This window comes from Nocardioides sp. NPDC047086 (genome assembly GCF_040643685.1).
GTDB lineage: Bacteria > Actinomycetota > Actinomycetes > Propionibacteriales > Nocardioidaceae > Nocardioides.
This window is the reverse complement of record NZ_JBEYUV010000033.1, coordinates 1-55,919: the sequence shown is the minus strand read 5'-3', so window position 1 is coordinate 55,919 and position 55,919 is coordinate 1. Positions and strand designations below refer to the sequence as shown.

The following is a 55,919-nucleotide window of genomic DNA, read 5'->3' as shown; positions in this document are numbered from 1 at the left end:
AACCGGCTCGCGGATGAGAGAGCTCTCATGGTCGTCTCACGATCACCTCACCGCGGGTCGAGATGGTTCTTGCATGGCGCCGGGAACACCCGGTGCAGAACCTGAAGGGACGAATCATGAAGAAGCTTCCGATGATCCTCGGCACCGGCCTCGTCGGCGTGGTCGCGGCCGGCGTGTTCACCTACCAGAGCGCTGCCGCCGTCGATGGTGACGGCTATGCCAAGCGTGAGGAGAAGTCCAACACCCAGGTGACCACCGTGGACGATGACGACGACAACGACGCCGACGACGTCACCCGCGACGCCGCCGGCAACGACACCGTGACCAACGGCACCGGCGTGACCCGGGCGACCAAGGACAACACCCGCGACAACACCAAGGACAACACGCGGGACAACACCCGCGACAACACCAACGACCGGACCCAGGGCTGAGTCGAGAGATGACAGACACCTGGGGCCTGGTCCAGGGTGACGCGATCACCCCCGAGCTGACCGCGATGCGGCTGCTCGGGGGCGGCTCGTCGTACGAGGCCTTCCTGGCCTTCGACGACGTCACCTACGGTCCGGTCGTAGCCAAGGTGCTGCGACCGGGGCTGGTCGGCAGCGAGACCAGCCGCAACGCGCTGCGGCGCGAGACCGACGCGCTGACGAACCTGAGGCACCCCGTCCTCGTCCGCGGCCTGCGCGAGGACCTCCACGGCGAGCGGCCCTACGTCGTGATGGAGCACGTCGAGGGCCCCCGGCTCTCGACGCTGATCCGTCGCCACGGGCGCCTGCCCGAGCAGCAGTACCTGCCGCTGGCGATCGACCTGGCCTCGGTGCTGCACTACCTGCGCCGCTCCGGCTGGGTGCATCTCGACCTCAAGCCGAGCAACCTGATCATGGGCTCACCGGCCCGGCTGATCGACCTCTCCGTGGCCCGGCCGACCGCCGAGGCCGCCGCGCTGCGCCACGAGATCGGCACCGACGCGTACATGGCGCCCGAGCAGTGCCTGCCCGGTGAACGCGGCGAGGTCGGCCCGGCCAGCGACGTCTGGGCCCTGGGCGCGACCCTCTTCCACGCCGTCACCGGCGAACGGCCCTTCGCGCACGGCGACCCGTCGGCCGCGGACCGCACCGAGCGCTACCCGCAGCTCGTCTCCCGCCCCGGCGCCCTCCCCAGACGTACGCCGCCCGAGATCGTCAAGGTCATCGAGGCGTGCCTCGCCCCGGACGCCGGAGACCGCCCGGCCCCGGCCGAGATCGCCGAGACCGTCTCGCCCGCCGTGGAGCGACTCCCGCGCGCCTCGCTGGGCGGCCTGCGGATCGGCTGATGTCTCAGGGCTGGAAGCGGTAGCCCATCCCACGGACGGTCTCGACCCGGGCCGAGCCCAGCTTCTTGCGCAGGTAGCCGACGTAGACGTCGACGACGTTGGAGCCCGGGTCGAAGTCCATGCCCCAGGCCAGGTCGAGCAGCTGGGCCCGGGAGAGCACCTGCCCCGGATGCCGCAGCAGCACCTCAGCCAGCGCGAACTCCCGCGCCGAGAGGTCGGTCTCGCGCCCGTCGACCTGCAGCCGCCGCGTACGCAGGTCCAGGCCCACCGAACCGGAGCGGAGCTCGCCCACCTCGGCGTCGGTGCGGTCCTGCTGCCGCAGGCGTACGTTGATCCGCGCCCGCAGCTCGGCGAAGCGGAACGGTTTGGCCAGGTAGTCGTCGGCGCCGCCCTCGAGCGCGGAGACGGTGTCGTGCACCGAGTCGCGGGCGGTCAGCACGACCACCGGCATCCGGGAGCCCTGGGCGCGCAGCTGGTCGAGCACCTCGAAGCCGTCGATGGTCGGCAGCCCGATGTCGAGCACCATCAGGTCGAAGGCACCGCTGAGCGCCTCCTCGAGGCCCTCGAGCCCGTCGGCCACGGTGCTGACCTGGTGGCCGTCGGCGCTCAGGCCCTTGGCGAGGAAGGCCGCGATGCGGTCCTCGTCCTCGACGATCAGGATGCGGGCCATGCCTCTCCTTCGGTGCGTGCGGGCAGGGTGATCGTGAAGCGGGCGCCGGGTCGAGCGTCCTCGACGGTCACGGTGCCGCCGTGGGCGGTGGCGATGGCGGAGACGATGGCGAGCCCGAGACCGAGCCCCGGGCGGTCGCCCGAGCCGGTCTCGGCGCCGCGGGCGAACCGCTCGAAGATCCGGTCCCGGTCCTCGGCGGGTACGCCCGGCCCGGTGTCGCGCACCCACAGCCGCAGGGTGCCGTCGACGGTCGCGGAGCCGATCGCGATCCGGTCTCCGGGCGCGGTGTGGCCGGCGGCGTTGTCGCACAGCTGCAGCATCGCCTGGGTGACGCGCTGCGGGTCCAGGCGCCAGGTGCCGGGCGTGGCCTCGTCGAGATGCCAGTCGCGCTCGGCCAGGGCGCTGGCCTTGGCGAGGATGTCCTCGGTGAGCGTGTCGACGTCGACCTCCTCCAGGGTGAGGAAGTCGGGCCGGTCGTGCTTGGCCAGCAGGATCAGGTCGCCGACCAGACGGCTCATCCGGTCGACCTCGTCGAGCGCCAGCCGCCGGGTCTGCTCAACCTCGGCCGGGTCGGACTCGTCGAGGAGCTCGAGGTGGCCGCCGATGATCGTCAGCGGCGTACGCAGCTCGTGACCGGCGTCGTCGAGGAACTGGCGCTGGTCGGTGAACGCCTGCTCCAGGCGGGCCAGCATGTCGTTGAAGTTCCTGGTCAGCGCGGAGATGTCGTCGTTGCCGGACTCGGGCAGCCGGGCGGAGAGGTCGGTGGCGCTGACCGCGCCGGTGGCCTGTCGCAACCTGGTCAGCGGGGCCAGCAGCCGCCCGGACTGCCAGGCCGCGACCAGGGTGACGAGCAGGGCGAGGAGGCCGGCCACGATCGTGTAGGTGCGCATCGTGCTGCGCAGCTCGGCACGGTCCTCGTCGAGGTAGGAGACGACCAGGAGGGCACCCTCGGTGGTGCCCGTGGCGGTGTCCTGCCGCACCGGCTGGCTGGTGATGCGTACCTCGCCCTCGGCGGTGTCGAGATAGGTCGTCCCGCCGCGGACGGCCAGGTCGCGGACGGCGTTGCCGAACCGGGCGGAGGTGACCAGCGGGTCCTCGGGGAACTGTGCGCGCGGCCGGCCGTCCACCCAGGCGACGAGGAGCTCGTCGTCGTCGGGGACGTTACGGCGCAGGAACGTGAGCAGCAGGCCCTCCACGTCGTACGGCGCCCTGGTCTCGGGGTCGATGCCCTCGGTGCGCAGCCTGGAGAACTCGTCGAGCTCCTGCTCCATCTCGCGTGTGGTCGCGGCATCGACGCGGCCGAGCTCGACGGCATAGACGATGAGGCCGGCCCCGGCCAGGGCGAGGGTGACCAGGAGCGCGACCGAGGCGGTGATCCGGGCGCGTACGGACAGCCCCCGGCGCGGCGGTGGCGGTGTGGTCCCGGGCGGCTGAGGGTCAGTCGTCGTCATGGCGGTCGTCGTGGTCATCGTCGTCGTCATCATCATCGTCGACGGGACCAGGGGTGACGACCGGGACACCCGAGGGATCCGTGCTCGGGGACGATCCGGTGCTCGGCGAGGACGGTGAGGCCGACTGCGAGGGCAGCACGACGGGCCCGCGCGGCGGCGGGTCGTTCTCGGAGGCTCCCGCGAAGGAGCCGGCCAGGTAGACGCCGACCGCCACCAGGGCGACCAGCGGCAGGATGAGTTTCAGGGTGCGCGACATGACCCTCCGATAGTGCCCGACCACCCCTCCGATGTGGGGGGTCCATGAGAGACCTCTCATGGATACAGTGATCCGGGTCACCACTTGCACCTGGAGGTAACGCCCGTGTTCGTCCCGTTCAGCGTCAACGACTTCATCGACCGTGCCGCATCCGTCTATGGCGAGCGGGTGGGCATCGTCGACGAGCCCGATCAGCCGGCGCCCTCCCTCGGGGAGGTGACGTACGCCGAGATGAAGTCGCTCGCCAAGCGGATGGCCGCGAAGCTGGACGAGCTCGGCATCGGGGTGGGGGAGCGGGTCGCCATCGTCTCCCACAACTCCGCGCGACTGATGACCGCGTTCTACGGCGTCTCCGGCTATGGCCGTATCTTGGTGCCCGTCAACTTCCGCCTCCGTCCCGACGAGGTCTCCTACATCGTGGAGCAGTCCGGAGCCTCGGTGCTCTGGGTCGACCCGGAGGTCGACGAGGCGCTGAAGGACGTGACCGCGAAGCATCGTTTCGTGCTCGGCGACGACGCCAACCTCTACGCCGCGGAGGGAGCCGAGCCGCAGCCGTGGGAGCCGGACGAGAACGCGACCGCGGCGATCAACTACACCTCCGGCACCACCGCCCGGCCCAAGGGTGTGCAGATCACCCACCGCAACATCTGGACCAACGCGATGACCTTCGCGCTGCACGCGGGTTGCACCGACCGCGACGTCTACCTGCACACGCTGCCGATGTTCCACGCGAACGGCTGGGGGATGCCGTTCGCGGCGACCGGCCTCGGCATCAAGCACGTGGTGCTGCGCAAGGTCGACGGCATGGAGATCCTGCGCCGCGTACGCGACCACGGCGTCACCTACATGTGCGCCGCCCCCGCGGTGGCCGCCGCCGTGCTCGACGCGCTGCCGCAGTGGCAGGCCACCGAGGGTGAGATCCCCGGACGGGACAAGGTGCGGATCATCATGGCCGGTGCGCCGCCGCCCACCAAGACGGTCGTCCGCGTCCAGGAGGAGCTCGGCTGGGAGTTCATCCAGATCTACGGCCTCACCGAGACCTCGCCGCTGCTGACCATCAACCGCACCCGCGCCGAGTGGGACGACCTCGACCCGATGGAGCGGGCCGCGAAGCTGACCCGCGCCGGCGCGCCTGCGATCGGGGTGAGCCTCGACATCTCGCCCGACAAGGAGGTCCTGGCCCGGTCCAACGTGGTGCTCGAGGGCTACTGGGAGAAGCCGGAGGAGACCGAGAAGGCGCTGGCCGAGGGCTGGTTCCACACCGGTGACGGCGGCAGCCTCGGCGACGACGGCTACCTCACCATCTCCGACCGCATCAAGGACGTGATCATCACCGGCGGCGAGAACGTCTCGAGCGCCGAGGTCGAGGACGTCCTCTTCCTGCACCCCGCGGTGTCCGAGGTCGCCGTCATCGGCATCCCGAGTGAGAAGTGGGGCGAGACCATCCTGGCCCTCGTCGTCCTCGCGGAGGGTGCGCAGGCGACCCAGGAGGAGCTGATCGCCTGGTGCAAGGAACGAGCCGCAGGCTACAAGGCGCCCACGGTCGTCGAGTTCCGCGACTCCCTCGCCCGCACGGCCACCGGCAAGCTGCAGAAGTTCAAGCTCCGCGAGCCCTACTGGGGCGACCGCGACCGCAAGGTCAACTAGCCCGGACGGGCTCCTCGAGGAGCTGGTTGACCTCCTCGAGGAGCAGCTCGGTCTCGTCGTCGGCGGCCGGAGGTGGGACGTACGCGGCGAGGCGGCGGGGGTCGTCCTCCGGAAGCGACGCGATCAGGATCCGGCGAGGATGGGCGGAGCCGCCGGTGACGAGGTACTTCTGCCCCGGACGTACGCGGCTGGCCTGCTCGGCCACGATGCGTGCTCGCTCCTCGGCGCCGTCGTCGGCGGCCCCCACCTCTGCCGCGGCACGGGGTGAGTCGGCGAGCGCTTCGCGGATGATGCTGCGCGGGTCGTAGTGGCGTACGTCCAGGGCTTCCAGCTCCTCCCGGGCCCTCGAGGAGTCGTTGACGTTCCGGAAGGAGCGGATCAGCTCGGCGAGGCGGTGGGTGTAGAGCGGGAGTCGTTGGGGGCCGATCACGAGGCCGGCGACGATCGCGACCAGGAACAGCTTCTCGACGCTCAGACCGAACACGGCTGTCTCCTTTCGAGTTGGCGGTCGTGGAGGTGGGTGATGAGGACGGCGGCGGCGAAGAGGGCCGACATCGGCGCGGCGACGAGGAACATCGACAGTACGTCGGCGGCCGGTGTCACCAGCGCGCTGAACAGGACGATGACGACCACGATGGCGCGCCAGCTGCGCCGCAGGGTGCGCGAGGACAGCAGGCCGAGCAGGTTGAGCACGACCACGAAGACCGGGAGCACGAACGCGACCCCGATGGCGAGGACCATCTTCATCACGAAGTCGACGTAGTAGCCGGCGTTGAGGATGGTGCTCTCCTCGGTCGAGGAGAACCCGGCGAGCATCTCGACCATGTGCGGGAAGAGCAGGAAGCCGAACGCGCAGCCGGCGGCGAACAACGGGATCGCGGCCGCCAGGAACCCGAAGGTGTACCTCCGTTCGCGTCGGGTCAGTCCGGGGGTGACGTACGCGAAGAGCTCGGCCAGCCACACCGGGCTGGACAGGATGACGCCGGTGAAGAGCGCGATCTTGAGCTTGAGGTCGAAGGCACCGGTGACGGTGTCGTAGTTGAGGCTGGCGTCCTGGGACTGCGCGATCTGCTCGATCGGGGACCGCAGGACCTCCAGGATCTGGTCGGAGGCCCAGAAGCCGACGACCACGCCGATGAGGAGCGCCACCGCCGCACGGATCCCACGCCTGCTCGCCTCGCGCAGATGGCCGGCGACCGGCATGGTCCCCTTCGCGGTCTGCGGGGCCGGGGTGACCGGTGCGACGGTGGCGGTGGTCATGAGGCCCTGCGGTCGGCCACGGCCTCGACGGTGGCGGGCTGCGCCTCGGCGTCGTGGGCCTCGTCCTTGAGGATGCGTACGGACTGGCCGACGCTGCGGGCGAGTGCCGGCAGCTTCGCCGAGCCGAAGACGAGCAGGATGATGGCGAGGATGACGAGGGCGTGCCAGCCCGTGAGGTTCTGCAACATGATGATGCTCCTAGAGGGGTAGAGGGTCACTCGGTCGGGGGCTCGGGCGGGGTGCCGCCGTCACCACCCTCGGGCGGGGTGCCGCCGCCACCACCGGGCGCGGCGCCCATGGAGGCCTCGGTGGTGGTGTCGACGGCGACGGCGAGCGAGCCCTTGTAGCCGGCGCTCGGGCTACCGGAGAACGTGCCCATCTCGAGCTCGTAGCCGTCGCTGAAGACGTTGTCGGAGTCGAGGCTGACCTTGGCGAGGTTGTCGGAGGAGCCCGCGTAGGCGTCCTCCTGGTAGACCTTGGTCAGCATCTTCTCGGGGAAGGCGACCTGCGAGGTCGCGATCGCGTTCTCGCCGGTGGTGGCCGAGTCGGCGTCGGGGTAGACCTCGAAGTGCATGTGCGTCCAGCGGCCGTCGTAACAGCCCGGGACGATGGTCTTGAAGGTCACCTGGCCGTCGGCGTCGGCGACCTGGACACCACGGAGGTACGTCTCGTCCTCGACGCCCTCGGAGTACATCGAATAGAGCCCCTGGGCGTCGCACTGCCACAGGTAGACCGCGACGCCCTCGAAGGGCACGTTGTCGTTGGCCATGTCGGTGAGCGCGAAGGTGAAGGTGAGCGGCACCCCGTCGACAGTGGCGCCGCCGTCGAGGCTGGAGGTGATGTCGCTGCGTACGATCCCGGACTCGGTCAGCACGTTGGTGCCGTTGGTCCCGTCGGCCGGGTAGGGGCCGTTGGTCTCCTGCGGGATCTCGCCGTCGGCGGTCGCGGAGGTGTTGGCGGCGGATCCGCCCGTGGAGGTGCTCGAGGAGCCGGACGAGCTCGCCCCGCAGGCGGCCAGGGCGGCCGCTCCGACCCCGACCCCGACGAGCCCGAGGACCCGGCGGCGGGTCAGCAGCGGCGAGATGTCGAAGCCGGCACCCTGGTCGACGACCTCCTCCTCGGGGCGGGCCAGCAGGCGGCCCTCATAGGCGGGGCCTTCCGGGGTGTTCTCGGGTTCGGGTACGCGGCTCATCTGGTTCTCCTTGACGTCGGTCCTGGTGCGTTGACCTGACTCTGACGTCTGGAACCGTGAGGACCTCCTGCGCCGCCTGTGGGGTTCCTGTGAAAGCCGCCGAGGATCAGTGGAGGGTCAGCCGACGCCCGGACGCGGGGCGGACTGGAGCTGAGCCGCCTGCTGGCGGCAGTGGGGACAGACCAGCGAGAGCGTGGCCAGCAGCCGCGTGTAGGCCTTGAGCCCGAAGATGATCATGGCAAGGAGTCTTGCACGCGATCAGCGCCGATGGACCTCGCGACCGTCGACGTAGGTGCGGGTCACCTGCGTCCGGCCGAGGACGGTGGTGTCCGTGCCGAGGATGTCGTGGTCGACCACGACCAGGTCGGCGGCGTACCCGGGCTCGATCCTGCCCGTCGTGCCCTCGAGCCGGTTCAGGTGGGCGGTGCCGGTGGTGTAGCCGGCGAGAGCCTCGGCGACCGACAGCGCCTCCTCGGGCAGCAGCGGGACGGCGTCGGCGGGCTGGTCCGGGGAGCGGCGGTTGACCGCGACGTGCATGCCGAGCAGCGGCGCCGGGTCGGAGACCGGCCAGTCGCTCCCGCACGCGATCCGGGCACCCGTACGCAGCAGCGACCCGAACACGTACTGCCGGTCGCGGGCACCCGGTGCCAGGAACGGCAGGGTCAGCACCTCGACCGCCTCGTCCAGGCACGCCCATAGCGGCTGGATGTTGGCGGTGACCTCGAGGGCGCCGAACCGAGGGACGTCGGCTGCGTCGACGACCTGGACATGGGCCAGATGGTGTCGCAGACCGCTCGCCCCGTTGACCGCCCGCGCGTGCTCGATCGCGTCGAGGCTGTCCCGGACCGCCCGGTCCCCGAGCGCGTGGATGTGCGCCTGGAACCCGTTGGCGTCCAGCGCCGCGACGTAGGCGGCCAGGGCGTCGGCCGAGATGAAGGAGAGCCCGCGGTTGTCGGTGAGCTGGCCGTGAGCGTCGAGGTAAGGAGAGAGCATCGCGGCCGTATGCGTCTCGCAGACGCCGTCCTGCATCAGCTTCACGCTGGCCGCGTCCAGCCCGGCCCGAGCGGCCAGGGCGCGGCGGTCGATCAACTCGGGCAGCTGCTCCACGCCGCGGTCGCGGTCCCACCACTGGGCGAGGACGACCTTCGCGGTGAGCTCGCCGGACTCCCGCGCGGCGAGATAGGTCGGCAGCGAGTCCGGCATGCCGAGACCCTCGCCGACCAGCGCGTCCTGCCAGCCCACGATCCCGACGGAGTGGAGATGCCGCTGCGCGGTGAGCAGCGCCTCGGTCAGGTCGCTCGTGGTCGGAGCGGGGACCAGCGAGCCGACCAGCGCCATCGCGCCCTCGTGGAGTGCGCCGGTGGGCCGGCCGGCGGCGTCGCGCTCGATGCGCCCGTCGGCGGGGTCGGGCGTGTGGACATCGATGCCGGCCACCTCGAGCGCGCGGCTGTTCACCCAGGCGGAGTGGTGGTCGCGGTTGGGCAGGAAGACCGGCCGGTCGGGGAGGAGCCGGTCGAGGGGCGCGGCGCTCGGCACCCCGCCCGGGAAGGAGTCCATCGACCAGCCGCCGCCGGTGACCCAGCTGCGATCCGGGTCGGCCGCGGCGTAGGACCCGATGGCGTCCAGGTAGCCCTCGAGCGTCGAGAGACCGGTCAGGTCGCACTGGTTCATCTCCAGCCCGGCCTGGATCGGGTGCACGTGGGAGTCGTGGAAGGCCGGAAGGACCCACCGGCCCTCGAGCTCCTCGACGACCGTCCCGGGGCCGACCAGAGCGTCGAGATCCGCTCCGATGGCCGTGATCCGCCCGCCCTGGACGGCGACGGCCGCGTCGTCCCAGCGGCCCTCGCGCAGCACGCGCCCACCGCGCAGCAGCAGGTCCGCCGGGAGGGGAAGAGCGCCCATCAGTTGACGGCCATGGTGTCGGTGACCGAGGAGCCCGAGCGCTTGAGCACCCACGCCACCAGGCCGAGGACCAGGAGGGTGAAGACCAGCAGGATGGTGGAGACCGCGGCGATCTCGGGCTTGAGACCCGAACGGACCGAGGAGAGCACGTAGACGGGCCACGAGGTCGTGCCGGAGACGTTGATGAACGAGGAGATCACCGTGTTGTCCAGGCTCAGCGTGAACGCGAGCAGCCCGCCGGCCAGGACCGCCGGGCCGACCAGCGGGAGAGTGACCTTGAAGAACGTCGCGACCGGCTTCGCATAGAGGTCCGCCGAGGCCTCCTCCAGGGACGCGTCCAGCCCGACCAGGCGAGCACGGACGATGTAGGTGACCACCGCGGTCGCGAAGAGCGAGTGACCGATCACGAGGCGTACGTAGCCGTTGTTGAACGGCAGCAGCGACCAGTCCTGGCCGAGCGTCACGAACCAGGGGAGCAGCGCGATGCCGTCGACGATCTCGGGGGTCACCGAGACCAGCAGCAACAGCAGCGTGAAGGGGCCCGCCCACCGGCCGGGGAACCGGGCCATCGCGATCCCGGCCAGGGTGCCGAGCACGCTCGCCAGGAGCGCGGCGATCACGGCGGTCTGCAGCGAGACGGCGACGGTGTGGCGTACGGTCGGCCGCTCGATGATCGCGGTGAACGGCTGCAGGCTGAAGCCGTCCCAGGCGGTGAGCAGGCGGCCGCCGTTGAAGGAGTAGATGCCGATCACGATGATCGGGGCGAACAGGAAGACGAAGACCAGCGTCGTCCACGCGCCGAGCGCGAGATTGGTCCCGGACGGTCTGCTCATGGTGCCGCCACCTCCAACGTCTCGACGGCCTTGGGTCCGATGACCAGCTTGCTGCGTCGGTGCAGGAGCCAGCCCGCGCCCCACAGCAGCGCGATGGCGAGGACGACGACGAGCATGGTGAGCAGGATGAGGACGACCGCCATAGCCGAGCCCAGCGCCCAGTTCTGTGCGGTCAGGAACTGGCTGGCGATCAAGGAGCCGACCATCGTGCCCTTCGCGCCGCCGAGGACCGCCGGGGTGACGTAGTCGCCCATCATCGGGATGAAGACCAGGATGACGCCGGCGATGATCCCCGGCCGCGCCAACGGCAGCGTGACCTGGAAGAACGTCCGCAACCGGTCGGCGCCGAGGTCCTTGGACGCCTCACCGAGCGCACCGTCGACGCGGTCGAAGGCGACGTACATCGGCAGGATCATCAGCGGCAGATAGTTGTAGATCAGTCCCAGCAGCACCGCGCCGCGGGTGTTGAGCAGGTCGTGCGGGTCGGCGACCAGGCCGATGTCGGTCAGGAACCCGGCCAGTGCGCCCTCCGAGGACAGGATCACCTTCCAGCCGATCGTCCGGATCAGGAACGAGGTCCAGTAGGGGACCATCACCAGAGCGACCAGCAGCCCGCGATGCTGTGCGGGGACCTTCTTCGCCATGAAGTACGCAGCCGGCAACGCGATCAGCAGGCAAGCGACCGTCCCCAGCACGCTCATCCACAGCGTCGCCCGGAAGATCGTGAAGAAGGTCGGGCTGAACGCCTGGACGTAGCGGTCCAGCGACATCACCTCGTTGCTGTGGGTGCCGAACATCCCGGGCTTCTCGCCGAGGCTGAACCAGGCGATCTGCAGGAACGGCACCACGAAGAAGACCGTCAGCCACAGCCACGCCGGGACGGCGAGGACGAACCCGGGAAGCCGGCTGGACACACTCCTAGGCACTGGCGGCGGCCTTCAGCTTGTCGTAGACCTCCGTACGCCGGTCCTGAGCCTCGTTGACCGCACCGTTCTTCATGGTGGCGAGCTGCTCCTCGGTGAAGAAGATCATCTCGGGCAGCTCGACCTTGCGCTCCTTGGCCAGCTCCTCGATGCCCAGCGCACCGGTGTTGTAGCCGATGTAGTCCATCTCCAGGAAGGAGTTCTCCGGCTCCAGCACGAAGTCGAGGAACGCGTGGGCCGCCTCCGGGTGGGGCGCGCCGGTCGGGATGCACCAGTTGTCCATCCACAGCTCGGTCGTCGGGCCGGGCAGGACCCACTTCCAGCGGTCGGGCTGCTTGTGCTCGAGGATGCCGAGGCGGGAGTCGCCGTTCCAGTTCTGCATCAGCGCGAAGGTGTTCTGCTGCATCGCGCCGGTGGCCGGGTAGGAGTCGAAGCCGGCGATGTGCGGTGCCCACTTCTCGACGGCCTCGGCCTCGTAGGCGTCGTAGTCCGCCATGTCCTCGGTGTTCCAGTCGATGCCGTTGGCCCAGAAGTAGAGGCCGGCGACACCCTGCGGGTCGTCGAGCAGCGAGGTCCTGCCCGAGGCCTCGTTCTGCATCGCGTCGATGAAGTCGTTCCACGTCACCAGGTCGCGCTTGATCAGGGTGGTGTCGTAGACGAACCCGGTGGTGCCCCAGCACTTGCACACCGAGTACTTGTTCTCCGGGTCCCAGTCCTGGCCGAGGAACTGCGGGTCCACCTTGGCCAGGTTGGGGATCAGGTCCTTGTTGAGCGGGACGATGATCTCGTTCTCGATCAGTTGCGGGATGTAGACGCCGGTCGGCACGACGATGTCGTAGCCGCTGGTGCCCTCGGCCGCGACCAGCTTGGAGATCAGCTCCTCGTTGGAGCCGTAGGAGTCGAGCGTGACCTTCGGGCCGGTCTTGCTGAAGGCGTCGATCACCTCGGGGGAGTCGTAGTCGCCCCAGGTGTAGATCGACAGCGACTTCTCCACCGGTCCGCCGCTCGCGCCACCGCCCGGCTCGACCGCGCTGGAGGTGCCGCCGCCGTCCGAGCCACAGGCGCTCAGGGCGGCGCCGGCGCCGACCAGTGCGGCCAGGCTCAGGAAGTGGCGCCGCGAGAGCTCCTGGCGGATCGCTCGCGCGCCGGCATGGCTGGCCAGGATGCGTACGTTGTTGTCCGTGTTCATCGGGGACTCCTAGCGGTGGTCGGGTGAGGTGTCGAGGGGGAAGAGACGTACGTCCTCGGCGGCCCAGCCGCAGAGGACCTGGTCACCGGGGGCGAGCCGAGCGGCGCCGTGGGTGGGGCGGCGGACGAGGAGGCTCGTCTCCGCCGTCACCTTGACGAGGTACTGGATCACCTCGCCCAGCGGGGAGACCTGCAGGACCTCGCCGGCGACGGAGTTGAGGCCCTCGGCGGCCGTCCCGTTCCCGTCCGCGGGGCCGATGGAGATCAGCTCCGGTCGGATCGCGGCCTGGTGGGGCTCGCCGGGCTTGTCGTCGGGCTTCGCGGGACCCTCGACGACCACGAACGGGGTCTCGACGGTGGTGCCGTCGGCGCTGACCTCGCCGGGCAGGAAGTTCTGCTGGCCGACGAAGCCGGCGACGTACGCGCTCGCGGGCTGGTTGTAGACGGTGTCGGCGTCGGCCAGCTGCTCGATCCGCCCGGCGCGCATGATCGCGATCCGGTCGCTCATCGCGAGCGCCTCGTGCTGGTCGTGGGTGACGAAGACGAAGGTGATGCCGAGGCGGGACTGGAGGAGCTTGAGCTCGAGCTGCATCTCCTCGCGCAGCTGGCGGTCCAGGGCGCCCAGCGGCTCATCGAGCAGGAGGACGCCGGGGCGGTTGACCAGTGCCCGGGCGAGCGCCACCCGCTGCTGCTGGCCGCCGGAGAGCTGGGTCGGTGAGCGGTCGGCGAAGTCGAGCATGCGCACCATCCGCAGCGCCTCGACGACCCGCTCCCGGACCTCGGCTCTCGGGGTCCGGCGTTGCTGCAGACCGTAGGCGACGTTCTCCGCGACCGACTTGTGGGGAAAGAGCGCGTACGCCTGGAAGACCGTGTTCACGTCACGCTGGTAGGGCGCGAGCCTGACCACGTCCTTGCCGCCGATGACGATGCTGCCGGAGTCAGGCGTCTCGAACCCGGCGATCATGCGCAGCGTCGTGGTCTTGCCGCAGCCCGAGGGACCGAGCAGCGAGATGAACTCACCGGCCCGGATCTCCAGGTCGAGGCCGTCGACCGCCGTGGCCTGGCCATAGGTCTTGGTCAGGCCGCTGATCGTCACCGAGCCGGAGGATGGGTCCGGGGTAGCTTTCGTGGTCATCGCTGCTCCAGTCGATTGTTCACTTAGCGCTGCATTCCACCACAAGATTCCGGGAAAAGTACGGAATCGGTTGTAAAAGAACGGTTACGAACTGGATTCCGTGCTAGGTGCCGCCGCTGGGTGTGGGCCCGGTGGCGGGATCTAGGGTTTACCCCATGCCGACCCCGCCGTCACTGTCTGCCGTCACCTCGTTGCTGGATGACTGGTATCCGCCCGCCACCGCCGACGACTGGGATGCGGTCGGGCTGGTCTGGGGCGATCCTTCGCAGCCGGTCTCGAAGGTGCTTCTCGCCGTCGACCCCACCCTCCCGGTCGCCGAGGAGGCGGCCACATGGGGTGCGGACCTGGTCGTCGTCCATCATCCGCTTTTCCTCAAGGGTGTGCACGGGTTCGCCGCGACGACCCCCAAAGGGCGTACGCTCTCGACGCTGGTCTCCGCGCGGTGTGCGCTGCTCACCGCGCACACCAACGCCGACCAGGCCCTCGGTGGGGTCTCGGAGTCGCTGGCGCTGGCGCTCGGGCTGGGCTCGCTGCGGCCGCTCGTGCCGGGGCTCACCGACGATGTCGGGACGGGCCGGGCCGGGACGGTGGAGCCGACCACGCTGGGCGCCTTCGCCGAGTCTGTGGCGGCCGCGCTGCCTGCCACCGCTGCCGGGATCCGGGTCGCCGGTGACCTGGACCGGCCGGTGTCCTCGGTGGCGCTGTGCGGCGGCGCGGGTGACTTCCTGCTCGACCAGGTGACTGCGTACGACGTCTATGTGACCAGTGATCTGCGCCACCATCCGGCCTCGGAGTTCCTCGAGAAGGGCGGTGCGCTGATCGACATCCCGCACTGGGCGGCGGAGTGGACCTGGCTGCCTGTCCTGGCGAGGCGACTTCGGGAGGCATTCGGAGATACGGTGGAGACCCGGGTCTCGGAGATCGTCACCGACCCGTGGACGCTGCGTCTGTAAGAACATCGTGTGTGAATAGCTGAGGAGAATCCGCTGAAAGCCGACCCGTTCGCCCAGGTGAAGCTGCTCGACGTCTGTGAGCTCGACTCGCGTGCGCTCCAGCTTCGCCACCGCCGTGCGCATCTGCCGCAGGCCGCCGTCGTGGCGGAGCTGCAGGCATCGAAGAAGACCACCGACGATGCCGTACGCGACGCCCGGGTCACCCGCGACGACCTCGAGCGGGTGCAGAAGAAGGCCGACGCCGACGTCGAGGCGGTCAAGACCCGCCGTCGGCGCGACCAGGAGCGGATGGACTCCGGGGCGATCAGCAGCGCCAAGGACCTCGAGCGGATGCAGCACGAGCTGGCCACCCTCGACCGCCGGATCTCGGTGCTCGAGGACGAGGAGCTCGAGGTCATGGAGCAGCTCGAGGAGGCCCAGGCGAACCTGACCCGGCTCGAGGCCGAGCTCGCCGAGATCACCGAGAAGCTCGCGGTCGCGGTCGACTCCGTCGATGTCGAGACCTCGAAGATCGACGGCGAGCTCGCCGGGGTCGCCGAGGAGCGGACGCCGGCGCTCGAGGGCATCCCCGAGGACCTCCTCGCCCTCTACGAGCGGCTGAGCTCGAAGATGGGTGTCGGTGCGGCAGAGCTGCGCGCCCGCCGCTGCGGCGGCTGCAACCTCCAGCTCGACCCCGCCGAGATCTCCCGCATCCGCGGCCTCGCCGCCGACGAGGTCGTGCGCTGCGAGGAGTGCTCCCGCATTCTGGTCCGCACCGCCGAGTCGGGTCTGTGAGCACGTCGTCCACGTCGCGGGGATGGGGTGCCGGCGCGGCGGCGACGACCCTGGTCCTCGTACGCCACGGGGTCACCAAGCACACCGCCGCCAAGGCGTTCTCCGGGGGCCTCGGTGGCGACAACCCGCCGCTGACCCAGGAGGGCCGTGAGCAGGTGATGCTCACCGCGGAGTGGCTCAAGCCGCTCGCGTCCTCGGTCTCGACGGTCGTGACCTCGCCGGTCCTGCGCACCGTCGAGACCGGCGAGCTCGTCGCCAGTGCGCTCGGTGCCCGGCTGGTCGAGGAGCCTGCGTTCGCGGAGATCGAGTTCGGGGAGTGGGAGGGGCTCACCTTCGGTGAGGTCGCCGAGCAGTTCCCTGAAGAGATGAAGACATGGATGGGCGCGACCGAGGTCGCGCCCCCGGGTGGCGAGTCGTTCGACTCCGCTCAGGAGCGGGTGCTCGAAGGCCTCTCGCGGGTGCTCGAGGCCCACGCCGGTGAGACCGTCGTGGTCACCTCGCACGTCTCGCCGATCAAGCTGATCGTCGCTCACGCACTGGGCGCCCCGATCGGCGGAGTCTTCAGCATGGAGCTCTCGCCCGCCTCCGTCACCGTCATCTCCTTCTTCGCCGACGACCGCGCCTCCATGCGCCTCTTCAACGGCCTCCCCGTCTCCCGCGACCCCTTCGCCGCCGGAGTCTTCTGACGCGCGGAAGGTGACCGTGTTGGTCTCGACACGCTCGCTGGCGCTCGCGGCTCGACCGACGGGGGCGGGCCGGCGACGACGCTGACTCAGATCTCGGCGACGATGATGTCCAGCTGGGTGCCGGTCTTGGTGGCGGGGCCGGTCTCGACGGTCCAGCCGAGGTCGCGGAAGGCCTCGGCGAGCTTGGCGGGGGTGCGGGGGTTGGCGCCGGCCTCGAGCAGGGCGCGGACGAGGCGGCCCTTGGTGGCCTTGTTGAAGTGGCTGACCACCTTGCGCTGGCCGTTGTGCTCGTGGAGGACTCGGACGGTGGCGGTGCGGGCGGCGACCTCCTCGGGTCGCCAGAACGCGGCGTACGTCCCGGACCGGAGGTCCACGAGCAGGCCGTCGCCGAGGGCCTCGGTCATGCCGTCGCCGAGGTGGGCGCGCCAGTGGGACTGGATGCCGCCGACGCCGGGGAGGGTGGTGTCGCCCGAGAGACGGTACGCAGGGATGCGGTCGGCGAGGCCGACGAGGCCGAACACGGAGCTGGTCACCATGACCCGGCTGGTCGCGCGGCGCTTGGCGGCCGGCGACAGGGTGGCGGGGGAGAGGGCGTCGTAGAGGACGCCGGTGTAGATCCGGTCGGCGCGCGCGGTGGGGGCATCGTTCAGTCCGGCGTTCAAGGTGACGAGCTCGGGCTGGGTCTTCGGGATGCCGAGGATGTCGACGGCCTCGTCGGGGCGCGTGGCGCAGAGCTCGACAAGTGCGTCGATGACCTTGGCGCGGGCCGGGTTGAGCACCGGGAGGCGGAGGTCGTCGAGCGCGAGCGGGTTGCCGCGTACGGCCGCGGTCTTGCCCTCCGAGGGCGGCAGCAGGATCAGCACGGGGACTATCGTGCCGCCCAGGACGAGGATGGCCGAATCGAGGATTGGGTATCTTTCAATAGGTCTTTGACCTGCGACAACGCGCGAGCCTACGTTCCAAGAATGATCGTCTTGGCCGCCGAGCCCACCTCCGGGCCCAACCTCCGGGGCATCCTCCTCGTGGCCATCATCCTCGGGGTGTTCTGGATGATCCAGGACCTTTCGAAGAAGTCCAGGGCGCGCTCGGAGCATCTCAGGGCCAAGCGGTCGCTGACCTCCTCCCAGCGCAAGGCGCTGACCAAGATCAACAGGTCGGCGAAGGCGCACAACGGGTCCCGGAAGCGCCTGTGGGACCAGTTCGACGCCTTCAAGGGCAACCCCAAGGCCTTCGGCAAGGAAGCCGCCGCGCTGCACAAGACGTACAAGGCCTCGAAGAAGAAGTAGCCACTACAGTTCCGGCCATGGGCTCTGCACGCATCATCCGGGTCGCCAGTGCCGACGACGGTGTCGCCGCCACCACGCTCCGCGACGGGATCGCCGCTCTCCAGGCCGAGCTGGGCGTCACCGCCGAGTTCTCGCCGGAGGTGGAGGAGGCGGCGGCCGCCGCCGCGGCCGACCCCCGACTCCCGGAGCTGGACCGCACCGACCTGCCGTTCGTCACGATCGACCCCGAGACGTCGATGGACCTCGACCAGGCGCTCCACCTGGAGCGCGACGGCGACGGCTACGTGGTGCACTACGCGATCGCCGACGTGGCCGCCTTCGTGGCGCCCGGTGACCCGGTCGACCTGGAGGCCAACAGGCGCGGCGAGTCGCTCTACGCCGCCGACGCGAAGATCCCGCTCCACCCCAAAGTGCTCTCCGAGGGCGCCGCCTCGCTGCTCCCGGACCAGGTACGTCCCGCGCTGCTGTGGACCCACCGGCTCGATGCGAGCGGCGAGGGGACCGACTCCTTCGTCGAGCGCGCGCTGGTCAGGTCGCGGGCCAAGCTCTCCTACGCCGGTGTGCAGAAGATGTTCGACGGGGAGGGGTTCGGCGAGGCCGAATACGCCGAGTCGCTCGAGCTGCTGAAGGAGATCGGCGAGAAGCGGATCGCCCTCGAGGCCGCCCGCGGTGGGGTGAACCTGCCGTTGCGCGACCAGGAGATCTCGGTCGAGGGCGATCGGTGGTCGCTGGAGTACCGCGACCTGTTGCCCGTCGAGGACTGGAACGCCCAGATCTCGCTGCTCACCGGCTTCGCCGCCGCCGACATGATGGTCTACGCCCGGGTCGGGCTGCTGCGGACCCTTCCGGCGCCTGATCCCCGAGACGTCCAGCGGCTGCACCGCACCGCTCGTGCGCTCGGGCTGGAGTGGCCCGCGGAGATGCTCTACCCCGACTTCATCCGCTCGCTGGACGGCAAGAACGGCAAGCACGCCGCGATGGCGATCGCCTGCACCCGGCTGCTGCGCGGGAGCGGGTACGCCTCGTTCAACGGTGAGCTCCCCGAGCTGACCGAGCACTCGGCGCTGGCCAACGAGTACATGCACGTGACCGCTCCGCTGCGCCGGCTGATCGACCGCTACGCCGGCGAGGTCTGCCTGGCGCTCTGCGCCGACGAGCCGGTCCCCGACTGGGTGGTCAGCGCGTTCACCACGCTGCCGGACACGATGCGGTCCTCGGGACGCACCAGCGGGGCGTACGAGCGCGGTGTCGTCGATCTCGTCGAGGCCGGGCTGCTGTCCCAGCGGATCGGGGAGACCTTCGCCGCGGTCGTCGTCGAGGTCGACGACGAGGACAAGCAGAAGGGCTCGATCACGGTCGAGGAGCCCGCCATCGAGGCCCGGGTCACCGGCACGACTGCCCTCCCGCTGGGCGAGGAGGTCTCGGTGCGGCTGGAGACGGCCGACGTGGCCGCCCGGAAGGTCAGCTTCACCATCTCCTGACCTCCCGGACGTACCTCTGTCAGGAGATCAGTTCGTCGAGGCGGTTGTAGACCTCGGCGGAACCTTCGACCACCCGGCTGTGCTCGCCCCCGATGGAGACGGGCGCATCGCCCTGCACGGTGATGCGCCGCACCTCGCGCGGCTGCTCGTCGAAGTCGGCGACGGCGTAGTGCTGGGTCGCGCGGTTGTCCCAGATCGCGACGTCGCCCTGCTGCCAGTGCCAGCGGACGGTGTTCTCCAGGGCGGTGACCCGGTCCTGGAGGAGGTTGAAGAGGATCGCGCTCTCCTTCTGGTTCAGGCCGCTGAAGTGCTTGACGAAGTGACCCAGGACGAGCGTGCGCTCGCCGGTCTCGGGGTGGATCCGGACTACAGGGTGCTCGGTGCGGTAGATCGTCGAGACGAACTCCTCGCGCTTGCGCGCGGCCACGTCGTCGGTGGACGCAGGCTCGTCGGGGCGTACGTAGTCGTAGTCGTTGGAGTGGACGGCCCACAGGTTGTCGACCAGCGCCTTGAGCTGGGGGTGGAGCCGCTCGTAGGCGGTGGCGGTGTTGGCCCACACGGTGTTGCCGCCGTACTCGGGGATCTCGGCACCGCGCAGGATCGAGAACGCCGGCGGCCGGTCGACGAAGGTGACGTCGGTGTGCCAGGAGTTGGCGGCCATGCCGCGGTTGGCCTTGAGGGTCAGGACGCGGGCGCTGCCGGTGTTCACGGTCGGGTGTGCGGTCGTCAGCCGTCCCAGGCGCTCGCCGAACGCGATCTGGGTACGGTCGTCGAGATGGTCCTGACCGCGGAAGAAGACGACCTTGTTCTCCAGGATCGCCGACCGGATCCCGGAGATCGTCTCGGCGGGCAGGTCGCCGGAGAGCGTGACGCCGTCGATGCGGGCGCCGATCCGGCCGCCGACCTTGTGGACGGTGAGCTCGTTGACGGGTGATGCTTCGGTGATGGTCATGCGTGGTCTCCTCTGACGGCGTCGATTCGATCTGAATAAAGTTTAGTGAAATACATGACTTAAGACCACGGGTGTCTCACGAGATGTTTGGGCGCTCCGACCGGTGATGCCTGTGGGGCCGGCCGATATCGTGCGCTCATGACGCTCGCCACACCCGAGACCGTGTTCACCTATGGCTCCCCGCAGCTCAAGTTCGGCACCGGCGCATCGGCCGAGATCGGGTACGACCTGGCGTCGCTGGGCGCCCGCCGCGCCCTCGTGGTGACCGATCCCGGCATCTCCTCGACCGGGCTGCCACAGCGGGTGGCCGAGCAGATGAAGGCGTACGACGTCACGGCCGTGGTCTTCGACGGCGTGCATGTCGAGCCGACCGACGAGAGCATGCGGGCGGCGGTGGAGTTCGCTCGAGAGAACGGACCGTTCGACGCGATCGTGGCGGTCGGGGGCGGGTCGAGCATCGACACCGCGAAGGCGGTCAACCTGCTGACCACCAACGACGGCGACCTGATGGACTACCTCAACGCGCCGGTGGGCCGCGGACTCGCGCCGGCCGACCCGCTGCTGCCGCTGGTCGCGGTGCCGACCACCACCGGGACCGGGGCGGAGTCGACGACCGTGTGCGTGCTCGACGTGCTCTCGCTCAAGGTGAAGACCGGGATCTCGCACGCGCGCCTGCGGCCGACGCTGGCCGTCGTCGACCCCGACCTGATGATGACCCAACCGGCCGGGGTCACCGCCGCTGCGGGGATGGACATCCTGTGTCACGCGCTGGAGAGCTACACCGCTCGCCCCTACACCTCCTACGACCGCAAGGAGCCCGCCCAGCGGGTGCCCTACTGCGGCGCCAACCCGATCTCCGACATGTGGTCGGAGAAGGGCCTGTCCCTGCTGGCCGGCTCGTTCCGGCAGGCCGTCGCGCACGGCGACGACACCCTCGCGCGCGGTGACATGGCGTTCGCGGCGACGTTCGCGGGGCTGGGCTTCGGCAACGCCGGCGTGCACATCCCGCACGCGTGCGCCTACCCGATCGCCGGGCGCGTGCGTGACTTCCACCCGGCGGACTACCCGGGGGACGAGGCGATGGTGCCGCACGGGATGGCGGTCTCGCTGACCGCCCCGGAGGCGTTCCGCTACACCTTCGACGCGGCGCCCGAGCGTCACCTACGCGCGGCCCGGCTGCTGGCTCCCGGCTTCGACGAGTCTCAGGAGGAGCCGCGGGATCTGCTGCCCCGGGTGCTCGCCGACCTGATGCGCGACATCGGGATCCCGGCGGGGATCGGCGAGGTCGGCTATGTCTCCGCGGACATCCCCGACCTGGTCGAGGGCGCGCTCAAGCAGCAGCGGCTGCTCGCCACCGCCCCGAAGCAGCCCTCGGCGGAGGATCTGACCGGGATCTTCGAGAGGTCCATCACGCTCTGGTGAGGAATGCCCGGCGGGGCTACGACGTTCGGTTGGTTGTCTTCTTCAACCAAAACTCCTCCGGAGGTCTCCTCGGTGACGTCAGTCCCGCCGCGGCTCTTGCTCGCACTGGCCCTGCTCTCGGCATCCGCGCCGCTTGCGATCGACTTCTACCTACCCTCCTTCCCGCAGATCGGCTCCGACCTCGGCGCCGCTGCGAGCAACGTGCAGCTGACCCTCACCGCCTTCCTGATCGGGCTCGCCCTCGGGCAGATCGCCTGGGGCCCGATCTCGGACCGCTTCGGGCGGCTCCGGCCGCTGCTGATCGGCTCCGTCGTGGCCGCGGTCGCGGGCGTGCTGGCCGCACTGGCACCGACCGTCGAGCTGCTGATCGCGGCCCGCTTCATCCAGGCGCTCGCCGCCGCGGCGGGGATCGTGATGGCACGGGCGATCGTGGCCGACGTACTCCACGGCTTCGCCGCCGCCCGGGCGATGTCCATCATGATGTCGATCAGCGGGATCGCGCCGATCCTGGCTCCGGTGATCGGCGGCGCCATCGCCGGGTTCGTGCCGTGGCGCGGTGTGCTCGGCATCGTGGCCGCGATCGCCGTCGCGCAGGTCGTCTGCGTGCTGCTGGTCATCCGGGAGAGCCTTCCGGCGGAGCGGCGGACCGCTCGGGTCGAGTACGCGGATCTCGGCCGTCTCCTCGCCAAGCCCGCCTTCCTCGGCTACACCCTGACGCAGTCGCTCACGTTCGCCACCCTGATGACGTACGTCTCCTCCTCCTCGTTCCTCTACCAGTCGGTGATCGGCACGTCGGCGGCGGTCTACGGCATCGGGTTCGCGGTCAACGCCGCCTTCCTCACCGTCGCCGGGCTGGTCTCGGCGCGGCTGGCCAAGCGGCAGGTGCACCCGGCGCAGATCATCCGGTCGGCGCAGCCGGTCCTGGCCATCGGCGCGATGCTCGTGCTCGTCGTCGCGCTGCTGCCGGTGCCGAAGGCGCTCATCCTCCTGCCGATCCTGGTCGTCACCACGTGCGTCGGCCTGATCATGGGCAACACCGGCGCCCTGGCCATCGAGCAGGCGCGGCCCTCGGTCGGCGCCGGCTCGGCGCTGATGGGCGGCATCATGTTCCTCGGCGGTGGCCTCGCCTCCCCGCTCGGTGCCGTCGCCGGCGAGCACACCGCGGTACCCCTGGCCATCACCATGGTCGTCACCTCGGTCCTCGGCGCCGTCGCCTTCTCCCTCGCCCGGCGCTCGGTCGCCCGCAACCCCGAGTCCGAGGCCGCCTTCGCCACCGCTGCCTGAGGCTCCGGCCAGGTCGGGCGAGGCGTCAGTTAGGTCGGGCGAGGCGTCAGTGCTGTGCCGTCTCGGCCGACGTACGTGCCGTCTCGGCTGATCTGGGTTCTCGGCGCTGACTAGGCTTCGCGGGGTGGAGCTCCGTGTTCATCAGCAGCGTGCGCTGTCCGCTCTGGGCGCGGCCTGGGAGGCGGGGCGGACGCGGGCGTGGGTCGTGCTGCCGCCGGGGGCAGGGAAGACGCTGGTCGGGTTGGAGACGGCGCGGGAGGCGGTCGCGGAGGGTGCGAAGGTCGTCGTGCTCAGCCCCAACACGGCGATCCAGGGGCAGTGGCTGCGGCAGGCGGCCGCACTGGGGCTCGAGGCGTCCGCCTCGCGGGACCTGAAAGCGCCGCTGACGTCGCTGACCTATCAGTCGGTCGCGGTCTTCGGCGATCCCGACGACGAGGCGGAGACCGGGGAGAGCCACCTGGCCAGGCTGCATGACAACGGCCGGGCATTGGTCGCCGCGCTGCGAGGCGCCGGGCCGCTGCTGCTCGTGCTCGACGAGTGTCATCACCTGCTCGAGGTCTGGGGCGAGCTGCTGGGCGAGATCCTCCTGCTGCTGCCGGACGCGCGGGTGCTGGGGCTGACCGCGACCCCTCCCGAGGCGCTGACCAAGGAGGAGTCCGCGCTGGTCGGGATTCTCTTCGGCGAGATCGTCTTCGCGACCTCGATCCCGGCGGTGGTGCGCGAGGGCGACCTGGCGCCGTTCGCCGACCTGGTGTGGCTGACCGCGCCGACGCCGGGCGAGCGGGAGTGGCTGCGGGGGAGCGCGGAGCGGTTCGAGGAGCTGCTCACCGCGCTGACCTCGGCCGATCTGGGCAGCGTGCCGTTCCTGAGCTGGCTGGACCGGCGGTTCGTGGCGCGGTCGGACGGTGCGCCCTCCTGGGCCGAGCTCGCCAAGGCGTCGCCCGACCTGGCCACCGCCGCCCTACGAGCCCACCATCGCGGGCTGATCGCCCTGCCCGAGGGCGCGAGCCTGACCGAGGCGCACCGACGCGACCCGTCGGCCGAGGACTGGGTGGCGCTGATCGGCGACTGGGTGCGCGGACATCTCGTGGCCTCCGAGGACGCCGCCGACCAGGAGGCGCTGGCAGCGATCAAGCAGGCGCTGCCCGCGGTCGGCTACTCGCTGACCCGACGCGGCATCCGGGCCGGTCGCTCACCGGTGGACCGGGTCCTGGCGCGCTCGGAGGCCAAGACGACGGCGACCGCGGCCATCGTGGACCACGAGCGGCTCGCGCACGGCGACTCGCTGCGGCTCCTCGTCGTCACCGACCACGAGCGGGCCTCGGCCACCCTGCCGGTCGATCTGCGCGGGGTGATCGCAGAGCAGTCCGGCTCGGCGCGGGCGGTGCTCGCGACCCTGTGCGCGTCCCACGCCGATGTCCTGCTGGTCACCGGCGCCACCGTCGCAGGGCCACCGGCGACCCTCGCCGCGCTGGTGGCGCACATCGCCGAGACAGACGCCGCACTGGCTGACGGACTCGAGGTTGAGCCGGGGGAGGCGTACGCCACGCTCGTGGGGCGCTGGAGCAGCCGACAGTGGGTCGCCCACGTGACCCGGTTCTTCGAGGCCGGCGGCTGCCTCGTCGGGACCCGCGGCCTGCTCGGCGAGGGCTGGGACGCCCGGTCGGTGACCGGCATCGTCGATCTCACCGCCGCCACGACCACCACGGCGGTCGTGCAACTGCGCGGGCGGTCGCTGCGTACGGATCCGCATCGGCCCGACAAGGTGGCGGTCAACTGGACCGTCGTGTGCGTCGAGGAGGAGCACCCGCGCGGCGACAACGACTGGAAGCGTCTGGTCCGCAAGCACACCGGCTTCTTCGGTGCCGACCAGGACGGCTCCGTCGTCGACGGCGTCGGCCACATCGACGAGTCCTTCTCCCCGTACGCTGCCCCGGCCGAGACCGACTTCGACTCCGTCAACGCCCGCATGGTCGCCCGTTCAGAGGACCGCGCCGCGATCCGGGAGCGGTGGCGGATCGGGGAGCCGTACGCCGACGTCGCCGGCCGTACCGTCAGGGTCAGGCTCCGCCGGGCAGGTGCGCTGCGCGCGCCGGCGGGAGTCGTCCTCGCTCCCAGGCCACCCGGGTTCCGGCTGGTAGAGGGGCGGGTGCCGGAGTGGCGGGTGCCGGAGTGGCGGCTGCCGGCCAAGCCCGTCCTGGCGCCGGCGGTCCTGCTGACCGTCGGGCTGGTCCTCGCCATCGTCGCGGGCGACGGGATCGCTCCGGCGCTCGGTGGCGTCGCGGGTGCGCTGTGGGCGCTCTGGACCGCGTACGTCTATCGCGACGGCACCCGGATCGCCTCCCAGCTGCGCCGCCGGCCGAGCGTCGGCGCGGTCGCCGCAGCGGTCGCTGACGGGCTGCGCGAGACCGGACAGACCTCGGTCGGCGCCGCCGGGCTGGAGATCGCGGTGGACACCGACGGCAGCTACCGCCTGCACCTGGCCGGGGTGCCCGAGGAGGAGTCGGCACTCTTCGCGACCTCGCTCGAGGAGGCCCTGGCCCCGATCGCCGCGCCCCGCTACCTGGTCTCGCGCAGGGTCGTGGGCGACCTCGACACGCTCGAGAGACTGTGGCTGGGGGGCCTCCGGCAGGCACGCGGCGAAGGCCGAGGCCTGGCACGCGGTCCCTACCGCCCTCGGCCGTCGCGCCGCCGACGCGAAGGCGTTCCGCACCGCCTGGGAGCACTGGGTCGGCGGCTCCGGCCTGCTCTACACCGGCTCGCCCGAGGGCTCGGGCCTCCTGACCGCCCAGCGCGGTACTGACCCCTTCGACGTCACCGCCGTGATCCGCCGCCACTGGTCCTGAAGCCGAGACGTCACTTACGTCGGCCGAGACGTCACCTAGGACAATCGAGTTGTCAGTTGTGGCGACGTACCGGAGTCTTGCCCGCATGGACTCGGACGTTCGGCACCTGCACGCGTCATCCTTCGGAGCGGCGGCGGACGCCTACGCCGCCCACCGCCCCGACTACGCCCGCGACGCCGTCCGGTGGGCACTCGAGCCCGCGCCGGGTCCGCGGGTCCTCGACCTCGGCGCAGGCACCGGGAAGCTCACCGCCACCCTGGTCGCGACGGGTGCCGACGTCACCGCCGTCGAACCCGACCGGGCGATGCTGGCAGAGCTGCGAAGGGGGCTCCCGACGATCACGGCGCTGCCGGGCAATGCCGAGTCGATCCCGCTCCCGGACGCATGCGTCGACGCGGTCCTGGCCGGCAACGCGATGCACTGGTTCGACATGGCGGTCGCCGGCCCCGAGATCGCCCGGGTGCTGGCACCCGGTGGCGTGCTCGCCGGGCTGTGGAACACCGTCGACGACCGCGTCGACTGGGTCGAGGGGTTGACGGGAGTCAGCGGCCCCGCGGCGATCGGGCCTCGCGACACCCCGGCGAGCTGGCGTACGGAGACGGCGACCTTGCATCTGCCCAGGACCGACGCCCCGCCCCGGTTCGGCTCAGCGACGCAGGCCGAGTTCCCGCACGGCCAGCGCCGAACGGCCGACTCGCTCGCGGCGACGCTCGGCACCCGGGCGGGGATGCTGGTCATGCCTGAGGACGAGCGGGAGTCCGCCCTCGCCCGGATCCGAAGCTACCTTTCCACCAGACCGGAGACGTCGGAGGGCGAGTTCACGCTGCCGATGGTGACCTGCGTGCTCCGCACCCGACGACTCTGACGGCCAGAGCTCAGCCGGCGATCGGGGTCCAGGTGGGGAACTTGGCGGTGCGACCGTCCCCGGAGGAGCGGCCGGTGAGGCGACGGTGGATCCAGGGGCCGACGAACTCGCGGTAGTAGGCCAGGCCCTTCTTGCCCACCGCGGCCTCGAAGTCGAGGTCCCACCAGCCTTCGGGGACCTCGACGCCGAGCGAGTCCAGGACGCGGGCGGCGACCCGGTGGTGGCCGCGGGCGTTCATGTGCAGACGGTCCTGGGACCAGAAGCTGTCGTCGGTGAGGGTGGTGTCGGGCCAGTTGTAGGCCCGCACGACGTCGTCCCGATGGGCGACCCGCTGCTCGACCAGGTCGCAGAGCTCGTCGCCGCGCTTCTGGAAGATCTTGCCGAGCGGGAGCCGGGCCGACGGGTTGGCGCCGGAGAGCAGGATCAGCGTGATCCCGTTGGCATCGCAGGCCTCGAGCACCGGCTGAAGGAAGTCGGCGATCGCGTTCGCGTCGGCCTTGGGACGGAGCATGTCGTTGCCGCCGCCGTTGAAGGAGAGGTGGGTCGGCTTCAGTGCCAGCGCGGCGGGAAGCTGCTCCTCGACGATCGGGCGGATCAGGCGCCCGCGGATGGCGAGGTTGGCGTACTCCACCGGAGTCCCCGACGCCGCCCAGCCCTGGGCGACCAGGTCGGCCCAGCCGCGTACGTGACCGTCAGGGGTCTCGTCGCCGACTCCTTCCGTGAACGAGTCACCGATCGCGACGTAGCGCACTGCCTCCACGAGTCCTCCAGCCTCAGTCAACCGCTGACAGATCCATTGCCAGCCTCTGGATTCTAGTCCGCCCGGGGTCTGATCCTGACATCCGTCTCCGGGCTGACGTCGCAGCCGCCTCGGCTCCTCTACGGTGGGCCTGTGGAGGAGTTGGTACGTCCCTGGCGGCTCGGCCCGCGTGGGCGATGGTGGTTCGACGTCCTGCTCGCCGGCACCCTGTTCCTGATCATCCCGTTCTACGTCATCCAGGTCATGGTGAACGGCGACGCGGCGAAGGACGTCTCGAGCAGCAGCCACGTCGCCGACCTGGTTCTCGTGGTGGTCCAGCTCGTACCGCTGCTGTGGCGCCGCAGGCACCCGGTGATCGTCTACGCCATCGTGGCCGGTGCCTGCGGCCTGCAGGTGCTCCTCATCGACTACCCCCTGGTCTCGCAGGTCTCCTTCCCGATCGCGGTCTACTCGGTGGCGCGATACGCGCGCCCGCGCTGGGGACTGGCCGCGCTCGGCGTGGGCCTCTTCGGCTCTGTCCTCGGCGCCTACGACTGGATGAACGCTGCTGTCCCCGACGGGGTGGTCCAGGAAAGCTTCAAGTGGAGCACGTACGTCCCGGTCGTCCTCTCGCTCGCCACCTTCCCCGTCGCCGCCTGGGCGCTGGGCGCGCTGGCCCGCACGAGAACGGCGTACGTCGACTCCCTGATCCAGCGCAACGAGCAGCTGCGCCGCGAGGCCGAGCAGCGCGCCGAGCTCGGGGCGACCCAGGAGCGGGCCCGGATCGCGCGCGAGATGCACGATGTGGTGGCCCACGGTCTGAGCGTGATCGTGGTGCAGGCCGACGGCGCGCGCTACGCGGCCGAGCAGGACCCGGCCCTGGCGCCCAAGGCGCTGGAGACCGTTGCGCAGACCGCGCGCGAGGCGCTCGCCGAGATGCGGCAGCTGCTCGGCCTGCTGCGCGACGGGGACACCCTGACCCGCCCACAGCCCCGGCTCACCGACATCGCGACGCTCGTCGAGGAGACCCGGGCAGGTGGGATGGAGCTGGCCGCGACTCTTCCCGAGCCCGGCCTCGCGGTGCCCGAGGGGGTCGCGCTGACTGCTTTCCGCGTGGTGCAGGAGGCGCTCAGCAACGTACGCAAGCACGCCGGTCCGGGCGCCGCGGCCAGGGTCAGCGTGACGGCCGAGGGCGACGGCCTCGAGATCGAGGTCACCGACGACGGCCGAGGTGCCGCTGCGGACGCGAGCCGGTCCGGCGGTCTCGGCCTGGTCGGGATGGAGGAGCGGATCACCGCCCACAACGGAACGCTCGAGACCGGCCCGGCGCCCGGCGGCGGCTTCCGTGTCTACGCGAGACTTCCGCTATGACTGGCGCCATGACGATCCGTGTCCTTCTCGTCGACGACCAGGAGCTTGTCCGCGCCGGTTTCCGGATGCTCATCGACTCCCAGCCCGACCTCACCGTGGTCGGCGAGGCCGGCGACGGCCAGGCGGCCGTAGCCGCACTGACCAAGGACGGCACCGAGGCCGACGTGGTCCTGATGGACGTACGCATGCCCCGCATGGACGGCGTCGAGGCGACCGGTCTGATCGCCGGCCGTGAGGGCGCGCCGCGGGTGATCGTGCTGACCACCTTCGACCTCGATGAGTACGCCTTCGCCGCGATCCGGGCGGGCGCCGCGGCGTTCCTGCTCAAGGACGCCCGCCCCGAGGACCTGCTCAGCGCGATCCGCACCGTGCACGCCGGCGACTCGGTCGTCGCCCCGAGCACCACGCGGCGATTGCTGGAGCACTTCGCCGCCTCGGCTCCCGCAACCGCCGGACCCGCTGTCGAGAGGCGGCTGGAGTCGCTGACCGAGCGTGAGCGCGAGGTGCTCGCGCTGGTCGGCCGCGGCCTGTCCAACACCGAGATCGCCGAGGCCTTCGTGGTCGCGGAGGCGACCGTGAAGACCCACATCGGCCGGCTGCTGGCCAAGACCGGTTCTCGTGACCGAGTCCAGCTGGTGGTGCTGGCCTACGAGACCGGCCTGGTCGGCCGCTGACCCCTGGGGGAGCGGATCAGCTGGTCGGCTCCGCGTGGTCGGTCGGCGTATGGACGATGTCGAAGTAGACGGACCTGTCGTTCTCGTCGGGGAAGACCCGGTAGGTGAACTCGTCCTCGGTCAGGGTGACGATGTCGGAGTCCCGCTCGAACATGACCTCGCCGGCGTCGTCCTTGGCGACGATGTGGCGGGTCCTGCCGTCCTCGGTGACGGTCCAGTCACCCTGCATCTTGGGGGCGTCGTCGAGGTCGTACATCGTGAAGGTGCCCTCGGCATCGAAGTAGGCCCAGCCGACGAAGGTCGAGACGTTCTCGTCCGCCAGCGGTACGTCCTTCCCGTCCTGGTCCACCGCACCGGTGGTCTCCCAGGCAGTCGAGGCGAGGACATCGGACGGGCTGTCGGTCCGGGCCGACTCCGCAGCCTGCTGGGAGGAGCCGGCCTGCCCGGCGGCGGAGGTGGCACCGTCGTCGGTCGCGCCACACGCGGCAAGCACCGCCGCGGTGGCGAGGGCGGCCACCGAGGTGGCGAAGATACGGGCGGGGCGGGTTGTGAACGAGGATTTCTTCATGCCTCAACGATCGTCAGATCGTCGCTCTCGGCCATCTGGCATCGGGCCATGATCGGATAGCCGATCGGATGATGCCGTGTGGGCTGGCCGTCGTTGCTGATTCGTTGTGACTGTTGTTCATGGGGCTGGTGGCCGCCGACCCGTTATGGAGGGTGTTCTCACCGGGATCCGTCGAGAGTTTTGGCTGGTTATCGGGTCGGCGGCGGGGTGTGGCGCGGAATTCTTTGGGTTGGGTACCGGCTTGGGGTTCCGGGGTTGGTGGCTCTCTGGGGGTTGCGGTGTCTGCGGTGCTTTTACAAGACGATGACGCCTTGTGACGGTTCGCAAGCATGGCGGTCAGCCGTGATTCGCCCTGGGTTTCGTTCCGACATCTTTGACAGGATTGGGAACGATGCCGAAGAAGTACTCCTCCGAGATGCGTGAGCGGGCGTTGCGGATGCTCGCCGAGGCCCGTCCGGACCACCCGAACCAGATGGCCGCGATCCGTCACGTGGCGGGCATGCTGGGGATGAACAGCGAGACGTTGCGTGGCTGGCTGCGACAGGCCGAGGTCGACGGTGGTCTGGCGCCGGGTGTGACCACGGATGCCGCGGCGGAAATCAAGCGACTCAAGCGGGAGAACGCTGAGCTGCGGCGGGCGAATGAGATCTTGAAGTCCGCGTCGGTGTTTTTCGCCAAGGAACTCGACCGTCCCACGACGAGATGATCCGGTTCATCGACGAACATCGTGATCAGTTCGGGGTCGAGGCCATCTGCCGGATCTTGCGTCCTGCGGTTCGTGGGTTCATCACCTCGCGTGGCTACCGCGCCGCGAAGGCACGGGTTCCCTCGGCGCGGCGGTTGCGTGATGACCTGCTCAAGCCCGAGATCGCCCGGCTGCACGCCGAGAACTACGGCGTGTACGGCGTCCGGAAGATGCACGCCCTGCTCAAACGGCAGGGCTGGGAGGTCGGCCGGGACCAGACCGCGCGATTGATGCGCGAGCTGGACCTGCGCGGGGTCCGACGATCGAAGAAGGTCTTCACGACCAGACCGGACAAGACCGGGAAGGATCTGCCGGAAGACCTGGTCAACCGCGACTTCACCGCGCCCGGGCCACGACGATTGTGGGTCGCCGACGTCACCTATGTCGCGACCTGGTCCGGGTTCGCCTACGTCGCGTTCGTGACCGATGTGTACTCGCGTCGGATCGTCGGCTGGAACGTCGCAGCCACCTTGAAGGCCGATGTCCTCCCGCTGCAGGCGCTTGATATGGCCGCCTGGGAGGCCGATCGTGAGGGCCGGGATCTGTCCAGGCTGGTCCATCACGCCGACCACGGGTCGAACTACCTGGCGCTGGTCTACACCGACCGGATCCTCGAGCTGGGCGCGATGCCCTCGACGGGCACGGTCGGGGACTCCTTCGACAACGCCCTCGCCGAAGCAGTCAACGGCCTGTACAAGACCGAACTGATTCGCCGCCACGGTCCTTGGCGCACCGTTGAGCAGGTCGAACTGGCCACCCTGGAATACGTGTGGTGGTGGAACAACCACAGACTCCACGGCGAGCTCGACTACCGCACCCCGATCGAGGTCGAGCAGGCGTACTACGCTGACCACGATTCAGCCCAGCCGGCGACCGCCGGACAGGGACACCTATAGGAACGAAACCCAGGGCGAATCAGACCGCCGGCTGGGCAGACGGGCTGGGCAGACGGGCTGGGCAGACGGGCTGGGCAGACGGGCTGGGCAGACGGTTGGTGGGATACGCCGTGCACCAATCGCGCCGCCAGGTCCAGTGCAAGCTCGATCAGCGCTGCCGATCGGATGCCACAGAGCCGCATCTGCGACTGGACTGATGGCACGCCACGACAGCGCGCGAGCACACCGGTCAGCGAGCGGGGCGTAGTGGGCTCGCAGGGAGAATGGGGACAGTGCCGCCCGCCCTGTCCCGGATCAGCAGGTCCGAGCGTGCGAGGTCACCCGGGTCAGCCGGGGTCAGCCGGTTCGGGCACCCCGGGTGAACCGGATCTGCCCATCGGGGAGCCGTTCATGGGTGTAGTTGGGGTCGTGGATCCGGCGATGATCACTGGGACACAGCAAGACCATGTTGGCGAGGTTGGTTCGGCCGCCTTCGGCCCAGGGTTGGAGGTGGTGGGCCTCGGTCCAGGCGGCGGGGGCGTCGCAGCCCTCTGCTTGGCAGCACTTGTCGCGTAATCGCAGTGCTCGGTGTTGGACCGGGTAGGCCAGGCGGGCGGTGCGGCCGAGGTCGAGGATCTCGGAGTTGGTGCCCAGCACCACCGGGATGAGGTCGGCGTTGCAGGCCATCCGCCGGGCCTCGGCCGCGGTGATCTGCTCCCCGTCGAACCCGAGGACGGCGGTGCCGAGGTCCTTGCGGAGGTCCTCCACACTCATCGTGATGAACACCGTGGTCCCGTGGCCACCGTGCCGGGGCAACAGATCCACGTCGTAGGTCTCGACGACCCGGGCGAACGCCTGACCCAGCAGCCGGTCGTAGGGCGCCTTGCGGCCCCGGTTCTCCACGGTCAGCTTCCGCGGCTGGGCCAGGGAATCCAAGATCGTGCGCAACCGCATCCCGACCGCACGGGAGACCCTCGCGTGAACGTCGATGGTGCCATCGCCATTGTCACGTGATGAGAAGAACGTGCGCCGTTGGGCGCGCTCCTCCTCCCGCTGCAGCGCTTTGGCTTCGGCTTCCTCGAACCTCTCGGGGTCGACCTTGGCCAGGATCCGGCGTCCGACGATCTTGAGCTGGTTCGCGGTCAACTCGGTCGCCTCGTCCACCAGCAGCTTCTCCGCCAGGACCAGGTCCTCGCCGCTGACGGCCAGGTCCGTCGCGATGGCCTCCAGGGCCTGGGTGATCACCTGGGCCTTGTCTTGGGACACCACCCCTTCGGCCAGGCCGGCGGCGACGAGGTCGTACTTGGCCACCTCGGCGGCCAGTTTGAGCTGGGAGCGGGCCGCACCCCTGTCGACCAGGAGCTCGGTCCGCATCCACCCGGCGGCGTCCTTGGCCCCGGTCTCCTCGGCGATGTCGCCGGCAGACGCGAGGACCCGCAGCTTGAGCGCGGCCTGCATGGCCTGGAGCTTCTCCAAGCGTTCCAGCAGGTCTTTCTTCTGCTCGGTGCGCCAGTAGATCGGGTCACTCGCGAGGAGCTCGTGGAGGGCGGTCTCGATGGCCTCGAGGGCAGCGTCGATCGCGTCGCCGGGGTTGGTGTCCCAGTGGTCGATGTCGCGGCCGAGACTCATCGGATGCCCTTGCTTCAGAGGTGGGCTGTGATGGCTCTGATTCTACGCCTCAGCCACCGATCTGGCTATCTATTTACGCAGGTCAACTACTGTTTTCGCGGTGAGCGAACGACCTCGTTCCTGTGGATGGTAAGTGGCCCGAAAGGCCACCCTCCACCCCCTGCAACACCATCCGTCGCAGGAGTGAATGCGCTGCGCCACACCCGGGCCGCCGCCCCGATAGCCAGCCAAGTTTTTTCTCGACGGGCCCCGGTGTCCAGGACCGCGAAGCGGCCGGCGAAGCCGGCGGCCGCAGGCCGTCCTTGACTCCGGGGCCCGTCGAGAACACCCTCAAAGAACGGGTCGGCGGCCCAGGCCAGCCCTCCGGGCGAAACGTTCCGGCAGGGAGTTCTCAGCAAGCTCGATCAGCCGAGAAACTGTGTTGGTCTCGACACGCCTCCGCCTAGCGGCTCCGGCGGCTCGACCAGCGGGGCGGGGCGAGGTGGTCTCGACCAGCGGGGCGGGGCGAGGTGGTCTCGACCAGCGGGGCGGGGCGAGGTGGTCTCGACCAGCGGGGCGGGGCGAGGTGGTCTCGACCAGCGGGGTGGGGTGGTCTCGACAAGCTCGACCACCGGACATCACCGGCCCCCGACACACACCCCGAACGCGACCCGCGAACCCGACCCCGCAGGATCACCCCCGCCAGGCTTTCCAGATCGCATCGAGCAGGATCTTGTCATCTTTGCGCCGTTCGGCCTCGGACACCTCGATCTTGCCCCCGGCGCCGCGGAAGGTGACGATCCGCCCTTGGTCGTCGCGGACGGTGACCAGCGTCCCGCGACCAGCGAGTGGCTTGACCACAGCAACCATGTCGGGCACCTGGTCGATGGCCACGGTCACCGAGAAGTCGTCATCCGTGACCGTGAACGGCGCGTACGCGGCCAGCAGCGGCGCCGCCGCGACTCTCTCCGCGACCAGGTCGGGAGGTCCGGCGACCCGGTATCTCTCCGCGCCGGCGGTGCCGGAGAGCGAGATCCGCCTGAGGGCGGCGGCCTCCGGTCGTGGAGCCACCACCGCGTACGCGGCGACGACGTCCTCCACGTCGACACCCCCGACCTGGAGGCCGAGGTCATCGCTCCGGACCGAGCCGACCGACGGCAGCTCTGCGAGATCGAGCACGAGCTCAGCGGCGGGGACGTCCCTGTTCCAGGCGCTGACCTTGCCGCCGCTGATGCTGACCTGCTGGCCCGGCGTCCTGCTGGCGAGCTCGTCGGCCGCGACCACATCCTCGCCGCGGCTCATCTCCAGGACCAGCTCGCCGGGACCGATCGAATAGCTTGCGACGTCGAGCCGGTCTCGGATCTCGCCCAGGCCGGCGAGCGCCTCCGTCATCGAGACCGCAGTAGGCAGCGTGTCGAGATGCTCCCAGGATTCGGCCGCGTCGGTGACACTCTGGTCCCCGCCGTGCCTCACCAGCACACCGGCGCTCTCGCAGCCGGACGTCCTGCTCCGGAGCGTGACGAGCCCGTCGTAGACCGTCACCGGATCAGCGCTCGCCTCGGCCTCGACGAGACAGGCCTGCGGCCCGGATCCGTAGGCGATCAGCGCGCCGTGCAGGTCGGTGCGCTGCCGCACCTCGTCGAGCAGCCACAACCCGCTCGCGTTGCTCTCCTCGGACGGGCTCACTTGCAGATCGACGCGGTCGATCCGGAGATTCAGCTCGTAGTCGGGACTCTTCCCGGACACGTACGGCGCAAGGATCTCGGCGATCTCACCGGCCCGCGCCGCGCTGATCCCGTCCTCCAGGATGATGGTTCCGCTGGCGTCGCCCGCGAACGGCAGCACATTGTTGCCACCGACCTCCACGCGCTGGATGCCGTCGACATCCCGAAGCCGCTCGTTCAGCTCGTCGGCCAGCTGGGTCCCCCGGTTGGCGGCACACGATGACGCCGCCACCACCATCGCCAGGACGGCGACGACAGTCCGACCGTTCACAGCACTCCCTCTCAGTCCCGAGACAAGGGTCATGGGCTCCTCAGCGCTCGCTCTCGAACCACGTACGCAGCCGGGCGATGATCGCGTCGATGGAGCCGTCCTGCAGAGCACGCCCGTAGACGCCCTCGTTGAACCGCTCGCCTCGGGTGTAGACCGTGGCCAGGCGAGCCGCATCGGCCAACGGCGCGGCGGCGAGGAGCGCGGGCTCGGCGAGGAGCGGGTTGCCGCGCATCCATTTCATCCAGTCGACGGTGGCGCCCGGAAGCGAGCGGTAAACCCGACGAACGCGGTCGCTGTAGACAGGACGGGCGACCTCGTGGTCCTCGAGGGTCAGCGCATCGGCAGCCTCGAACAACTCCCGCCACCGCGTCTCCGGCACGCTCCGAAGCTCGTCCTCGACCTCTGCATCGGAGGGATCGAGGGCCTCGCGGGCGCGGTCGAAGGTGTCGTACGCGTTCTGGTCGAAGAGCACGACACGCACCTCGTCGACAGCGGTCGACGTCCGCGCGAGGGTCCACAGGGAGACGTACGCGGCCTCCTCGAGCGGGTAGCGGTAGACGCCGGTCGAGATCGCCGGGAAAGCCACGGTGCGCGCCCCGAGCTGATCGGCCACCCGGAGCGACTCACGGAAGCACGAGGTCAGTGGGGTGATGTTGTCCTGACCGTCGCTGTGCACCGGCCCGACCGTGTGGATCACCCATCGCGAGGGCAGGTCGCCGGCGGTCGTCGCGACCGCCTGCCCGACCGGCAGGCCGCCGCCGAGATGTCCGGCCCGCAGCCGCCGGCACTCCTCGAGGATCGCCGGACCGCCACGCCGGTGGATCGCTCCGTCCACCCCTCCCCCGCCCAGCAGCGAGGAGTTGGCGGCGTTCACCACGGCGTCGACCTGCTGTTCGGTGATGTCCCCGCGTACGACCGTGATCCTCACGCCGTCAATCTAGCCACCCGCGCTCTGGCCACCCAGACCGCCGGACCGAGCGCGACGGCCACACCGGCGGCGAGAGAGGCGAGGACGCCGAGCCAGCCGAGCCCGGCGGCCTCGAGGTCCGGGTAGATCTGCCAGTGGACGAGGTAGATCCACAGCGAGGACGCGGCGAGCACGGCGGCGAGCCGGGCGAGCGGCCAGGGCAACAGCACCGGCCACGGGACGAGCAGGACGAGGATGCCGAGAGCGACGGTGGCCTCGCGGAGGGGATCGCCGAAGAAGCCGTACGTCGCCACCACGACCGTCGCCGCGACGAGCGCCCGCTGCCACGGCCGCTGCGCCTCGGCCGCCGCCCATCCCAGCGCGAGGCACCACAGGACGCAGCCGATCGTGTATCGCTCGGTCGCGCCGGCCTCGATGCCGACCCACAGATACCGCACCGCGAGGGTCGCACCCACCACGACCGCGGCGGCCCCGAACCGGTGGCGCCGCTGCCACCGGTCGAGAACGGGCACCAGGAGCAGGAGCGCGAGCCCGGCGAAGGACCAGGTGATGACCTCCAGGAACCACAGCTGCCAGTCCCGGGTCCACGCGTCGCTGCCGAGCGCCTGGTTGAGCCCCAGGACGGTCGGCCAGTGGTAGCGGTCGCTGACCAGGGCCACCGTGCCCACCCAGAGCGCCGCCGGGAGCGCGACCGCAGCGGCGCCCTGGAGCAGGCGGCGCGCGCGCAGGGTCCGGGTGGGGGCGGTGAGCCCGAAGCGGGCGAGGTTGAAGCCGGCCGCCGCGAGCAGGATGTGCGCGCCGCCAAGGAGGGTCCAGACGTCCGCGTGGCTGCCGACGATGGCGACGATGGCCACCGCACGCAGCAGCACCGGGATCTCGACGGGCCGCAGCCACCGGCGCGGGCTCCGTGCGCTCGCGGCGAGCTCGGCGATGCTCCGGTGCTGCCAGCCGGAGGGCAGGGTGCCGAGCCGCTCGCCGAGCTGGGTCGCGATCTCGACGAAGGAGAGCGAGTCGCCGCCGAGGGAGACGAAGCTGTCCGCCACCGTCGCATCCGGGCGCCTCAGCACCGTGGCATAGACCGTACGCAGCGCCTCGGCGTCCGCACCGTCGGCCGGCCCTCGCTCCGCGGACCCGGCCGCGTCCGCCTCGCTCGCCCAGGTGTTGAGCGTGGCGTAGTCGACCTTCCCGTTCGGCGTACGCGGCATCTCGACGACCCGGTGCACCTCGATCGCGGCTCGCGGCAACGTCACGATGCCGTCCACGAGCCGCGGCAGCCGGTCGGCGGAACCGGGATCGTCGGTGAACAGGTGCAGCCGGGCACCGGGAGCGACGGCGCGTGCGGACCCGGGACCGAGCTCGGACTCGATCCGGTCCAGGTCGATACGCAGCCCGAGGATCTTGCCGAACCGGCTGCGCCGGCCGGTGATCTCCCACAGCCCGTCGTCGGCCTGACGGGCGAGGTCGCCGGTGCGGAGCTCGGCCAGCTCGGGGCCACGGGCGAGGTCGGCGACGCTCTCGGCGTACCCCATCATCACGTTCGGCCCGGTGTAGACCAGCTCGCCGACGCCCTCCTCCAGACCTTCCCCGGGGCCATCGACGGGATCGAGGCGGAAGTGCCCGCCGGGGATCGGGATGCCGATCGCCTCGGGCCGGCTCGCGGCCAGGTCCGGCGGCAGGTAGGCCATCCGGGCGGTGGCCTCGGTCTGGCCGTACATCACGACCAGGTCCCATCCGCAAGACTCCCCCAGCGCGGCGTAGCGCCGGACCGTCTCGGGCGGCATCTTCCCGCCGGCCTGGGTGAGGTAGCGCAGCGACGGCAGCGAGCGGTCGGCGAACCCCGAGGTGTCGAGCAGGTCGAAGGTGTAGGGAACCCCCGCGAACGAGGTGGCACCGTGCCGCGCCGCGACGTCCCAGAAGCACTCGTCGGCGACCGAGAGGTCGGTGAGGACCACCGCGGCTCCGGCGCTCAGGTGGGAGTTGAGCACCGAGAGGCCGTAGCAGTAGTGCAGCGGCAGCGAGCTCATCGCCCGGTCGGCGGAGGTGAGCCCCAGGTAGGCCGCGATGCTGGCCGCGTTGGCGGCCAGGTTGTCCCGCGAGAGCCTGACCAGCTTCGGTGATCCGGTCGAGCCGGAGGTCGACAGCAGCAGCGCCAGGTCGGGATGCAGGTCGGCCTCGCCCTCGAACGCCGCCCGGTAGCGCTTCCGGAGCTCGTCGTGATCACCACCCGGCGGGGTCAGCAACACCGGACGCCGGGCGGCGAGGGCGGCCAGGTAGCCGGTCACCGAGTCCAGATCGTTGCCCGCCTCGAGCAGCACGACCCCGCGGGAGCCACGGTTGGCGGCCACCCGGTCCATCACCGTCTGCTCCAGCTCGGCGTAGGTCAGGGTCGTCTCGGTGGTGATGACCGCCGGGTCCCCGGGCCGCCCCTTCAGGAGCAGATGGGCACCGGCAGCAACTGCCGAGCTCATCGACCGTCCCCGGCATAGCCGACCAGCGGCCCGACGACCTCGAGCGCGACGGTCGTGCCGATGTCGGGGATCCCGGTGCCGGGAACCCGGGCGGTGACACGTACGTCATCGCTGAGCCGCACCCGGATGGTGGCGTCGTGGCCGAAGAAGGAGACCTCCTCGACGATCCCCTTGGTGCCGGAGGTGGCGTCGGCCGAGACCTGCACCTGCTCCGCACGGACGACCAGCGTCACCGGCCCGGTGGGACGCGGCGTGATGAGCGCGACCTCCCCGAGCGGCGAGTCGACCCGCCCGGCGCCGTCGATCTCACCGGGAAGCAGGGTCGCCGAGCCGAGGAAGGCCGCGACCCCGGGATGCTCGGGGGTCAGGTAGACGTCCGCCGCGGAGCCGACCTGCAGGAACCGCCCGGCGGCCATGACGGCCACCTGGTCGGCCAGCGAGAGCGCCTCGCCCTGGTCGTGGGTGACCAGCAGCGCCGCCGCTCCGGCCGTACGCAGCGCCCGCACGACCGCGCGTCCGGACTCCTCGCGCAGCCCCGCGTCGAGCGAGGAGAAGGGCTCGTCGAGGAGCACCAGTCGAGGCCGAGGCGCGAGCGCACGAGCCACGGCGACCCGCTGCTGCTGACCACCGGAGAGTTCGTGCGGATGCCGGTCGGCCAGGTCGGCCGGCAGCTCGAGCAGGCCGAGCAGCTCGGCCACGCGCTCCTGCCGCTCCACACGAGTCACCGTGCGGCGCAGCCCGAAGGAAATGTTGCCGCCGACGTCGAGGTGCGGGAACAGCGCACCCTCCTGCGGGACGTACCCGATCCCGCGCCGGCGCGGCGCCAGCCCGGCGACCGAGCGCCCGCCGATCCTGATCTCGCCCGCGGTCGGCGTCATGAACCCCGCCACGCACCGCAGCAGCGTCGTCTTGCCACAGCCCGAGGCACCGAGCACGGCGGTCACGCCGCCCTCGACGCTCAGGTCGAGCCCGTCGAGCACCTGCCGCCGGCCGTGTCCGGCCCGCAGCCCGCTCACCCGAAGTGCTTCAGTCATCGCCCCTCCCCTCTCGACGAGCGACCCAGCAGGATCGTCGCCGGCATCGCGAGGAGCACCAGCGCCAGCGCGTAGGGCGCCGCGGCGCCGTACGCGACCGAGGACGCCTCGCTCCAGAACTCGGTGGCCAGCGTCGTGGTGCCGATCGGGGCCAGCAGCAGCGTCGCGGTCAGCTCGGTGGAGACCGCGAGCGCGACCATCGCGGTCGCCGTCGCCAACCCGGGCAGCAGCAGCGGCAGGGTCACCCGGCGCATCGCCCCGAACCGGCTGAGCCCCAGGCTGAGCGCGACCTCCTCCAGTCGTGGCGGAACCAGCTCCAGCACCCCGCGCACCGCGACGAGCGCGCGCGGCAGGAACAGGATGACGTACGCCGCCACGAGCAGCGGCAGCGTCTGGTACAGCCCGGGCAGCCAGCCGATGGCGACGGTGACCAGGGCGAGCGCGACGACCACACCGGGCAGCGCGCTGGTGACGTACGCGACCCGCTCGACGCCCAGCGACCAGCGGGTCCGGCGGCGGACGGCCTGCCAGACCACCGGAACCGCGGCGGCGGTCGCGACGACCCCGGCGACGGCGGCCAGCGCGATGCTGGTGCCGGCGGCGGGCAGCAGGCGGCTCAGGTCGAGCTCGGCCGAGGCACCCCTGACCAGCCAGCGCACCAGGCTGGCCGCCGGCAGACCGACGGCCAGGGCGACAAAGATCCCGAGGGCGACGACCACCGGTGCGGTCCCCCGGCCCAGGCGCAGCCGGGTCGCCGGCCGGGCGGTGCCGCTGCCGACCCGGGCGCGCCGGGCCGGGCCGCGGGCCAGCATCTCCAGAGCCAGCAGACCGAGGCACGCGACCAGCAGCACACCGGCCAGCAGGGTGGCTGCCGGACCGTTGAAGGCGGCGCCGTACTGCTGCAGGATCGCGGTCGTCAGGGTCGGGTAGTTGAGCAGCTGGAGAGCGCCGTACTCGGCCAGCAGGTGCAGCCCGACGAGCAGCGCTCCGCCGAGCACCGCCGGCGCGACGGTCGGCAGGACCACGCGGGCGAACACCTCCCGCGGCCGCCGCCCGAGCGCCGCCGCGACCTCCTCCAGCGACGGGTCGAGGCGCCGCAGCGCCGCCACCGCGGGCAGGTAGACCAGCGGGTAGTAGGAGAGCGAGACGACCAGCACCGCCCCCGGATAGGACTGGACCGCGTGGGTCGTCGCGACCCAGGCGTAGCCGTTGACGAAGGCGGGGATGGCCAGCGGAGCGCACAGCGCCCCGTGCCACCAGCCGGCCAGGGGCAGCGAGGTCCGCTCGACCACCCAGGCGCCACAGACCCCGAACACCACCGAGAGCGCGACCCCGCCGACCAGCAGCCTGCCGGTGTTCCACAGCAGCTCACCGATGCGCGGGCGGACCAGGAAGTCGTAGGCCTCCGCCGGCCCCAGCGAGGCGGTCGACCACAGCACGTACCCCACCGGAAGCAGGCAGACGGCGGCGATCGTGCCGGCCAGCACCGGCATCAGCCACCTCCCGGAGGAGGCGGCCGGCAACGTGCCGAGATGCACGCTGCTCAGAGGAAGCCGACTTCCGTCATGAGGTCGACCACCGCGTCGCTGTCGAGGTCGGAGACGGCGACCGCGGGCGGCTCGAGCTCGGAGAACGGCTTGACCGGCGGGTCGAGCTGCACCTCGGGGTTGAGGGGATACTCCAGGGCGTAGCTGTCGGCCAGCCCCTGCTGTCCGGTCTTGCCCGTGAGGTAGCCGACGAACTTCTCGGCGTCGCTCTTGTGCGCGGTCGAGGCCAGCACGCCCGCCCCGGAGACGCTCACGAAGGCGCCGGGGTCCTGGTTGCCGAAGAAGTGGAGCTTCGAGCTGTCGCTGACCTCGCCGGACTCGGCCTGGTCGCGGTACCAGTAGTAGTGGTAGATGACACCGACCGGCACCTCGCCCGCGTTGACGGACTCGAGCACCACGTTGTTGCCGTCGTAGACGGTGCCGTTGGCCTTGAGTCCTTCCAGCCATTTCTTCGTGGCCGCCTCGCCCTCCGTGGCCAGGACCCCGGCGACGATGGCCTGGAAGTCGGCACCCGTCGGCGAGAAGGAGATCTTGTCCTTCCACTCCGGCTCGGCGAGGTCGAGCAGCGAGGCCGGCAGCTCGGCCTCGGTGATCTGGTCGGTGTTGTAGACCAGCACGGTGGAGCGGGCCACGAACCCGGTCCAGGCGTTGCTCTCCGGCCGGTACTGCTCCGGGATCGGTGCGGTCACCTCGTCCGGCAGCGTGGCCAGCAGGCCCTCCCGCTCGACCGCGGCCATCGCCGGGGAGTTCTCGGTCAGGAAGACGTCGGCCGGCGACTTCTCGCCCTCGGCGACCAGCTGGGCGGCGAGCTCGAGGTCCTTGCCGTTGCGCAGCTCGACGTCGATCCCGGTCTCCTTCTCGAAGGCCGGCACGAGCTCCTCCATGAGCTGCTCGTGCTGGGCGTTGTAGACGACGAGCGTGTCGCCCGAGGAACAGGAGGTGAGCGTTGCCCCGAGGAGGGCAACCGAGACCGAGACCACAACAGCAGAGAGAGGCTTCACGGCCATCCTTTCGATTGGTAAGGGAAACCTTAGGAAGGTTTACCTAAGAACGCGAACGGGTGGTCCACGTGGAGCGTGCATCGGTTCTGCCGATGCATTACGCCAAAAGGATTCGTTTGCCAGAGGAATGTGGTGGTCCCGACCATTGGTGCTGCACCACACACGGGACTGCTGCGCGGGTAGGTGACATCTGATCTGTGGCGACGGGGATCGTCACTGGCGGGATGTACATCCCGCCAAAGGCGTTTCCCAAGGAGCGCCGTGAGGACGTGGCCCGGGTCTTCACTGGTCGCGGCGGCGGGCGATCGAGGGCGACCTCTCCCCCACTGAGAAGCTCGGACGGCTGATGTACTCGGCTCTTCCCTGTGGTGAGGACCTCCTGCTGAGGCAGCTTCTCGACGAGATCTCGGTCAATACGAGCCGCAGCCCGAAGCACGCGACCCTGAAGACACTGCTCTTCGACCGTAATGTCTCGCTCTACACCGCGGTGCTCGAGGTCGGGCGCGCCAGCGGCGTCTTCACGCCGACCGACTCGGCCGCGGCGATCGCCCGCAACCTCGTCACCCTCGAGGACGCCTTCGGCCTCCATCTGCTCGCCCACAACTCGTCACTGAACCTGGAGCGTGCCGAGCAGCAGCTGGCCAGCTACGCCAGGGAGAGCCTCAGCCCTCGGCCGGGTTCCCGATGACGACCGGGCGGCCGGCGACGTAGCCGGCGCAGACCTGGACGACCGCGAGGCCCAGCAGCAGCACGATGGGCAACGACCACGATCCTGTGGATTCACGCAGCAGCCCGACCACGAACGGGCCACCGGCGGCGAGCAGGTAGCCGATGCTTTGGGCCATCGAGGAGAGCGCGGCGGTGCCAGCGGTGGTCGCGGTGCGGATGCTGAACAGCGTCAGCGCGACCGGGAAGACGGCGCAGCCGACCCCGATCAGCACCGCCCAGAGCCAGGCGCCCATGACGGGGGCGAGCCAGAGCCCGGCGAACCCGATCGCGAGCAGCGCGGTCAGGACCGCGACCAGGTGACCCTGCGACGATGCGCGGATCGCGAACGAGGGCGCCAGGAAGAAGACTGGTACGCCGACGAGGATGCTCACCGCGAGCAACAGCCCGGCCGTCGCATGGTCGAAGCCGGCGTCGGCGTACATGCTCGGCAGCCAACTCATCACGACGTACGCGAACAGCGATTGGGTGCCGAAGACGAGCGTCACGGCCCAAGCCACAGGCTCGCGCCACAACGAGACCCGCGGCCGACCACCGCGGTGATAACCGTGGTCGCGCAGATGTGGCACCCAGACCAGCAGAGCCAGGAGAGCCAGCAGCGCCCAGACGCCGAGGCCGATCCGCCAACTGCCGGCCGCATGAGCGATCGGCACCGTGACCCCGGCAGCGATCGCCGACCCCAGAGACATCACCGCGCTGTAGGCGCCGGTGACCGTGCCGACCCGGTCCGGGAAGCCCTCCTTGACGACGGCCGGCAGCAGCACGTTGGCGAGCGCGATGCCACCACAGCCGACGAAGGTGCCGACAAGCAGCAGCCACGGGTCACCCATCACCCGGACCAGCAGCCCGGCCACCAGGAGGCCGAGCGCGACACCGATGCCGCGGTGCACACCGAGCCGGCGCGCGAGCGTCATGCCCGTGGCGCCGACGACCGCGAAGCACAGCACCGGCAACGAGGTAAGAAAGGCCCGGGTGCCGGCCGAGAGCCCGTCGAGCCCGTCCAGCAGGGCACCAAGGGAGGTGATGCCCCCACGCAAGTTCGCGGCGACCAGCAGGACCGCGATCAGCAGCCACGCCGTCGATCGAACGGCAGTATCGGACGGCTCAGACTCGGGGCGGGACTGGAGACGTGAGTTCACACCCACTAGGATGCCAGACATCGGATGATTGGATGAAAGGACGGCATCGTGCCGCTCTCCGCCACCACGCCTCGATCCCTTGTCGACCAGGCAATCGACGGCATGCGCGCCCTGCTAGCCGACGGCGAGTGGACCCTCGGCGCCCGCATCCCGCCCGAGCCCGAGCTCGCCGCGGCGCTCGGCGTCAGCCGCAACACGGTGCGCGAGGCCGTGCGGGCGCTCGCCCACACCGGCGTGCTGGAGGTGCGACGCGGCGACGGGACGTACGTCGCGGCCGCCAACGAGGTCGCCGCGCTGATGCGGCGCCAGGTCAGCCGGGTCGACCTGCGGCACGTCCTCGAGGTCCGCCATGCGATCGAGACCCGCGCCGCGGCGCTGGCCGCCGAGCGTCGCTCCGAGGAGGACCTGCGCGTGCTGACCGCTGTGATGGACCGGCGCGCTGCCGCCGTCGCGACCGAGGACGGCGACGCATTCGCCGAGGCCGACGCGGACTTCCATCTCGCCGTGGTCACCGCGACCCACAACCCGCTCCTCATCGAGCTCTACGCCGGCTTTGAGGACACCCTGCGCGCGACCATCCACCTCGATGATGAGACGACCGAGATCGCCGACGAGCACGCCGCCGTCTTCGACGCGATCCGCGCCCAGGATGCCGAAGCCGCCTCGGCCGCGGTCACGGGACTGCTCCACACGCTCGCCCGCTGACCACCGCATTGGTGTCACTGGCGTCGCCTGGCTGGTAGCCCTCTGTTGACCTCGTGGCTCCCCCGTGACCATGAGGAAGTGCCCCTGATCCCGGTAGCCGATCCGTCATGTCTCGGCTCTTGGGTGAGCAGCGATGTCAACGCCAACCACGGCCGACGATGCCCGCCGAAACCTTCTGCAGGAACGCGAGCGCATCGCCGAAGAGCTTCGGGATGTGGCGATGACGCACCTAACTCACGCTCGGGTTCAAGCTCGTCTCGATCAGCAACTCGGTCCGAGGACCCGCCGCAGACCGGCTGCGAGAAGCCGTCGACGACATCGGCGACATCATTCGGCGCCTGCGCAGGCTCGCGTCCGGAATCGACCGGCGCCAGGACCAGGACGTCGACCACGAAGGGAACGGACTCATCCTGCAGACGCTGCTCGACGCGAGCGCCGACCTGTCGGCGCCAGGCGCGAGCACCTCGGTGCACAGCGACCTCACCAGACTTCCTGCAACCGTCACCCGAGGCCTGGCAGAGCTTCTCGGAAGTGGCAGCGCAGCGACCGCGCCGGTCTCGACCCGTCGGGATGCTGGACGGCGCCCAGCACCTGAGCGGGCGCTACACCTTTACTCTCGCCCCGGACCGCGCCTCCGTCGCGCGCTAGGACATCGAACTCGGTCTCGTCGGCTTCATCGGCGCGCCGGCCTCGGCGTGCTTGACCTCGGCGTGCTTGACCTCGGCGACGCGGCTGGCCCACGAGAGGAACACCTGTGGCGGCACGGTGACCGTCGAGGACCCTGGGACGGCTGAGTTCACCGGGATGCCCGGTGACGGCGACCGGTTCGTCTGGCTCAACGGCACCCTGCTCGACAGGCTGTGGACTTCCTGGCCCCAGCGGCGCCTGTACGCCCCCGCTCCGCTTTGGCAAAGCGGCGCCAACCAGGTCGTCGTCCTCGACCTCACCCACCCGGCGACGTACGTCGAGATCCACCCGGACCCGGACTTCAGGCCGAGCGAGGAGTACGTCGAGTTCCTGCCGACCGGCAATCAGCCCAGTCGTTTCAAGGCGGCCTCGGCCGCATGGAACCCGCCCATGCCGTGAACCCCTGCCCCGGGCGGCGTCGCCGAGGAGCACAGATAGACGCCGGGGACCCCGAGAGCGTAGGGGTCGAGGGCCGGGCGCGGGCGCAGCGCGATCTGCCGAGCAGTGTTCGCGCCGGCGCTGATGTCGCCGCCCACCCAGTTCGGGTTGTACGCCTCCAGCTCCCCGGGGTTGCGGGTGGAGACGGCCACGATGCGGTCGCGGAAACCCGGGGCGAAGCGCTCGATCTGGCCGATGATCGCGTCGGTGGCGTCGCCGTCGTAGGCGTGCGGAACGTGGGCGTAGGCGTAGATCGGGTTGACCGAGCCCTGGGAGCGGGACGGGTCGGCCAGATACTGCTGGCCGAGCAGGACGAAGGGACGCTCGGCCATGATGCCGCGGCCCGTGCCCTTCTCGACCGCGGCGATCTCGGCGGCGGTGCCGCCCAGGTGCACCGTCCCGGCGCGGCGGCAGGCCTCGTTCGTCCACGGGATGTCGCCCTCGACGGCGAGGTCGATCTTGAACGCCGCCGGACCGTAGCGATAGCGCTCGAGCGCACGACGGACGTGACGTGGCAGTGCCTCACCGACGATGTCGAGCACCCCGCTCGGGGCTGTGTCGAGCATGGTGACGTCGGGCTCACCGCCCGCGAGGTCCCGCAGCTGGTCCAGGGAGGTGACCCGGACGCCGGTGACCACCTTGCCGCCGAGCTCCCCCAGCTCGGCCAGCAGAGCCCGGGTGATGTTCTCGGTTCCCCCTTCGGCCACCGGCCAGCCCACCGCGTGCGCGGCCGCGGTCAGCATCAGGCCGACCGAGCTGCTGAGCGGGGTGTCGAGACGGCCGAAGGCGTGAGCGGCCACCCCCATGAACAGCGCACGCGCCGGGTCGTCACGGAAGTGGCGCGCGGTCCAGGTCGCCGGCTGGAGGGCGCCGACCCCGAACCGGCCCAGCACGACGGGGTGGCGAGGCAGGTGCACGACCGGCTGGAACACCTCCTCGATGAGCGCCTCGAAGTTCCGGGTGGGGTTGGCGAAGAGGCGATCCCACCGGCCGGCGTCGTCCCCGAGAGAGCTGCGGGACAGCTCCCTGTCGCGGGCCGCGACTCCTGCCCGGCCGTCGTCGAGCGGGTGGGCGAGGTCGATCTCCGGCCACAGCCAGCGCAGCCCGTGCCGTTCCAGCTCGAGCGAGGCGAAGTACGGCGAGGCGACGCCTGTCGGGTGGAACGCCGCGCAGTCGTCGTGGAGCACACCGGGGACGGTTCGCTCGCTGGTCCGGGTTCCGCCACCCGGACGTTCGTACGCCTCGACGACGGTCACCTCGACACCGGCCTGCGCGAGCCTGATGGCTGCGGCGAGTCCGTTGGGCCCGCTGCCCACCACCACAGCAGTGCTCACGCGATCGCCTCCGTGCCGCTCGAGGGCCCTTCCGTCAGCGTACGCCGGCGACGGAACCCGGACGCGGACCAGGACACCGTCAGCGGGACCGGCCCGTTCGGCAGCCACGGCTGCTCGGCCACGCAGTCTCTAACGTTCCACGTGCCTTTCTCGACCACCCCGAGAGCGGCGTCGATGACGCGGTAGGCCTGCGGCGGGTTCGCCCAGGGGGTGGCCTGGGACTCGCAGTAGGCCACGACGAGGTCCCCGGGAGCCAGGTTCAGGCGCTTCTGGACGGCCGCGACCAAGCGCTCGTCGTGGAGGTGCCCGTCGCCGAAGTTCCAGCCGAGGATGGCGTTGCAGACGAATTCGCCATCACGAACCGTGCGCTCCTCCACGTCATCGAGGTGCTCGTAGAGCACCGAGAACAGTCCTCGCCCCTGGCTGTGCATCGAGCGCCAAGCGAGCACCTTCTGCATGGTCATCTCGGCGTCGTCACGCTCGTAGGGCGTGGGCGCCATCCGCTGGAGCTGGTCGAGCTGGTTCTCGACGAGCGGCAGCTCGTTGAGCCGCTCCTCGACCCCGGGCTTCATCGCCCAGACCGCGGAGGCCCAGTTGCCGGCGTACTGCCGCATCGAGGGCAGGAAGGAGACCAGATCCGGGCGCAGGTTGCCGAGCACCGGGCCGAAGCACAGCAGCGCGAAGATCGGAATCAGCAGCAGCGGCTCGGAGAAGTTCCAGATGTTGTAGACCTCGGCGTCGAACCCGCCGCCGAGCCCGCCCCACAGCACCATGGCGATGTAACCGAAGTAGACGTTCCACTCCAGCGGCACGGCCAGCGGGAAGGTCGAGGTGATGAAGATGTGGAAGACGAGCATCGCGATCGCGCCGAGCAGGGCGACGGTGTTGTTCGTGGTCACCAGCAGCACCAGCGGGATCAGGATCTCGACGGTCGTGCCGCCGACGTGTGCCATGAACCAGGCCAGCCGGCTGGGCCGGACGTCGGCCGGCGCGTCGCGGTAGTGCAGCCTCTTGAGGAAGCTCGGCTGACCGGGGCTGTTGGAGATCATCGGTGGCACCACGTTGATGAAGTGGTCACCGAGCTTGGAGACGCCGGCGCCGATCCAGACGACGCAGATGATGATCTTGAACACGACGACGAGGTTCACGAACGCGGCGCTACCGGCGTCCTCGGCCATCACCAGGGCGCCGAGCGTCGCGGACATGAGCATGATCGGGAGGTACTGCTCGGAGCGCGCGGCGAGGAAGATCACCTTGTCACGCAGGCCCATCAGCGGCATCACGATCAGGATCGGCACGAACGCCTCGGGCGGGACGAGCTCCTGGGGGCCGGTTCCCGCGGGGAGGAACCGCACCGGCTCGGCCGAGGCCAGCAGCGGGTAGAGGAGGCTCGCCAGCACCGCGACGTACAGGACGACGTCGAGGACCGTCCGCTCGTCGCCACCGGTGCCAGGAACGTGTCGCCCCCAGGGCGCCATCCGGATCGTGCCCGGCCGCAGCCAGTAGCGGACGTTGCCGAGCATGGGGGCGAAGTGACCGCACAGCGGCCCGAACGCGCCACCGAGACCGATCACCTCGAGCAGCATCAGCCACACCGCGAGCTTCTGGTAGACGACCACGTTGTCGAACCAGGACGCCGGGTCGGTGAAGTGGACATGGCTGGTCGTCCAAGAGGTGATGGCGAGACCGAGCGCGAAGTAGAGGCCCAGCATCTTCAGGATGTAGACGACGTGCAGGACGCGCGGGGTGCCGAAACCGTCCTCGACCCAGTGGGTGGCGAGGATCCGGACGCGGTCGCGCAGCGGAAGGCGTACGAACTCGGCCGGCGGCACCGGCTGCGGGGAGGGGGTGAGGAATCCCATCTCAGGCTCCTTGGAATGTGAGCGCGGCGCGGAGGGCCGGCTTGTCGGTCTTGCCGACGGGGTTCTTGGGGAGGGCGTCCAGGACGGTGATCGAGACCGGGACCTTGATCTTGGTGAGCTGCTCGCGGCACAGGGCACGCAGCTCGTCCTCGGTCGCGGTCCGCTCCGGATGCAGGGCGATGTACGCCACGGGCACCTCGCCGTAGGTCGGGTGAGGCGCCCCGACGACGGCCGCGTCCAGGACGGCCGGATGGGTGTGGAGGACGGTCTCGATCTCCTTGGGGTAGATGTTCTCCCCGCCCCGGATGATCATGTCCTTGATCCGGTCGACGAGGGCGAGATAGCCGTCCTCGTCGAGGATGCCGACGTCGCCGGTGTGCAGCCAGCCGTCGCCGAGCGCGTCCGCGGTGGCATCCTCGCGGTTGAGGTAGCCCTGCATGACGTTGGCGCCCTTGATCACGACCTCGCCACGCTCCCCCGGCGGCAGCAGGCGGCCGTCGGGGCCCATGATCGCGACCTCCTGGCCGGGAAGGGCGACCCCGACGGTGCCGGCCTTGCGGCGACCGTCCACCGGGTTCGCGGTCGAGGCGCAGGTGCCCTCGGTGAGTCCGTAGCCCTCGATCAGCGGGAAGCCGAACCGTTCCTCCGTCGCCCGGATCAGCTCCTTGGACGCGGGTGCTGCACCGCAGATCGCGAACCTGACCGAGCCGGTGTCCCGCACGACCGCGGCGGGGAGGGAGACCAGATGGGAGTAGATCGTCGGCACCGCCGAGAAGTACGTCGGGCGCAGCCGCTCGATGGCGTCGAGGAACTCGACCGGGTGGAACCGCCCCAGGATCGTCAGCTGTCCACCGCCCAGCATCGTGGCGATGAAGCTGACGCAGATCGCGTTGACGTGGAACAGCGGCAGGACCAGCAGACAGTGGTCGCGCTCGGTGAGGGTGAGGGCCTGAGCCATCGACTCCGCCATCGCGGCCACGTTGGAGTGGCTCAGCATCACGCCCTTGGGCCTGCCGGTCGAACCGCTGGTGTAGATCAGCAGGGCGAGGTCGCCGCTCGACGTCGCCGGGCGCGGCAGCGAGCTGCCGGTGGGTGCCGTACGCAGCTCGTCGACGAGCAGGCTGCGACGGCCGCCGTCCGGATCCTCGGGCGACGACTTGACCACGAGCGTCGCCCCCGCGTCGTTGATCTGATAGTCGGCCTCGTTGGAGGTGAAGACCGGGTTGACCGGTGTCGCCGCCGCACCGAGACGCCAGGCGGCGACCAGGCTCACCAGCAGCTCGACCCGGTTGGGCAGCATCACCGCGACGACCGAGCCGGCTCCGACACCGTGGTCTGCGAGCTGCTCGGCGGCACCGTCGACGCGGGTGGCGAACTCGGCATAGGTCAGCTCGACCCGGTCATCACGCATGCAGGGTCGGTCCGCCCGGTGGCCGGGCTGGTTCCAGGGCAGATAGTCGAGGTCCATCGTCGCGCTCCTCAGCGGCTGGGCGGGTGTGGGACCAGACGATAAGAACGAAGGCGTGTCCTGCGTTTGGCTTCCGAGCACGAAGATTCGTCGCGCTCTTGTGACAGGATTCACACCATGGGACGAGTGAGTGGATCACCTGCGGAGCTGCAGGTCAGAGCAGCAGCTCGGGCGGCGGAGACCACCAGGCGGATGGGCGCCGGGCTCACCGATACCGCGACCGCTCTGCACGCCGAGATCGCGGATGCGGTCCCCGAGCTGCGTGGTGACGAGGTGATCCTCGAGCTGCTCCGCGCCAGCGTCGAGAGCAACGTCGAGACGTTCTTCCACATGCTCCAGCACGGGATCGCGACCGAGGAGATCGGGGCTCCGCCGGCGGCGATCGAGTATGCCCGGCGACTGGCCCAGCGCGGCATCTCCTCGAACGCGTTGCTGCGGGCCTACCGGATCGGCCAGAACCAGATCCTCGACCTGGCCATCGCGGAGGTCGCCCGACACGAGCCCGACCGCGAGGTCGCGCTGGCTGCGACCCAGATCCTGCAGCGCAGTGGCTTCGCCTACGTGGACCTGGTCGCTGAGCAGGTCGTGGCGGAGTACGAGTCCGAGCTCGAACGCTGGCTGGCCAACCGCAACACCGTGCGCGCCAGCACGCTCGCCACCCTCCTGGCCGGCGGTGATCTCGAGCTAGGCGCCGCCGAGAACGCGCTCGGCTACCGGCTGCGGCAGCATCACCTCGGACTCATTGTGTGGGATGCCGCGGGCGACGACGCCGCCTGCGGACTGCGGCGGCTGGAGTCGCTGGTCGCGGCGGTCGGTGAACAGGTCGGGGCCGTCGGGCAGCCCTTCTTCATGCCCCAGGACAGCAGCCACGCCTGGGCGTGGATCCCGCTGGGCAGGGCGCCGCGTACGAACCCGCTGAACCTGCAGGCGATCATCGAGCTGGTCACCGCGACCGCCGACGGCGCCCGGATCGCGATCGGCGGCCCGCATCCGGCGCTCGCCGGGTTCCGCACCTCCCACAAGGAGGCGGTGCGGGCCCGCACGGTCGCCACCATGGCCAACGAACGCGCCGCAGCGGTGACGGTCTATGACGACCCGGGCGTACAGGTCGCCTCGATCCTGGCCCATGACCTCGATGGGACCCGACAGCTGGTGGCGACGTCGCTGGGACGCCTGGCCGTCGACGACGAGCCCCACCAGCGCCTGCGCGAGACCCTGCTCGCCTTCCTCGGCGCCAAGAGCAGCTATCTCGCCACCGCCGAGGTGCTCCACGTCCACAAGAACACCGTGAAGTACCGGGTCGACAAGGCCGCCGAGGTGCGTGGCCGCGCGGTCGACGAGGACCGGTTGAATCTCGAGCTCGCGCTGACCGCCTGCAGGTGGCTCGGCGCCTCGGTCCTCCTCAGCAGGGGCACGACATGATGCACTGCCGGAACGCCGCGGGGTCGTCGATGACTTCGTAGCAGCGCCGGACGCAGTCACGACACGGGTTCTGGGTGGCGTTCGTCGTCGTCTCCTGGGTCGTCTCATCCCAGAAGGTGATGTCGGCGGCCAGGGCGCCGGCCAGCAGACGAAACTCCGGGGTGTCCTCCGCGGTCCGGTCTCGTAGCGAGAGCTGGACGACGGGGTGGCTGCCGTGTTCGTCGCAGGGTCGCTCGCCGACGTACTCGGCGCCCTGGATCAGGTCAAGAGGCAGCTCGACCCACTCGGCGCAGTCGCCGAAGGAGAAGTCGAAGGTCTCGGCCTGGTCCGACGGCTTCGCGATGCCCGTCACGGTGGGCGGCGGCCGCAGGTCGTCGCGCCGGAGCCGTTCGGCGAACTCCGCCGGCGGCAGGACTCGCCGCCGCCCGCCCGCGGACGCGCCTTCGGGACGTTTCCCGTAGGTGCTCATGCCCGCTCGATGCGGATGCCGCGCGACTCCGGATCGTCGATCGTGGTGATCGTCAGGTCGCCCTCGAAGTCCGCCTCGGCCAGCTCGGCGAGGACGGCGCGGCGGAGTGCGCGCTCGAGGCGGGCGCGGCCTTCGCCGGTCAGGGGCAGCTTCTCGTCCCACATGACCGTGTACGCCTTGAGGAACTCGGTCTCGACGTGTGTGGTCGGGAAGACGACGGGGGTCGGGTCGAGGGGTGGCCTCGGCCTCGGGGCGGCGTTGCTGTCGTCGGCTTCGCTGCCGGCTTGGTAGGTCATGAGATCTCTCCAAATGTGTGTGTTGTTCGCGTACCTACGTGGGTTCAGGCCCTGCGGGCCGTTGGGTTTCTAGGGCGGTCTGCCCGGCTCGGAAGCAGAGCGCCGATACGATGCGCCGCTGTCCGGCGGCGACGGGACGCACCCGGTGCGGCACGAGCCCTCCGAACATCACCAGGCTCTGATCGGGCGTCGCCTTGATCGAGCGCCGGTCGCGCCGGCCGGTGCTCACCGACGGCAACGGTCGGCCCACCTGTCCCGGGAACAGGTCCCAGGAACCGCTCGGGTCCTCGGCCGGGGAGGAGTCCTGGAGCACCGTCAGGACGACGAGCTCGCACTCGAGGACGTCGAGATGGAGGCCCATGAAGTCGCCCGGCCGGGTGTAGTAGTTGACCGATCCGCGGCGGCCGGTGGGCTCGACCGCCAGCCCGCACAGACCTTCGAGGAACGCCTTGAGCGACGGCGAGCAGTAGGCCGCGTCCTGGGCGTCGCCCCCACCCGCACCGACCAGTCGGCGAGGAGGGTGGCTGTCTCTCCCGACGCCGCCGGAGCGGGCCATCAGCGCCTGCTCCTGCCCACCCCAGTACGCCTCGCGGGCCTCCCGCGTCATCTCGGCGTGAACGTCGTGATCGAACAGGTCCTCGTACAGCGCGAACCCCTCGTGCTCGACGAGCAGCGGGGATGCCGCGAGCGCCGGGTCGATCGGGAGCTCGTCGGCGGCCCGTGGCCGGCGTCGCGGCACGGCGTGCGGCGGCTGCCCGGTCCGGCACCACCTCATCGCCAGCTCGGTGTCGATGCTGAAGTAGTGGCCGATGATCCAGCCGCTCGCTGCGCGCGCCCGCCGGTAGACCTCCCCGCCCAAGGCCGCCTCGGAGGGCGGAACGTCCCTCATGGTCAGCGACTCGGTCAGGCCGAGGGCCAGCCACAGGGCGACCTCCTCGACGATCCAGGAATTCGACGAAGGGAACCCGAGCGGGACGACTCCGTCCACCTCCGATGCGCCCGCCGCCAGTCGTTCGCGCAGCGGGACCAGCGGAGCCAGCTCCGGCTCCTCCGCACTCTTCGCCAGTCCGACCATCAGCCGCAGGGTGATCTCCAGCAGCACCGGTCGAAGCTTCGCCAGCTCCTCGACGCCCTTACGGCTGAGCAGCAGGACGCCCGAGTTGATCGGCCCGACGAACCGGCCGCCCAGCGACTGCGCGAGCCGGGCGAGGTGCTCCTCGTCCAGGTAGGTCGGGTCGTAGCCTCGTTACCGAGTAGCAGACGACGCGTCCCGCCACGTTCGAGCTCATCCGATCCTCCCCTCCGTCAGCGCAACAGACGAGGTCCTGACCGGTCTCCTTGGTCTCCGGGATCACCCAGAATCAGGTACGCAGCGGCATCCGGTCACTCCTCCTGCCGGCGCCCCTGCATCCTGCCCGAATCCATCACGACGATGCGGAGCTTCGGGGAGAGCAGCTGCGTGGCAGTGAGTCCGAACATCGTCCGGAAGGTGTCGCTGAAGTGGCTCGGGGAGGCGAACCCGGCGTCGCTGGCGGCCGTCGAGAGATCCGCGCCCCGACTGACAGCGGCGGCCGCGTGCCGCATCCTGGCCCATCTGCCCGAGCAGGTGGGCCGTCCCCGCTGTGCCCGGGTCGATGTAGAAGAACAGCATCGACTGCTCCTCCCCCGCGACGATCTGATGGGACGTACGCGCCGGGATCAGCGCGCTCCGCGCCGAGCGTGGCCCTTCGGGGCCTGATCGCAGCAGGAAGGGTGCATCCAGGCCCAGCGCGAAGCAGGTCACCGACCCGGAATGAGCGCCCAGGCGCAGCGACGGCCCCCGATAGGCCGCATGTCCCGACCAGAACCACACCGTCGGCTGCGCGTCGTCGCAGCACGAATCCGGAAGCGGCTCGGTCGCCATGCGCGTCATGATCCCACGGTGAACACCGTGGCCAGCCTGACCATCGCCGTCATCGGCGTCTTCTTCCTCGCCATGGGGACGTACGCCCTGGTCGCCCCGAGCGCCCTGGTCGCCCCGTTCCGCCTCTCGGCCCGGTCACCGGAGTCCCGCTCCGAGGTCCGCGCCGTCTACGGCGGGTTCGGCATCGCCATGGCCGCCGTGCTCGGCGTCGCCGCTCTCGACATCGGCGACATCCGGGCCGGCGCCGTGACCACCGTCGGCCTCGCTCTGATCGGGATGGCCGGCGGCCGACTCGTCTCGCGCCTGTTCGACCCGGCCGTACGCTTCTATCCCATCTGGTTCTACTTCGGGATCGAGTTCGTGGCCGGCACGGCGCTGCTTCTGAGCGCCTGACCTCGGCTGATTCGGCTATGCTCGGCGCCGTGGGATCTCGGCCGACATCAGACACGTCTGTACAACCGCCACGTCCGCGCGCCCCCAGCCCGGGCAACATGGGCCAACGAGTCGACTGGCACAACGATCCCTCGGCCCCCGAGGTGAACAGCATCCGACCCAGCGCCGGCGCCTTCGTCCTCGACGACCCGGGCAGGATCCTGCTGATCCGCCGCAACGACACCGGCAACTGGACGATGCCCGGCGGCGCGATGGAGCCCGGCGAGTCGCTGACCGCGGCCGCGGTCCGCGAGACGCTCGAGGAGACCGGCATCACCATCGAGGTGATCGGCCTGGTCGGGATCTGGACCGACCCGCGTCACCGCATCGAGAACACCACCAACGGCGAGGTACGCCAGGAGTGCTCCATCATCTACGCCGGCCGCTACCTCGCCGGCGAGCCGACTCCATCAGCCGAGAACACCCACGCCGAGTGGATCAGCCCCGCGATCATCCCCAGCCTGCAGATGGATCGCAGCCAGCGCGTACGGATCGACTGGGCCCTCAACCGCAACTTCCCCCACCTCGACCCCAACCCCTGATCGCGGCCACCCGAGGCTCAGGCCGTACGCAGCAGCCTGAACTCGTGACGCTGAAGCACCTGTAGCACCAGCTTGGCCGGATAGCCGAAGGCATCTCGTCCGGCCTCGGACGGATAGGGCTCGATCGCGGACACCTGATGCCACTGGCCGTCGACCAGCAGCTCACAGCCGCCAGCGGCGACGATGTTGCGATACCAGTTGACGTTCTCGCCGTACGTCAGCTCCGCGATCAACCCTTTCGGCACCCGCGCGACCATGATCGGCGTCTCGTACGTCTTTCCCGACTTCCGTCCCACGTGACGCACGAGCGAGAACGGCCCGTGTCCCGAGCGGGCCGCCCGGGTCGTCACTCGGTTGAGCGAGTTCTTCAGCAGCCACAACCACCTTCGACGCATCTCAGCCTCCTGGGCTTCGGGTTCACCATCGGCAGTTTCTTGAGCTCGTGACGACGGTATGACTGAATTGATCATGGGCGCTGCCGAACAGGCCTTACTCATCGGGTTGGGGCTGGGTTGAGTCTCCTGGGAGGGTGGTGTTTCTTCGCTGCCGCGGTCGTTGGCCGCCGACCCTTTCTTGAGGGTCTTCTCGATCGTCCCCGGAGTAAAGGACGGGCCTTCGGCCG

At 70.3% G+C, this 55,919-nt stretch carries 53 protein-coding genes and 1 pseudogene; 21 read left to right on the top strand and 33 right to left on the bottom strand.

From position 1 onward, the window contains the following. The first annotated feature begins 116 nt into the window (after window positions 1-116). Both ABZ796_RS21310 and ABZ796_RS21305 read left to right on the top strand, forming a co-directional pair. Window positions 117-434 (top strand): hypothetical protein, encoded by a 318-nt coding sequence (locus ABZ796_RS21310; protein ID WP_357339570.1) that lies wholly within the window; start codon window positions 117-119, stop codon window positions 432-434. Window positions 435-442: 8 nt separating this feature from the next. Continuing rightward, window positions 443-1,315, top strand: coding sequence for a serine/threonine-protein kinase (locus ABZ796_RS21305; protein ID WP_357339569.1), 873 nt, complete (start codon window positions 443-445; stop codon window positions 1,313-1,315). A 4-nt stretch (window positions 1,316-1,319) separates the two neighbouring features. On the opposite strand, the gene ABZ796_RS21300 is transcribed toward ABZ796_RS21305, so the two are convergent. The 3 genes from ABZ796_RS21300 to ABZ796_RS21290 are packed head-to-tail and all read right to left on the bottom strand — an operon-like array spanning window position 1,320 to window position 3,692. Further along, entirely contained in the window at window positions 1,320-1,985 is a 666-nt protein-coding gene (locus tag ABZ796_RS21300; RefSeq protein WP_357339567.1) for a response regulator transcription factor, read from the bottom strand. Continuing rightward, on the bottom strand, window positions 1,970-3,436 hold the full coding sequence (locus tag ABZ796_RS21295) for a HAMP domain-containing sensor histidine kinase (RefSeq protein ID WP_357339565.1): 1,467 nt from the start codon (window positions 3,434-3,436) through the stop codon (window positions 1,970-1,972). Before ABZ796_RS21295 ends, ABZ796_RS21300 begins: the two co-directional genes overlap by 16 nt. Next, entirely contained in the window at window positions 3,423-3,692 is a 270-nt protein-coding gene (locus tag ABZ796_RS21290) for a hypothetical protein (RefSeq protein WP_357339563.1), read from the bottom strand. The genes ABZ796_RS21295 and ABZ796_RS21290 overlap by 14 nt, the downstream gene beginning before the upstream one ends. A gap of 105 nt (window positions 3,693-3,797) precedes the next feature. Here ABZ796_RS21290 and ABZ796_RS21285 point away from each other — a divergent pair, with 105 nt between their 5' ends. Continuing rightward, window positions 3,798-5,339 (top strand): AMP-binding protein, encoded by a 1,542-nt coding sequence (locus tag ABZ796_RS21285; RefSeq protein ID WP_357339562.1) that lies wholly within the window; start codon window positions 3,798-3,800, stop codon window positions 5,337-5,339. Here ABZ796_RS21285 and ABZ796_RS21280 read toward each other — a convergent pair. The 9 genes from ABZ796_RS21280 to ABZ796_RS21240 all read right to left on the bottom strand — a co-directional run bounded on the left by ABZ796_RS21280 (window position 5,332) and on the right by ABZ796_RS21240 (window position 13,772). Further along, window positions 5,332-5,823 (bottom strand): hypothetical protein, encoded by a 492-nt coding sequence (locus ABZ796_RS21280; RefSeq protein ID WP_357339560.1) that lies wholly within the window; start codon window positions 5,821-5,823, stop codon window positions 5,332-5,334. The genes ABZ796_RS21285 and ABZ796_RS21280 overlap by 8 nt on opposite strands. After that, window positions 5,811-6,599: a twin-arginine translocase subunit TatC gene (gene tatC / locus ABZ796_RS21275; RefSeq protein ID WP_357339558.1), complete on the bottom strand. Its 789-nt coding sequence runs from the start codon at window positions 6,597-6,599 to the stop codon at window positions 5,811-5,813. The genes ABZ796_RS21280 and tatC overlap by 13 nt, the downstream gene beginning before the upstream one ends. Next, entirely contained in the window at window positions 6,596-6,787 is a 192-nt protein-coding gene (tatA, locus tag ABZ796_RS21270) for a twin-arginine translocase TatA/TatE family subunit (RefSeq protein ID WP_357339556.1), read from the bottom strand. The genes tatC and tatA overlap by 4 nt, the downstream gene beginning before the upstream one ends. A 26-nt stretch (window positions 6,788-6,813) precedes the next feature. Beyond that, window positions 6,814-7,791: an intradiol ring-cleavage dioxygenase gene (locus ABZ796_RS21265; RefSeq protein ID WP_357339554.1), complete on the bottom strand. Its 978-nt coding sequence runs from the start codon at window positions 7,789-7,791 to the stop codon at window positions 6,814-6,816. Between the two features lie 258 nt (window positions 7,792-8,049). Further along, a complete protein-coding gene (locus tag ABZ796_RS21260) occupies window positions 8,050-9,693 on the bottom strand; it encodes an amidohydrolase (RefSeq protein WP_357339553.1) in 1,644 nt (547 codons plus the stop codon). After that, entirely contained in the window at window positions 9,693-10,526 is an 834-nt protein-coding gene (locus ABZ796_RS21255; RefSeq protein WP_357339551.1) for an ABC transporter permease, read from the bottom strand. The genes ABZ796_RS21260 and ABZ796_RS21255 overlap by 1 nt, the downstream gene beginning before the upstream one ends. Continuing rightward, a complete protein-coding gene (locus ABZ796_RS21250; protein WP_357339549.1) occupies window positions 10,523-11,440 on the bottom strand; it encodes an ABC transporter permease in 918 nt (305 codons plus the stop codon). Before ABZ796_RS21250 ends, ABZ796_RS21255 begins: the two co-directional genes overlap by 4 nt. Before the next feature lie 4 nt (window positions 11,441-11,444). Further along, entirely contained in the window at window positions 11,445-12,638 is a 1,194-nt protein-coding gene (locus ABZ796_RS21245) for a spermidine/putrescine ABC transporter substrate-binding protein (RefSeq protein WP_357339547.1), read from the bottom strand. 9 nt (window positions 12,639-12,647) lie between these two features. Further along, complete coding sequence (locus ABZ796_RS21240; RefSeq protein ID WP_357339545.1) at window positions 12,648-13,772, bottom strand: ABC transporter ATP-binding protein; 1,125 nt, start codon at window positions 13,770-13,772, stop codon at window positions 12,648-12,650. Between the two features lie 155 nt (window positions 13,773-13,927). Between ABZ796_RS21240 and ABZ796_RS21235 the strand changes: the two genes are divergently transcribed. Genes ABZ796_RS21235 through ABZ796_RS21225 form a run of 3 tightly spaced genes read left to right on the top strand, consistent with a single transcriptional unit; the run spans window position 13,928 to window position 16,185 of the window. Then, the gene (locus ABZ796_RS21235; protein ID WP_357339544.1) at window positions 13,928-14,725 is read left to right on the top strand and encodes a Nif3-like dinuclear metal center hexameric protein; all 798 of its coding nucleotides are present in this window, start codon (window positions 13,928-13,930) and stop codon (window positions 14,723-14,725) included. Between the two features lie 57 nt (window positions 14,726-14,782). Continuing rightward, window positions 14,783-15,499, top strand: a complete 717-nt coding sequence (locus ABZ796_RS21230; RefSeq protein ID WP_357339542.1) for a C4-type zinc ribbon domain-containing protein — start codon at window positions 14,783-14,785, stop codon at window positions 15,497-15,499. Continuing rightward, window positions 15,496-16,185 carry a histidine phosphatase family protein gene (locus tag ABZ796_RS21225; RefSeq protein ID WP_357339540.1) on the top strand — a complete coding sequence of 230 codons (690 nt, stop codon included), beginning with the start codon at window positions 15,496-15,498 and terminating at the stop codon, window positions 16,183-16,185. The genes ABZ796_RS21230 and ABZ796_RS21225 overlap by 4 nt, the downstream gene beginning before the upstream one ends. An 86-nt stretch (window positions 16,186-16,271) precedes the next feature. On the opposite strand, the gene yaaA is transcribed toward ABZ796_RS21225, so the two are convergent. Then, window positions 16,272-17,048, bottom strand: coding sequence for a peroxide stress protein YaaA (gene yaaA / locus ABZ796_RS21220; protein ID WP_357339539.1), 777 nt, complete (start codon window positions 17,046-17,048; stop codon window positions 16,272-16,274). 102 nt (window positions 17,049-17,150) lie between these two features. Here yaaA and ABZ796_RS21215 point away from each other — a divergent pair, with 102 nt between their 5' ends. Together ABZ796_RS21215 and ABZ796_RS21210 are read left to right on the top strand one after the other, a co-directional pair. Further along, window positions 17,151-17,471 carry a hypothetical protein gene (locus tag ABZ796_RS21215; protein WP_357339537.1) on the top strand — a complete coding sequence of 107 codons (321 nt, stop codon included), beginning with the start codon at window positions 17,151-17,153 and terminating at the stop codon, window positions 17,469-17,471. Between the two features lie 17 nt (window positions 17,472-17,488). Next, the gene (locus ABZ796_RS21210) at window positions 17,489-18,952 is read left to right on the top strand and encodes an RNB domain-containing ribonuclease (RefSeq protein ID WP_357339536.1); all 1,464 of its coding nucleotides are present in this window, start codon (window positions 17,489-17,491) and stop codon (window positions 18,950-18,952) included. 19 nt (window positions 18,953-18,971) lie between these two features. Here ABZ796_RS21210 and ABZ796_RS21205 read toward each other — a convergent pair whose 3' ends face one another. Next, on the bottom strand, window positions 18,972-19,904 hold the full coding sequence (locus ABZ796_RS21205; protein ID WP_357339534.1) for a TauD/TfdA family dioxygenase: 933 nt from the start codon (window positions 19,902-19,904) through the stop codon (window positions 18,972-18,974). 138 nt (window positions 19,905-20,042) lie between these two features. Here ABZ796_RS21205 and ABZ796_RS21200 point away from each other — a divergent pair, with 138 nt between their 5' ends. The 4 genes from ABZ796_RS21200 (at window position 20,043) to ABZ796_RS21185 (ending at window position 26,321) form a co-directional block, all read left to right on the top strand. Beyond that, window positions 20,043-21,326, top strand: a complete 1,284-nt coding sequence (locus ABZ796_RS21200; RefSeq protein ID WP_357339532.1) for a hydroxyacid-oxoacid transhydrogenase — start codon at window positions 20,043-20,045, stop codon at window positions 21,324-21,326. Between the two features lie 72 nt (window positions 21,327-21,398). Then, window positions 21,399-22,610 (top strand): multidrug effflux MFS transporter, encoded by a 1,212-nt coding sequence (locus ABZ796_RS21195; protein ID WP_357339530.1) that lies wholly within the window; start codon window positions 21,399-21,401, stop codon window positions 22,608-22,610. A 124-nt stretch (window positions 22,611-22,734) separates the two neighbouring features. Then, window positions 22,735-25,413, top strand: coding sequence for a DEAD/DEAH box helicase family protein (locus ABZ796_RS21190; RefSeq protein WP_357339528.1), 2,679 nt, complete (start codon window positions 22,735-22,737; stop codon window positions 25,411-25,413). Between the two features lie 128 nt (window positions 25,414-25,541). Further along, on the top strand, window positions 25,542-26,321 hold the full coding sequence (locus ABZ796_RS21185) for a class I SAM-dependent methyltransferase (protein ID WP_357339526.1): 780 nt from the start codon (window positions 25,542-25,544) through the stop codon (window positions 26,319-26,321). 10 nt (window positions 26,322-26,331) lie between these two features. On the opposite strand, the gene ABZ796_RS21180 is transcribed toward ABZ796_RS21185, so the two are convergent. Beyond that, window positions 26,332-27,081 carry an SGNH/GDSL hydrolase family protein gene (locus ABZ796_RS21180; protein ID WP_357339525.1) on the bottom strand — a complete coding sequence of 250 codons (750 nt, stop codon included), beginning with the start codon at window positions 27,079-27,081 and terminating at the stop codon, window positions 26,332-26,334. Window positions 27,082-27,213: 132 nt separating this feature from the next. Between ABZ796_RS21180 and ABZ796_RS21175 the strand changes: the two genes are divergently transcribed. Beyond that, a complete protein-coding gene (locus tag ABZ796_RS21175; RefSeq protein ID WP_357339524.1) occupies window positions 27,214-28,431 on the top strand; it encodes a sensor histidine kinase in 1,218 nt (405 codons plus the stop codon). A gap of 8 nt (window positions 28,432-28,439) precedes the next feature. Next, window positions 28,440-29,105, top strand: coding sequence for a response regulator transcription factor (locus ABZ796_RS21170; protein ID WP_357339523.1), 666 nt, complete (start codon window positions 28,440-28,442; stop codon window positions 29,103-29,105). A 16-nt stretch (window positions 29,106-29,121) separates the two neighbouring features. On the opposite strand, the gene ABZ796_RS21165 is transcribed toward ABZ796_RS21170, so the two are convergent. After that, complete coding sequence (locus ABZ796_RS21165) at window positions 29,122-29,673, bottom strand: DUF4822 domain-containing protein (protein WP_357339522.1); 552 nt, start codon at window positions 29,671-29,673, stop codon at window positions 29,122-29,124. Window positions 29,674-30,064: 391 nt separating this feature from the next. Between ABZ796_RS21165 and ABZ796_RS21160 the strand changes: the two genes are divergently transcribed. Further along, window positions 30,065-31,314 (top strand): IS3 family transposase gene (locus ABZ796_RS21160; RefSeq protein WP_357339521.1). Its coding sequence is split into 2 segments (ribosomal slippage): window positions 30,065-30,350 and window positions 30,350-31,314, totalling 1,251 coding nucleotides; the frame shifts between segments, so codons are not numbered across the junction. Between the two features lie 336 nt (window positions 31,315-31,650). On the opposite strand, the gene ABZ796_RS21155 is transcribed toward ABZ796_RS21160, so the two are convergent. The 8 genes and pseudogenes from ABZ796_RS21155 to ABZ796_RS21120 form a co-directional block, all read right to left on the bottom strand. Then, on the bottom strand, window positions 31,651-32,922 hold the full coding sequence (locus tag ABZ796_RS21155; RefSeq protein WP_357339519.1) for a DUF222 domain-containing protein: 1,272 nt from the start codon (window positions 32,920-32,922) through the stop codon (window positions 31,651-31,653). A 672-nt stretch (window positions 32,923-33,594) separates the two neighbouring features. Continuing rightward, window positions 33,595-34,896, bottom strand: a complete 1,302-nt coding sequence (locus ABZ796_RS21150) for a hypothetical protein (protein WP_357339518.1) — start codon at window positions 34,894-34,896, stop codon at window positions 33,595-33,597. Window positions 34,897-34,936: 40 nt separating this feature from the next. Next, window positions 34,937-35,275 (bottom strand): DUF6508 domain-containing protein, encoded by a 339-nt coding sequence (locus ABZ796_RS21145; protein ID WP_357339589.1) that lies wholly within the window; start codon window positions 35,273-35,275, stop codon window positions 34,937-34,939. A gap of 81 nt (window positions 35,276-35,356) precedes the next feature. Then, window positions 35,357-35,824, bottom strand: a pseudogene (locus tag ABZ796_RS21140) (O-acetyl-ADP-ribose deacetylase); the annotation flags it as partial. Beyond that, window positions 35,821-38,292, bottom strand: a complete 2,472-nt coding sequence (locus tag ABZ796_RS21135; RefSeq protein ID WP_357339516.1) for a non-ribosomal peptide synthetase — start codon at window positions 38,290-38,292, stop codon at window positions 35,821-35,823. The gene ABZ796_RS21135 and the pseudogene ABZ796_RS21140, both read right to left, overlap by 4 nt. Further along, the gene (locus ABZ796_RS21130) at window positions 38,289-39,326 is read right to left on the bottom strand and encodes an ABC transporter ATP-binding protein (RefSeq protein WP_357339515.1); all 1,038 of its coding nucleotides are present in this window, start codon (window positions 39,324-39,326) and stop codon (window positions 38,289-38,291) included. The genes ABZ796_RS21135 and ABZ796_RS21130 overlap by 4 nt, the downstream gene beginning before the upstream one ends. Then, a complete protein-coding gene (locus ABZ796_RS21125; protein WP_357339514.1) occupies window positions 39,323-40,864 on the bottom strand; it encodes an iron ABC transporter permease in 1,542 nt (513 codons plus the stop codon). Before ABZ796_RS21125 ends, ABZ796_RS21130 begins: the two co-directional genes overlap by 4 nt. 5 nt (window positions 40,865-40,869) lie before the next feature. After that, a complete protein-coding gene (locus ABZ796_RS21120; protein ID WP_357339513.1) occupies window positions 40,870-41,880 on the bottom strand; it encodes an iron ABC transporter substrate-binding protein in 1,011 nt (336 codons plus the stop codon). Between the two features lie 340 nt (window positions 41,881-42,220). Here ABZ796_RS21120 and ABZ796_RS21115 point away from each other — a divergent pair, with 340 nt between their 5' ends. After that, the gene (locus ABZ796_RS21115; RefSeq protein ID WP_357339511.1) at window positions 42,221-42,562 is read left to right on the top strand and encodes a hypothetical protein; all 342 of its coding nucleotides are present in this window, start codon (window positions 42,221-42,223) and stop codon (window positions 42,560-42,562) included. Here ABZ796_RS21115 and ABZ796_RS21110 read toward each other — a convergent pair. Beyond that, entirely contained in the window at window positions 42,537-43,739 is a 1,203-nt protein-coding gene (locus ABZ796_RS21110; protein ID WP_357339509.1) for an MFS transporter, read from the bottom strand. The genes ABZ796_RS21115 and ABZ796_RS21110 overlap by 26 nt on opposite strands. A 48-nt stretch (window positions 43,740-43,787) precedes the next feature. Between ABZ796_RS21110 and ABZ796_RS21105 the strand changes: the two genes are divergently transcribed. Together ABZ796_RS21105 and ABZ796_RS21100 are read left to right on the top strand one after the other, a co-directional pair. After that, window positions 43,788-44,444 carry an FCD domain-containing protein gene (locus ABZ796_RS21105; RefSeq protein WP_357339507.1) on the top strand — a complete coding sequence of 219 codons (657 nt, stop codon included), beginning with the start codon at window positions 43,788-43,790 and terminating at the stop codon, window positions 44,442-44,444. Window positions 44,445-45,158: 714 nt separating this feature from the next. Then, complete coding sequence (locus tag ABZ796_RS21100; RefSeq protein WP_357339506.1) at window positions 45,159-45,530, top strand: hypothetical protein; 372 nt, start codon at window positions 45,159-45,161, stop codon at window positions 45,528-45,530. Here ABZ796_RS21100 and ABZ796_RS21095 read toward each other — a convergent pair. Genes ABZ796_RS21095 through ABZ796_RS21085 form a run of 3 tightly spaced genes read right to left on the bottom strand, consistent with a single transcriptional unit; the run spans window position 45,476 to window position 50,233 of the window. Continuing rightward, window positions 45,476-46,903: an NAD(P)/FAD-dependent oxidoreductase gene (locus ABZ796_RS21095; RefSeq protein ID WP_357339505.1), complete on the bottom strand. Its 1,428-nt coding sequence runs from the start codon at window positions 46,901-46,903 to the stop codon at window positions 45,476-45,478. The genes ABZ796_RS21100 and ABZ796_RS21095 overlap by 55 nt on opposite strands. After that, window positions 46,900-48,765, bottom strand: a complete 1,866-nt coding sequence (locus tag ABZ796_RS21090) for a DUF3556 domain-containing protein (RefSeq protein ID WP_357339504.1) — start codon at window positions 48,763-48,765, stop codon at window positions 46,900-46,902. The genes ABZ796_RS21095 and ABZ796_RS21090 overlap by 4 nt, the downstream gene beginning before the upstream one ends. A gap of 1 nt (window position 48,766) precedes the next feature. Next, complete coding sequence (locus ABZ796_RS21085) at window positions 48,767-50,233, bottom strand: AMP-binding protein (RefSeq protein WP_357339503.1); 1,467 nt, start codon at window positions 50,231-50,233, stop codon at window positions 48,767-48,769. A 126-nt stretch (window positions 50,234-50,359) separates the two neighbouring features. Here ABZ796_RS21085 and ABZ796_RS21080 point away from each other — a divergent pair, with 126 nt between their 5' ends. Continuing rightward, complete coding sequence (locus ABZ796_RS21080) at window positions 50,360-51,655, top strand: helix-turn-helix domain-containing protein (RefSeq protein ID WP_357339502.1); 1,296 nt, start codon at window positions 50,360-50,362, stop codon at window positions 51,653-51,655. Here the strand turns inward: ABZ796_RS21080 and ABZ796_RS21075 are convergent. From ABZ796_RS21075 to ABZ796_RS21060, 4 genes are all read right to left on the bottom strand, one after another. After that, entirely contained in the window at window positions 51,636-52,124 is a 489-nt protein-coding gene (locus ABZ796_RS21075) for a hypothetical protein (RefSeq protein WP_357339501.1), read from the bottom strand. The two genes, ABZ796_RS21080 and ABZ796_RS21075, sit on opposite strands and share 20 nt — an antisense overlap. Next, window positions 52,121-52,420: a hypothetical protein gene (locus ABZ796_RS21070; RefSeq protein WP_357339500.1), complete on the bottom strand. Its 300-nt coding sequence runs from the start codon at window positions 52,418-52,420 to the stop codon at window positions 52,121-52,123. Before ABZ796_RS21070 ends, ABZ796_RS21075 begins: the two co-directional genes overlap by 4 nt. A gap of 34 nt (window positions 52,421-52,454) precedes the next feature. Continuing rightward, a complete protein-coding gene (locus tag ABZ796_RS21065) occupies window positions 52,455-53,522 on the bottom strand; it encodes a hypothetical protein (RefSeq protein WP_357339499.1) in 1,068 nt (355 codons plus the stop codon). Between the two features lie 281 nt (window positions 53,523-53,803). After that, window positions 53,804-54,100 carry a helix-turn-helix domain-containing protein gene (locus ABZ796_RS21060; RefSeq protein ID WP_357339588.1) on the bottom strand — a complete coding sequence of 99 codons (297 nt, stop codon included), beginning with the start codon at window positions 54,098-54,100 and terminating at the stop codon, window positions 53,804-53,806. Window positions 54,101-54,341: 241 nt separating this feature from the next. Here ABZ796_RS21060 and ABZ796_RS21055 point away from each other — a divergent pair, with 241 nt between their 5' ends. Next, a complete protein-coding gene (locus ABZ796_RS21055) occupies window positions 54,342-54,716 on the top strand; it encodes a DUF4345 domain-containing protein (protein WP_357339498.1) in 375 nt (124 codons plus the stop codon). A 98-nt stretch (window positions 54,717-54,814) separates the two neighbouring features. Then, on the top strand, window positions 54,815-55,297 hold the full coding sequence (locus ABZ796_RS21050) for an NUDIX domain-containing protein (protein ID WP_357339496.1): 483 nt from the start codon (window positions 54,815-54,817) through the stop codon (window positions 55,295-55,297). A gap of 17 nt (window positions 55,298-55,314) precedes the next feature. Here ABZ796_RS21050 and ABZ796_RS21045 read toward each other — a convergent pair. Beyond that, on the bottom strand, window positions 55,315-55,919 hold a 605-nt coding region (locus tag ABZ796_RS21045; RefSeq protein WP_357339494.1), incomplete at its 5' end, for a nitroreductase family deazaflavin-dependent oxidoreductase.

Coding starts and splice junctions, on each gene's coding strand:
- ABZ796_RS21260 (WP_357339553.1), bottom strand. CDS start 9,693: ATGGGCGCTCTTCCCCTCCCGGCGGACCTGCTGCTGCGCGGTGGGCGC.
- ABZ796_RS21255 (WP_357339551.1), bottom strand. CDS start 10,526: ATGAGCAGACCGTCCGGGACCAATCTCGCGCTCGGCGCGTGGACGACG.
- ABZ796_RS21215 (WP_357339537.1), top strand. CDS start 17,151: ATGATCGTCTTGGCCGCCGAGCCCACCTCCGGGCCCAACCTCCGGGGC.
- ABZ796_RS21090 (WP_357339504.1), bottom strand. CDS start 48,765: ATGGGATTCCTCACCCCCTCCCCGCAGCCGGTGCCGCCGGCCGAGTTC.
- ABZ796_RS21135 (WP_357339516.1), bottom strand. CDS start 38,292: ATGAGCTCGGCAGTTGCTGCCGGTGCCCATCTGCTCCTGAAGGGGCGG.
- ABZ796_RS21240 (WP_357339545.1), bottom strand. CDS start 13,772: ATGACCACGAAAGCTACCCCGGACCCATCCTCCGGCTCGGTGACGATC.
- ABZ796_RS21235 (WP_357339544.1), top strand. CDS start 13,928: ATGCCGACCCCGCCGTCACTGTCTGCCGTCACCTCGTTGCTGGATGAC.
- ABZ796_RS21295 (WP_357339565.1), bottom strand. CDS start 3,436: ATGACGACGACTGACCCTCAGCCGCCCGGGACCACACCGCCACCGCCG.
- ABZ796_RS21305 (WP_357339569.1), top strand. CDS start 443: ATGACAGACACCTGGGGCCTGGTCCAGGGTGACGCGATCACCCCCGAG.
- ABZ796_RS21205 (WP_357339534.1), bottom strand. CDS start 19,904: ATGACCATCACCGAAGCATCACCCGTCAACGAGCTCACCGTCCACAAG.
- ABZ796_RS21245 (WP_357339547.1), bottom strand. CDS start 12,638: ATGAACACGGACAACAACGTACGCATCCTGGCCAGCCATGCCGGCGCG.
- ABZ796_RS21075 (WP_357339501.1), bottom strand. CDS start 52,124: ATGAGCACCTACGGGAAACGTCCCGAAGGCGCGTCCGCGGGCGGGCGG.
- ABZ796_RS21265 (WP_357339554.1), bottom strand. CDS start 7,791: ATGAGCCGCGTACCCGAACCCGAGAACACCCCGGAAGGCCCCGCCTAT.
- ABZ796_RS21210 (WP_357339536.1), top strand. CDS start 17,489: ATGGGCTCTGCACGCATCATCCGGGTCGCCAGTGCCGACGACGGTGTC.
- ABZ796_RS21165 (WP_357339522.1), bottom strand. CDS start 29,673: ATGAAGAAATCCTCGTTCACAACCCGCCCCGCCCGTATCTTCGCCACC.
- ABZ796_RS21300 (WP_357339567.1), bottom strand. CDS start 1,985: ATGGCCCGCATCCTGATCGTCGAGGACGAGGACCGCATCGCGGCCTTC.
- ABZ796_RS21070 (WP_357339500.1), bottom strand. CDS start 52,420: ATGACCTACCAAGCCGGCAGCGAAGCCGACGACAGCAACGCCGCCCCG.
- ABZ796_RS21155 (WP_357339519.1), bottom strand. CDS start 32,922: ATGAGTCTCGGCCGCGACATCGACCACTGGGACACCAACCCCGGCGAC.
- ABZ796_RS21120 (WP_357339513.1), bottom strand. CDS start 41,880: ATGGCCGTGAAGCCTCTCTCTGCTGTTGTGGTCTCGGTCTCGGTTGCC.
- ABZ796_RS21200 (WP_357339532.1), top strand. CDS start 20,043: ATGACGCTCGCCACACCCGAGACCGTGTTCACCTATGGCTCCCCGCAG.
- ABZ796_RS21310 (WP_357339570.1), top strand. CDS start 117: ATGAAGAAGCTTCCGATGATCCTCGGCACCGGCCTCGTCGGCGTGGTC.
- ABZ796_RS21050 (WP_357339496.1), top strand. CDS start 54,815: ATGGGCCAACGAGTCGACTGGCACAACGATCCCTCGGCCCCCGAGGTG.
- ABZ796_RS21185 (WP_357339526.1), top strand. CDS start 25,542: ATGGACTCGGACGTTCGGCACCTGCACGCGTCATCCTTCGGAGCGGCG.
- ABZ796_RS21170 (WP_357339523.1), top strand. CDS start 28,440: ATGACGATCCGTGTCCTTCTCGTCGACGACCAGGAGCTTGTCCGCGCC.
- ABZ796_RS21130 (WP_357339515.1), bottom strand. CDS start 39,326: ATGACTGAAGCACTTCGGGTGAGCGGGCTGCGGGCCGGACACGGCCGG.
- tatA (WP_357339556.1), bottom strand. CDS start 6,787: ATGTTGCAGAACCTCACGGGCTGGCACGCCCTCGTCATCCTCGCCATC.
- tatC (WP_357339558.1), bottom strand. CDS start 6,599: ATGACCACCGCCACCGTCGCACCGGTCACCCCGGCCCCGCAGACCGCG.
- ABZ796_RS21115 (WP_357339511.1), top strand. CDS start 42,221: ATGTACTCGGCTCTTCCCTGTGGTGAGGACCTCCTGCTGAGGCAGCTT.
- ABZ796_RS21085 (WP_357339503.1), bottom strand. CDS start 50,233: ATGGACCTCGACTATCTGCCCTGGAACCAGCCCGGCCACCGGGCGGAC.
- ABZ796_RS21290 (WP_357339563.1), bottom strand. CDS start 3,692: ATGTCGCGCACCCTGAAACTCATCCTGCCGCTGGTCGCCCTGGTGGCG.